Source organism: Microbacterium sp. B35-30 (assembly GCF_010634855.1).
In the GTDB taxonomy this organism is placed as follows: domain Bacteria; phylum Actinomycetota; class Actinomycetes; order Actinomycetales; family Microbacteriaceae; genus Microbacterium.
Genome location: NZ_MWLQ01000011.1, coordinates 113293 through 170963, shown reverse-complemented (window position 1 = coordinate 170963; position 57671 = coordinate 113293). Strand labels below are relative to the sequence as shown.

At 69.7% G+C, this 57671-nt stretch carries 51 protein-coding genes and 4 tRNA genes (2 of these 55 only partly in view); 36 read left to right on the top strand and 19 right to left on the bottom strand.

The window, feature by feature from the left end; translation table 11 throughout:
- Both B2K11_RS05140 and B2K11_RS05135 read left to right on the top strand, forming a co-directional pair.
- A protein-coding gene (locus B2K11_RS05140; protein ID WP_163617182.1) for an RNA polymerase sigma factor crosses the window boundary here: on the top strand, positions 1–1208 show its 3' portion. The gene continues 136 nt to the left of window position 1, outside the view; only the last 1208 of its 1344 coding nucleotides appear in the window; its start codon lies beyond the left edge, outside the window; the stop codon is at positions 1206–1208.
- The gene (locus tag B2K11_RS05135; RefSeq protein WP_163617181.1) at positions 1205–1900 is read left to right on the top strand and encodes a coenzyme F420-0:L-glutamate ligase; all 696 of its coding nucleotides are present in this window, start codon (positions 1205–1207) and stop codon (positions 1898–1900) included. Before B2K11_RS05140 ends, B2K11_RS05135 begins: the two co-directional genes overlap by 4 nt.
- A gap of 66 nt (positions 1901–1966) precedes the next feature.
- Here B2K11_RS05135 and B2K11_RS05130 read toward each other — a convergent pair whose 3' ends face one another.
- Positions 1967–2989 carry a sugar-transfer associated ATP-grasp domain-containing protein gene (locus B2K11_RS05130; protein ID WP_163617180.1) on the bottom strand — a complete coding sequence of 341 codons (1023 nt, stop codon included), beginning with the start codon at positions 2987–2989 and terminating at the stop codon, positions 1967–1969.
- A gap of 45 nt (positions 2990–3034) precedes the next feature.
- Between B2K11_RS05130 and B2K11_RS05125 the strand changes: the two genes are divergently transcribed.
- A complete protein-coding gene (locus tag B2K11_RS05125) occupies positions 3035–3757 on the top strand; it encodes an alanine racemase C-terminal domain-containing protein (RefSeq protein ID WP_163617179.1) in 723 nt (240 codons plus the stop codon).
- On the top strand, positions 3754–4797 hold the full coding sequence (locus tag B2K11_RS05120) for an alanine racemase (RefSeq protein WP_163617178.1): 1044 nt from the start codon (positions 3754–3756) through the stop codon (positions 4795–4797). The genes B2K11_RS05125 and B2K11_RS05120 overlap by 4 nt, the downstream gene beginning before the upstream one ends.
- A 68-nt stretch (positions 4798–4865) precedes the next feature.
- On the opposite strand, the gene B2K11_RS05115 is transcribed toward B2K11_RS05120, so the two are convergent.
- Positions 4866–5084: a hypothetical protein gene (locus B2K11_RS05115; protein ID WP_163617177.1), complete on the bottom strand. Its 219-nt coding sequence runs from the start codon at positions 5082–5084 to the stop codon at positions 4866–4868.
- A gap of 168 nt (positions 5085–5252) precedes the next feature.
- On the opposite strand from B2K11_RS05115, the gene B2K11_RS05110 reads away from it, so the two are divergent.
- Positions 5253–7334, top strand: a complete 2082-nt coding sequence (locus B2K11_RS05110) for a DNA topoisomerase IV subunit B (RefSeq protein ID WP_163617176.1) — start codon at positions 5253–5255, stop codon at positions 7332–7334.
- Positions 7335–7435: 101 nt separating this feature from the next.
- Here B2K11_RS05110 and B2K11_RS05105 read toward each other — a convergent pair whose 3' ends face one another.
- Entirely contained in the window at positions 7436–9895 is a 2460-nt protein-coding gene (locus B2K11_RS05105; RefSeq protein WP_163617175.1) for a DNA topoisomerase IV subunit A, read from the bottom strand.
- A 68-nt stretch (positions 9896–9963) separates the two neighbouring features.
- Between B2K11_RS05105 and B2K11_RS05100 the strand changes: the two genes are divergently transcribed.
- A complete protein-coding gene (locus B2K11_RS05100; RefSeq protein WP_163617174.1) occupies positions 9964–11079 on the top strand; it encodes a nucleotide pyrophosphatase/phosphodiesterase family protein in 1116 nt (371 codons plus the stop codon).
- A gap of 7 nt (positions 11080–11086) precedes the next feature.
- On the opposite strand, the gene sepH is transcribed toward B2K11_RS05100, so the two are convergent.
- A complete protein-coding gene (sepH, locus tag B2K11_RS05095) occupies positions 11087–12133 on the bottom strand; it encodes a septation protein SepH (RefSeq protein WP_163617173.1) in 1047 nt (348 codons plus the stop codon).
- A gap of 246 nt (positions 12134–12379) precedes the next feature.
- Between sepH and B2K11_RS05090 the strand changes: the two genes are divergently transcribed.
- Positions 12380–12673 (top strand): DUF4193 domain-containing protein, encoded by a 294-nt coding sequence (locus B2K11_RS05090; RefSeq protein WP_163617172.1) that lies wholly within the window; start codon positions 12380–12382, stop codon positions 12671–12673.
- Here the strand turns inward: B2K11_RS05090 and B2K11_RS05085 are convergent.
- Positions 12648–13163 (bottom strand): DUF3093 domain-containing protein, encoded by a 516-nt coding sequence (locus B2K11_RS05085; protein WP_163617171.1) that lies wholly within the window; start codon positions 13161–13163, stop codon positions 12648–12650. The two genes, B2K11_RS05090 and B2K11_RS05085, sit on opposite strands and share 26 nt — an antisense overlap.
- 12 nt (positions 13164–13175) lie before the next feature.
- On the opposite strand from B2K11_RS05085, the gene dut reads away from it, so the two are divergent.
- The 5 genes from dut (at position 13176) to dxs (ending at position 20094) form a co-directional block, all read left to right on the top strand.
- Complete coding sequence (gene dut, locus B2K11_RS05080; protein WP_204260011.1) at positions 13176–13628, top strand: dUTP diphosphatase; 453 nt, start codon at positions 13176–13178, stop codon at positions 13626–13628.
- The gene (locus B2K11_RS05075; RefSeq protein WP_163617170.1) at positions 13625–14224 is read left to right on the top strand and encodes a DUF3710 domain-containing protein; all 600 of its coding nucleotides are present in this window, start codon (positions 13625–13627) and stop codon (positions 14222–14224) included. Before dut ends, B2K11_RS05075 begins: the two co-directional genes overlap by 4 nt.
- Positions 14221–15063: a DUF3159 domain-containing protein gene (locus B2K11_RS05070; RefSeq protein ID WP_163617169.1), complete on the top strand. Its 843-nt coding sequence runs from the start codon at positions 14221–14223 to the stop codon at positions 15061–15063. Before B2K11_RS05075 ends, B2K11_RS05070 begins: the two co-directional genes overlap by 4 nt.
- A gap of 133 nt (positions 15064–15196) precedes the next feature.
- Complete coding sequence (gene acnA / locus B2K11_RS05065) at positions 15197–18025, top strand: aconitate hydratase AcnA (protein ID WP_163617168.1); 2829 nt, start codon at positions 15197–15199, stop codon at positions 18023–18025.
- 98 nt (positions 18026–18123) lie between these two features.
- On the top strand, positions 18124–20094 hold the full coding sequence (gene dxs / locus B2K11_RS05060; protein ID WP_163617167.1) for a 1-deoxy-D-xylulose-5-phosphate synthase: 1971 nt from the start codon (positions 18124–18126) through the stop codon (positions 20092–20094).
- Here dxs and B2K11_RS05055 read toward each other — a convergent pair.
- The 5 genes from B2K11_RS05055 to B2K11_RS05035 all read right to left on the bottom strand — a co-directional run bounded on the left by B2K11_RS05055 (position 20091) and on the right by B2K11_RS05035 (position 26267).
- Positions 20091–20801, bottom strand: a complete 711-nt coding sequence (locus B2K11_RS05055; protein WP_204260009.1) for a hypothetical protein — start codon at positions 20799–20801, stop codon at positions 20091–20093. The genes dxs and B2K11_RS05055 overlap by 4 nt on opposite strands.
- Positions 20802–21034: 233 nt before the next feature.
- A complete protein-coding gene (locus tag B2K11_RS05050; protein ID WP_163617166.1) occupies positions 21035–23194 on the bottom strand; it encodes a 3-hydroxyacyl-CoA dehydrogenase NAD-binding domain-containing protein in 2160 nt (719 codons plus the stop codon).
- Between the two features lie 12 nt (positions 23195–23206).
- Entirely contained in the window at positions 23207–24412 is a 1206-nt protein-coding gene (locus tag B2K11_RS05045; RefSeq protein WP_163617165.1) for a thiolase family protein, read from the bottom strand.
- 72 nt (positions 24413–24484) lie between these two features.
- Entirely contained in the window at positions 24485–25684 is a 1200-nt protein-coding gene (locus B2K11_RS05040; RefSeq protein WP_163617164.1) for an HRDC domain-containing protein, read from the bottom strand.
- Positions 25677–26267: a DUF3000 domain-containing protein gene (locus tag B2K11_RS05035; protein WP_163617163.1), complete on the bottom strand. Its 591-nt coding sequence runs from the start codon at positions 26265–26267 to the stop codon at positions 25677–25679. Before B2K11_RS05035 ends, B2K11_RS05040 begins: the two co-directional genes overlap by 8 nt.
- Positions 26268–26292: 25 nt before the next feature.
- Between B2K11_RS05035 and B2K11_RS05030 the strand changes: the two genes are divergently transcribed.
- Positions 26293–27495, top strand: coding sequence for an alpha/beta fold hydrolase (locus tag B2K11_RS05030; protein WP_163617162.1), 1203 nt, complete (start codon positions 26293–26295; stop codon positions 27493–27495).
- Between the two features lie 16 nt (positions 27496–27511).
- Here B2K11_RS05030 and B2K11_RS05025 read toward each other — a convergent pair whose 3' ends face one another.
- Positions 27512–27952 (bottom strand): SufE family protein, encoded by a 441-nt coding sequence (locus B2K11_RS05025; RefSeq protein WP_163617161.1) that lies wholly within the window; start codon positions 27950–27952, stop codon positions 27512–27514.
- Between the two features lie 35 nt (positions 27953–27987).
- Positions 27988–28893 carry a sulfurtransferase gene (locus tag B2K11_RS05020; RefSeq protein ID WP_163617160.1) on the bottom strand — a complete coding sequence of 302 codons (906 nt, stop codon included), beginning with the start codon at positions 28891–28893 and terminating at the stop codon, positions 27988–27990.
- Between the two features lie 163 nt (positions 28894–29056).
- Between B2K11_RS05020 and zapE the strand changes: the two genes are divergently transcribed.
- The 3 genes from zapE to B2K11_RS05005 all read left to right on the top strand — a co-directional run bounded on the left by zapE (position 29057) and on the right by B2K11_RS05005 (position 32184).
- Positions 29057–30085, top strand: coding sequence for a cell division protein ZapE (gene zapE, locus B2K11_RS05015; RefSeq protein ID WP_163617159.1), 1029 nt, complete (start codon positions 29057–29059; stop codon positions 30083–30085).
- A 181-nt stretch (positions 30086–30266) separates the two neighbouring features.
- Positions 30267–31535, top strand: coding sequence for an ammonium transporter (locus tag B2K11_RS05010; RefSeq protein WP_163617158.1), 1269 nt, complete (start codon positions 30267–30269; stop codon positions 31533–31535).
- Between the two features lie 112 nt (positions 31536–31647).
- A complete protein-coding gene (locus B2K11_RS05005; RefSeq protein WP_163617157.1) occupies positions 31648–32184 on the top strand; it encodes a type II toxin-antitoxin system PemK/MazF family toxin in 537 nt (178 codons plus the stop codon).
- A 41-nt stretch (positions 32185–32225) separates the two neighbouring features.
- Here the strand turns inward: B2K11_RS05005 and B2K11_RS05000 are convergent.
- Positions 32226–32301: transfer RNA gene (locus B2K11_RS05000), tRNA-Val, on the bottom strand.
- Between the two features lie 155 nt (positions 32302–32456).
- On the opposite strand from B2K11_RS05000, the gene B2K11_RS04995 reads away from it, so the two are divergent.
- From B2K11_RS04995 to B2K11_RS04985, 3 genes are all read left to right on the top strand, one after another.
- Positions 32457–32529, top strand: a tRNA-Gly gene (locus B2K11_RS04995).
- 53 nt (positions 32530–32582) lie between these two features.
- Positions 32583–32653 (top strand) — tRNA-Cys (locus tag B2K11_RS04990).
- A 26-nt stretch (positions 32654–32679) separates the two neighbouring features.
- Positions 32680–32754, top strand: a tRNA-Val gene (locus B2K11_RS04985).
- Positions 32755–32769: 15 nt separating this feature from the next.
- On the opposite strand, the gene B2K11_RS04980 is transcribed toward B2K11_RS04985, so the two are convergent.
- Positions 32770–33006: a KTSC domain-containing protein gene (locus B2K11_RS04980; RefSeq protein WP_163617156.1), complete on the bottom strand. Its 237-nt coding sequence runs from the start codon at positions 33004–33006 to the stop codon at positions 32770–32772.
- A 238-nt stretch (positions 33007–33244) separates the two neighbouring features.
- On the opposite strand from B2K11_RS04980, the gene thrS reads away from it, so the two are divergent.
- Positions 33245–35239 (top strand): threonine--tRNA ligase, encoded by a 1995-nt coding sequence (gene thrS / locus B2K11_RS04975; protein WP_239525738.1) that lies wholly within the window; start codon positions 33245–33247, stop codon positions 35237–35239.
- A 65-nt stretch (positions 35240–35304) separates the two neighbouring features.
- Positions 35305–35874, top strand: a complete 570-nt coding sequence (locus B2K11_RS04970; RefSeq protein WP_163617511.1) for an HIT domain-containing protein — start codon at positions 35305–35307, stop codon at positions 35872–35874.
- A 74-nt stretch (positions 35875–35948) separates the two neighbouring features.
- Here the strand turns inward: B2K11_RS04970 and pdxY are convergent, their stop codons facing one another.
- Positions 35949–36800: a pyridoxal kinase PdxY gene (gene pdxY, locus B2K11_RS04965; protein WP_163617155.1), complete on the bottom strand. Its 852-nt coding sequence runs from the start codon at positions 36798–36800 to the stop codon at positions 35949–35951.
- A 7-nt stretch (positions 36801–36807) separates the two neighbouring features.
- Positions 36808–38151 carry an aminotransferase class I/II-fold pyridoxal phosphate-dependent enzyme gene (locus tag B2K11_RS04960; protein ID WP_163617154.1) on the bottom strand — a complete coding sequence of 448 codons (1344 nt, stop codon included), beginning with the start codon at positions 38149–38151 and terminating at the stop codon, positions 36808–36810.
- A 74-nt stretch (positions 38152–38225) separates the two neighbouring features.
- Here B2K11_RS04960 and pdxS point away from each other — a divergent pair, with 74 nt between their 5' ends.
- From pdxS to B2K11_RS04905, 11 genes are all read left to right on the top strand, one after another.
- A complete protein-coding gene (gene pdxS / locus B2K11_RS04955; protein ID WP_163617153.1) occupies positions 38226–39170 on the top strand; it encodes a pyridoxal 5'-phosphate synthase lyase subunit PdxS in 945 nt (314 codons plus the stop codon).
- Positions 39164–39769 carry a pyridoxal 5'-phosphate synthase glutaminase subunit PdxT gene (pdxT, locus tag B2K11_RS04950; RefSeq protein WP_163617510.1) on the top strand — a complete coding sequence of 202 codons (606 nt, stop codon included), beginning with the start codon at positions 39164–39166 and terminating at the stop codon, positions 39767–39769. Before pdxS ends, pdxT begins: the two co-directional genes overlap by 7 nt.
- A gap of 37 nt (positions 39770–39806) precedes the next feature.
- On the top strand, positions 39807–40328 hold the full coding sequence (locus tag B2K11_RS04945) for a hypothetical protein (protein WP_163617152.1): 522 nt from the start codon (positions 39807–39809) through the stop codon (positions 40326–40328).
- 158 nt (positions 40329–40486) lie between these two features.
- Positions 40487–41248, top strand: coding sequence for a YebC/PmpR family DNA-binding transcriptional regulator (locus tag B2K11_RS04940; RefSeq protein WP_163617151.1), 762 nt, complete (start codon positions 40487–40489; stop codon positions 41246–41248).
- Between the two features lie 124 nt (positions 41249–41372).
- On the top strand, positions 41373–41951 hold the full coding sequence (ruvC, locus tag B2K11_RS04935) for a crossover junction endodeoxyribonuclease RuvC (RefSeq protein ID WP_204260008.1): 579 nt from the start codon (positions 41373–41375) through the stop codon (positions 41949–41951).
- Positions 41952–42028: 77 nt separating this feature from the next.
- Complete coding sequence (ruvA, locus tag B2K11_RS04930) at positions 42029–42655, top strand: Holliday junction branch migration protein RuvA (RefSeq protein ID WP_163617150.1); 627 nt, start codon at positions 42029–42031, stop codon at positions 42653–42655.
- Complete coding sequence (gene ruvB / locus B2K11_RS04925) at positions 42648–43673, top strand: Holliday junction branch migration DNA helicase RuvB (protein WP_163617149.1); 1026 nt, start codon at positions 42648–42650, stop codon at positions 43671–43673. The genes ruvA and ruvB overlap by 8 nt, the downstream gene beginning before the upstream one ends.
- An 84-nt stretch (positions 43674–43757) precedes the next feature.
- On the top strand, positions 43758–44216 hold the full coding sequence (locus B2K11_RS04920; RefSeq protein ID WP_163617148.1) for a preprotein translocase subunit YajC: 459 nt from the start codon (positions 43758–43760) through the stop codon (positions 44214–44216).
- Positions 44217–44260: 44 nt separating this feature from the next.
- Positions 44261–45985 (top strand): protein translocase subunit SecD, encoded by a 1725-nt coding sequence (gene secD / locus B2K11_RS04915; protein WP_163617147.1) that lies wholly within the window; start codon positions 44261–44263, stop codon positions 45983–45985.
- Entirely contained in the window at positions 45985–46977 is a 993-nt protein-coding gene (secF, locus tag B2K11_RS04910) for a protein translocase subunit SecF (RefSeq protein ID WP_163617146.1), read from the top strand. Before secD ends, secF begins: the two co-directional genes overlap by 1 nt.
- A 54-nt stretch (positions 46978–47031) precedes the next feature.
- Positions 47032–49281: a bifunctional (p)ppGpp synthetase/guanosine-3',5'-bis(diphosphate) 3'-pyrophosphohydrolase gene (locus B2K11_RS04905; RefSeq protein WP_163617145.1), complete on the top strand. Its 2250-nt coding sequence runs from the start codon at positions 47032–47034 to the stop codon at positions 49279–49281.
- Here B2K11_RS04905 and B2K11_RS04900 read toward each other — a convergent pair.
- The 3 genes from B2K11_RS04900 to B2K11_RS04890 all read right to left on the bottom strand — a co-directional run bounded on the left by B2K11_RS04900 (position 49260) and on the right by B2K11_RS04890 (position 52160).
- Positions 49260–49817 carry a hypothetical protein gene (locus B2K11_RS04900; RefSeq protein ID WP_163617144.1) on the bottom strand — a complete coding sequence of 186 codons (558 nt, stop codon included), beginning with the start codon at positions 49815–49817 and terminating at the stop codon, positions 49260–49262. The genes B2K11_RS04905 and B2K11_RS04900 overlap by 22 nt on opposite strands.
- Before the next feature lie 158 nt (positions 49818–49975).
- Positions 49976–51745 (bottom strand): DUF349 domain-containing protein, encoded by a 1770-nt coding sequence (locus B2K11_RS04895; RefSeq protein WP_345770754.1) that lies wholly within the window; start codon positions 51743–51745, stop codon positions 49976–49978.
- 109 nt (positions 51746–51854) lie between these two features.
- On the bottom strand, positions 51855–52160 hold the full coding sequence (locus B2K11_RS04890) for a dioxygenase (RefSeq protein ID WP_163617143.1): 306 nt from the start codon (positions 52158–52160) through the stop codon (positions 51855–51857).
- A 356-nt stretch (positions 52161–52516) separates the two neighbouring features.
- On the opposite strand from B2K11_RS04890, the gene B2K11_RS04885 reads away from it, so the two are divergent.
- From B2K11_RS04885 to alaS, 4 genes are all read left to right on the top strand, one after another.
- Positions 52517–53830: a replication-associated recombination protein A gene (locus tag B2K11_RS04885; RefSeq protein ID WP_163617507.1), complete on the top strand. Its 1314-nt coding sequence runs from the start codon at positions 52517–52519 to the stop codon at positions 53828–53830.
- A gap of 240 nt (positions 53831–54070) precedes the next feature.
- Positions 54071–54700 (top strand): 30S ribosomal protein S4, encoded by a 630-nt coding sequence (gene rpsD, locus B2K11_RS04880; RefSeq protein ID WP_163617142.1) that lies wholly within the window; start codon positions 54071–54073, stop codon positions 54698–54700.
- Between the two features lie 168 nt (positions 54701–54868).
- A complete protein-coding gene (locus B2K11_RS04875; protein ID WP_163617141.1) occupies positions 54869–55165 on the top strand; it encodes an ATPase in 297 nt (98 codons plus the stop codon).
- Between the two features lie 91 nt (positions 55166–55256).
- Positions 55257–57671, top strand: partial view of an alanine--tRNA ligase gene (alaS, locus tag B2K11_RS04870; RefSeq protein WP_163617140.1) — the 5' portion only. Its footprint extends 243 nt past the window's final position; only the first 2415 of its 2658 coding nucleotides appear in the window; its start codon is at positions 55257–55259; the stop codon falls past the right edge of the window.

Genomic DNA, 57671 nt, shown 5'->3' with positions numbered 1-57671 from the left:
CGAAGCGCGCGAAGAAGTCGGACGACGACTTCGAGGACGACGTCGAGGAGCTCGACGTCGAGCTCGAGGGCGCGGACGACATCGAGGTGGACACCGCGGACGACGCGACCGAGGCAGCTCCGGCCGCCAAGGACGCGAAGGCCCCCACCGATGAGCCCGGCGCCGCCGAGGACGAGGAGGAGGACGAGGAGAGCACCAAGCCGGCGTTCACCGAGCCGCTCCCGACGGGCGCGATCGTCATCTCGTCGAGCGACGACGAGGATGTCCCGGTCTACTCGACGCAGATCACCGGCGCGACCGCCGACCCGGTCAAGGACTACCTGAAGCAGATCGGCAAGGTGCCGCTGCTGAACGCGGCCGAAGAGGTCGAGCTCGCGATGCGCATCGAGGCGGGCCTGTTCGCCGAAGAGAAGCTGTCGCACATGTCGGCGGCCGAGAAGACGTCGCAGCTGGGTCTCGACCTGCAGTGGGTCGCCCGCGACGGCCAGCGCGCCAAGAGCCACCTCCTCGGCGCCAACCTGCGCCTCGTCGTCTCCCTCGCCAAGCGCTACACGGGTCGCGGCATGCAGTTCCTGGATCTCATCCAGGAGGGCAACCTCGGTCTCATCCGCGCGGTCGAGAAGTTCGACTACACCAAGGGCTTCAAGTTCTCGACCTACGCGACGTGGTGGATCCGCCAGGCCATCACCCGCGCCATGGCCGACCAGGCTCGCACCATCCGCATCCCGGTGCACATGGTCGAGGTCATCAACAAGCTCGCCCGCGTGCAGCGTCAGATGCTGCAGGACCTCGGTCGCGAACCCACGCCCGAGGAGCTCAGCCGCGAGCTCGACATGACCCCTGAGAAGGTCATCGAGGTGCAGAAGTACGGCCGCGAGCCGATCTCGCTGCACACGCCCCTCGGCGAGGACGGCGACAGCGAGTTCGGCGATCTCATCGAGGACACCGAGGCCGTGGTTCCGGCCGACGCCGTCGGCTTCACGATGCTGCAGCGTCAGCTCGAGTCGCTCCTCGACTCGCTCTCCGAGCGCGAGGCCGGCGTGATCCGCATGCGCTTCGGACTCGGCGACGGTCAGCCGAAGACGCTCGACCAGATCGGCGACACGTTCGGGGTCACCCGCGAGCGGATCCGCCAGATCGAGTCGAAGACCATGGCGAAGCTGCGGCATCCGTCCCGCTCGCAGTCCCTGCGGGACTACCTCGAGTGAGCGAGGCGAACGCCGGCAAGGCGCTCACCGTACAGGTCGAAGGCTCGTCGTTCGCTCGCATCCCGATCCGCACGCGGGTCGTGATGCCGGGCGACGACCTCGATGAGTTCATCCGCGAGTATGCGGCGGATGCCGTGCGCGAGGGCGACCTGCTGTTCGTGACGGAGAAGGTCGTCGCGATCACGCAGGGCCGCTCGTACCTCGTCGATGACATCAAGCCCCGCAGGCTCGCATTGTTCCTCTCGAAGTACGTCACGCGCACGCCGCACGGCATCGGTCTCGGCATGCCCGAGACCATGGAGATGGCGCTGCGCGAGTGCGGCACGATCCGCATCCTCTTCGCGGCCGCTGTGTCGGCGGTCACGAAGCTGTTCGGACGCAAGGGCGACTTCTACCGCATCGCCGGCGACAAGGCGCGCGCGATCGACGGTCCCACCTCGGGCACGATCCCGCCCTACAACAAGGCGGTCGTGCTCGGACCGGAGCGGCCGCGCGAGGTGGCCCAGCACATCAAGACCCTGGTGGGCGGTGTGCCGGAGGTCGCCGTCGTCGACATCAACGATCTGGGCGGAAACATCCTCGGCTCGACCCTCGACAAGGCAGGGGAGAAGCGCCTGGTGGCGATCCTCAAGGACAACCCGCTCGGTCAGGGCCACCAGTCCACGCCGCTCGGCATCGTGCGCGCGGTCTGATCGCAGAGAACCGCGAAAGGGTATGTTTCCGCATCGGAAACATACCCTTTCGCGGTTCCGAAGGCGTCAGAACCCGATGGCCTCGCGGTAGCGCGCCTTGTGGCCGGTGCGGATGCCGGTGATGCTGGGCTTGTTCTCGTACACGCCCGCGCCCCAGTTGCCCTCCACGAGCACGGGGCCCTCGGGGGTCACCACGATGTCCCAACCGACGTACTGGATCTGGGGCACGACGCGCGCGACCTGGTCGACGAACTCCTTGACCTGGTCGATCATCGGCAGCTGGAAGTCGGCGATGACGAAGCCGCTGTCGGGATGCGCGACGTGCACGTGCCCGTGCGAGTCGTACCCGGGGCCGACGGCATGGCCGTTCTCGTCGAGCATCGTGTAGAACCCGCCGAAGGTCATCTGGTCGCTCACCGCACCGCGCCCGAACTTCTGCGCCATCGCCAGGATGTGCGTCTTCTGGCCGTCGAAGAAGGCCGTCACCCTGGTGGTGTTGACCGTCCCCGGGCAGACCGCGGCGAGGTCGGCGTGCTGGCGGATGACCTCCTCGATCAGCAGCTCACCTCGCTCGAGGAGGCCGCGGTGGAACCCGTCCCAGTCCGCCACTTCGGCGGCGTGGTAGCGGTGCACGCCGGTGCCCGCCTGGCCCACGGGCTCCTTGGTGACGATCGTGCCGTGACTCTCGGCGAAGGCGCGCACCGCCTCGGCATTGCCCTCCTCGACGACCATCCAGTCCCGGCGGAGGAAGTCGCTGAACGTGCGGTCGAACTCGACCTTGTCCTGGAACAGGCCGCGGTAGTCCGGGTGGTCGTACTTCTGCGACAGCTCGTTCGACACCGGATGCGTCATGTAGGTCGCCCGCTCGGCGCGGTTCAGGATCGCGAAGTCGTAGTCGACGTAGTCCTGGAAGCCGACCTGCTTGAACCCGGCCGACCAGAGCATGTCGGCCAGCACCGCCGGCGTCCACTTGCCGTGCGCATGGGCGGTCTCTTTCGCACGTTCCAGCACGGATCCGAGATCGATGCGACGGACACGCCAGGCGAGGTAGCGAAGGCGGTTCGAGAGGGCGAGGCCCTGAGAAGGCATGCGTGCTCCGGGATCGGGTTCGGGGGACCCCGATAGTCTAGAGGCGTGAGTTCCTCGATCCCTGGGCACGACGTGCCCGTGCCGGGATCGGAGCCTCGCAGCAGCCCCGTCGCCCGCATCTCGCGCGGCGCGCTCACCGCGAACGCCCGTGCCGCCTGGGGCCGCGGCATCCGTTCCTTCGATCCTTCCGTTCTCGAAGCGGATGCCTGGGGGCACGGCAGCGGGCTCGTGCGCGAGGTCCTCGAGGCTCAGGGGATCGTCGCTGCCGAAGCGCCGGTCGCCAGGGTCGAGGCGGGGACCGCGATCGCGCGGCCGTCGACCGGGCTGTCGGCGTCGACGCTGTTCGGCCTTCCCGGTGCCGAGCCCCCGGCGCGCACGGCACTCCGGCTCTCCGGCACGGTGCTCTCGGTGAAGGACCTCCGCGCGGGCGAGGGCGTGTCGTACGGGTACGCCTACCGCGCCGATGCGGACACGCGCGTCGCGCTGGTGACCGGCGGCTACGCACAGGGCATCGTCCGCGGGCTGGGCGGCGCCGTCGACGTCGCGATCGCGGGCGAGCGGCATCCGATCGTCGGGCGTGTCGCGATGGACGTGTGCGTCGTCGACATCCGAGATGCCGCCGTCCGGCGAGGCGACGAGGTGTTGTTCCTCGGTGACCCCGCGCACGGAGAGCCGTCGCTCGCCGAGTGGGTGCGCGCGACCGGCCTGTTCGCGCCGGAGCTCATCACCGCCGTCGGGCTGCGGGCGATCCGCGAGGAGGCGCCGTGAGCGCGCGACTGCACGTCGACCTGAAGGCGCTGACCTCGAACATCGCCCGCGTGCGCGAGACCGTCACGCCGGCCGAGCTGATGCTCGTCGTCAAGGACGACGCCTACGGACACGGCCTGGAGCCCGTCGTGCACGCCGCCGCGGCGGCCGGGGTGACCTGGTTCGGGGCGTTCGATGTGCGGACGGGGGCCGCCGTTCGCGCCGCTGCCGGCAGCGACGCCCGCGTCTTCGCGTGGATCGCGGCGTCCCGTGACGACTTCGGCGCCGCCATCGCCGCACGCATCGACCTCGGCGTCGGCGACGCCGGGCTTCTCGAAGAGCTGGCGGATGCCGCGGCCGACGCCGGCGCGACACCACAGGTTCATCTCAAGATCGACACCGGCCTGCATCGCAACGGCGTCCGCCCGGAGGACTGGCCCGCCTTCGTCGCACGGGCCGCTGAGCTGCAGAGCGCCGGGCTCATCGACGTCGTCGGCGTGTGGAGCCACATCGCCGAGGCGTCCGACGCCGAGGACGACGATGCCCGCGCCGTCTTCGAGGCGGCTCTGGCTCAGGCCGAGGCCGCCGGCATCCACCCGTCCGTCCGTCATCTGGCCGCCAGTGCGGCGTCGTTCGCCCGGCCGGAGTTCCGCTACGACATGGTGCGGGTCGGGGCGTTCTGCTACGGCATCCGCTCAGCCGGCGGGCCGTCCGCGGAGGACCTGGGTCTGGAGCCGATCGCACGGCTGGAGGCGGACGTCGTCGCTGTCCAGGACGAGGCGGTGAGGATCGGTCTCGGCGCACTGGACGGACTTCCCACGTCGCTGCAGGGCCGAGCCGGGGTCGGAACGCCGGGAGGGCGGCGGCCGCTGCTCGCCGTGGGAGGCTCCGAGTCGCTGGTCGGCACATGGCCGGGTGCGGCGACCGGGGATGTCGTCAGGATCTACGGCACTGCAACAGACGGCGAAGGCTCTGCGACGGACCTCGCCGAGCTCATCGACACGATCGGCGAAGAGATCGCCGTGCGCGTGTCACCGCTGATTCCCCGGGTCTACACGTAGAACGCCCGCAAGACGCAGACGTCTCACGGGCGTTCTTCACAGGACTGCGCGGCAGCAGCCCTCAAGACTCATTCGGCCAGCCGGGCCGTCTCGTCGTGCCACGAGGTCGCGATGCTGCGGAGCTTCTCTTCGTACTTGCGGCCATGGTGGGCGCAGAAGAGCAGTTCGCTGCCGTTGACCTCCGCAGCGATGTACGCCTGGGCGCCGCACGAATCGCAGCGGTCCATCGCGGTCAGTCGGTACTCGAGGACGGCGCCGTTCTCTGTGGGTGTCGATAGCGTGGTCATTTCGGTGCCTCCTCGTATACGTAGAACTCTTGGCCGGTGATGAGATACAACCACGGGGATGTTTCGAGAATGCCGCGAACAGGCGACATTTCGCTGAGCGCGTAGCGCTCATCCTCCTGACGCGTGTCTGCACGAGCCTGCCGGGTGCCCGGATTACGATGGGAGACTGTGACCGCCGAGTATTCCGCCCATCATCTTCAGGTGCTTGAAGGGCTCGAGGCGGTCCGCAAGCGCCCGGGCATGTACATCGGCTCGACGGACTCCCGCGGGCTCATGCACTGCCTCTGGGAGATCATCGACAACTCCGTCGATGAGGCCCTGGCCGGTCACGGCACGCGGATCGACATCGTGCTCCACGCCGACGGCAGCGTGGAGGTGCGCGACCGCGCCCGTGGCATTCCCGTCGACATCGAGCCCCGCACCGGACTGTCAGGCGTCGAGGTGGTCTTCACGAAGCTGCACGCCGGCGGCAAGTTCGGCGGCGGCTCGTACGCGGCCTCCGGCGGCCTGCACGGCGTCGGGGCGTCCGTCGTCAATGCGCTGTCGGAGCGCCTCGACGTCGAGGTGGACCGCGGCGGCAAGACCTGGGCGATGTCATTCCATCGCGGCGAGCCCGGCGTGTTCTCCAACGGCAGCCCCAGCTCGACCTTCACGCCGTTCGAGCAGCGCAGCGAACTGCGGGTCGCCGGCCGCGCCGCGAAGGGCGTGACGGGAACCCGCATCCGCTACTGGGCCGACCCGCAGATCTTCACGAAGGATGCCGCCTTCAACCTGCAGGAGCTCGAGCAGCGCGCGCGCCAGACCGCGTTCCTCGTCCCCGGCCTCGAGATCGTCATCCGCAATGAGCGGCCGGGCACCGAAACCGGCGAACCCGTCGAGACGAGCTACCGGTTCGACGGCGGCATCTCCGAGTTCGCCGACTTCCTCGCCCCCGACGCGGGCATCACCGACACCTGGCGACTCACGGGCGAGGGCAGTTTCACCGAGACCGTTCCCGTGCTGCAGCCGTCGGGCGCCATGGTGCCCACCGAGGTGGAGCGGGAATGCCACGTCGATGTCGCCGTGCGGTGGGGGACCGGCTACGAGACGGTGTCGCGCTCGTTCGTCAACATCATCGCGACGCCGAAGGGCGGCACCCACCAGCAGGGGTTCGAGCAGGGGCTCATGAAGGTCCTCCGCGATCAGGTCGCGCAGAACGCCCGGCGGCTCAAGGTCGGCAACGACAAGATCGAGAAGGACGACATCCTCGCCGGTCTCACCGCGGTGCTCACCGTGCGCGTCCCCGAGCCGCAGTTCGAAGGGCAGACCAAGGAGGTGCTCGGCACCCCGGCGGTCCGTCAGATCGTGTCGAACGTCATCATCCGCGAGTTGACCGCACGCTTCACCTCGGCCAAGCGCGACGACAAGGCGCAGACCTCACTCCTGCTCGACAAGATCGTCTCCGAGATGAAGGCGCGCATCTCGGCGCGCACGCACAAAGAGACCCAGCGCCGCAAGAACGCCCTGGAGTCGTCGTCGCTGCCGGCGAAGCTCGCCGACTGCCGGTCGAACGACGTCGCCGAGTCGGAGTTGTTCATCGTCGAGGGCGACTCGGCCCTCGGCACCGCGAAACTCGCGCGCAACAGCGAGTTCCAGGCCCTTCTGCCGATCCGCGGCAAGATCCTCAACGTGCAGAAGGCGTCCATCAGCGACATGCTCTCGAACGCAGAGTGCGCCGCGATCATCCAGGTGATCGGCGCGGGCTCGGGTCGCTCCTTCGACCTCGAGACGGCGCGCTACGGCAAGATCATCCTGATGAGCGACGCCGACGTCGACGGCGCGCACATCCGCACGCTGCTGCTCACCCTCTTCTTCCGCTACATGCGCCCGCTCATCGACGAGGGCCGCGTGTACGCCGCCGTTCCCCCGCTGCACCGCGTGGTCGTGATGAATCCCGGATCCAAGCCGAACGACACGATCTACACCTACTCCGAGGGCGAGCTTCACGGCCTGCTCACCAAGCTGACCAAGGCCGGCAAGCGCTGGCAGGAGCCGGTCCAGCGCTACAAGGGCCTGGGCGAGATGGACGCCGACCAGCTCGCGACGACGACCATGGACCGTGCCGGCCGCACCCTCCGCCGCGTGCGGATGCAGGATGCCGAGGCTGCGGCATCCGTCTTCGAGCTGCTCATGGGCAACGACGTCGCGCCGCGCAAGGAGTTCATCATCGACTCCAGCGACCGGCTCGCGCGCGAGCGCATCGACGCCTGACGACCACCGGTCGTCGAGCGAGCGGAGCGAGACGAAACGCCGTCTGCTGCTCGACGCGTTTCGTGTCGCTCGTTCCTCGCTCGCTCAAGCCCCGGTGAACGTCAGCGGATGCCGGTGCCGACCGCGGCGATGACGCCGTCGAGCGCCGTGCCCGAGGCGTCGCGCTTCGCGCCCGAGTCGGGCAGCGCGCGGACCGCCCCATCGGCGCCGACCGCACGCGGGTCGGTGCCGACCCAGGCGATCGTCAGCGCATCTTCGCCGCGGAGGAACCGGTGGGCGCGGACGCCGCCGGTCGCACGGCCCTTGGCGGGGAACTCGCTGAAGAGCGAGACCTTGGCGCTGACGGCATCGGTGCCCGCGAGCGCTGTCGTCGAGCCGGCGATCGTCACCACGACGGCGTCGAACTCCGAGGGGCCGACGACGTCGAACGCGATGACGTGCGCACCGTCCGTCAGACGGATGCCCGCCATGCCGCCGGCGGAACGGCCCTGCGGCCGCACCGAGGACGCGTCGAAACGCAGCAGCTGGGCGTCGCTGGCGACGAACACCAGTTCCGCGCCGTCGGAGGCGGGCGCGGCGCCGACCACACGGTCGCCATCCTTGAGCGAGATGATCTCGATGTCGTGCTTGTTGGCGATCTCGCTCGCGGCGATGCGCTTCACGATCCCCTGCGCCGTGCCGACGGCGATCGGCGGGGCGTCGGCGAGCGGGACCAGGGCGACGACGTGCTCGCCGCCGCTCAGCCCGAGGTACTGATCGGCACGCGTCCCGGCGCCGAGCTGCACCGAGTTGCCGGGGACCGAGGGCAGGTCGACGGGGGAGAGGCGCACCAGGCGGCCGAGGTTCGTCACCGCGCCGATGTCGCCACGGGTGGTCGCGTCCACCGACGAGCGGATGGCGTCGTGCTTCGAGCGGCGTGCCGGCGCCACGACGCCGCCACCCGGCGCATCGGCCACCAGCTCGGCACGGACCATGCGTCCGGTGGCCGAGAGGAAGACGCGACACGGTGCGTCCGCGATCTGCAGGTCGACGGCGGCCGCCGCGGCGCGCGAGCGCGGCTGCACCGGACCGCCGTTGAGCAGCAGCGTGCGCCGCGGCGTGCCGAACGCCTCGGCTGCGGCATCCAGCTCCTGCGCCACCTGCGCGCGGAGGAGCACATCGCTGCCGAGGAGCTCCTCGAGCAGCGCGATCTCTTTCTTGAGATTGTCGCGCTCGGTCTCGAGCTCGATGCGGGAGAACTTCGTCAACCGCCGCAGTCGCAGCTCGAGGATGTACTCGGCCTGCGGTTCGGACAGGTCGAAGACGCTCATCAGGCGCGTGCGCGCCTGCTCGCCGTCATCCGAGGTGCGGATGACCTGGATGACCTCGTCGATGTCGAGGATCGCGATGAGGAGGCCCTCGACGAGGTGCAGGCGTTCCTTGCGGCGCGCGAGGCGGTAGCGGCTGCGCCGGGTGACGACGCTGATGCGATGGTCGAGGTAGACCCGCAGAAGCTCCCGGAGACCGAGGGTCTGCGGCTGCCCTTCGACGAGGGCGACGTTGTTGATGCTGAACGAGTCCTCGAGCGGCGTCAGCCGGTAGAGGTGGTCGAGCACCGCCTGCGGGTCGAAGCCGGTCTTGATGCCGATGACCAGGCGCAGTCCGTGGTGGCGGTCGGTGAGATCGGTGACGTCGGCGATGCCCTGCAGCTTCTTGGCGTTGACGGCGTCCTTGATCTTCTCGATCACCCGCTCCGGGCCGACGAGGTACGGCAGCTCGGTGACGATGAGACCGGTGCGGCGGGGACCCAGCGACTCGATCGACACCTTCGCGCGCGTGCGGAAGCTTCCGCGTCCGTTCGTGTACGCGTCCTTGATGCCGTCGAGGCCGACGATGATGCCGCCGCCGGGGAGGTCCGGCCCCGGCACGAACTCCATGAGCTCTTCGACGGTCGCCTCGGGATTGTCGAGCAGATGGGTCGCCGCGCCGACCACCTCGATGAGATTGTGCGGCGCCATGTTGGTGGCCATGCCGACCGCGATGCCGGTCGTGCCGTTGACGAGGAGGTTCGGGAACGCGGCCGGCAGCACCTCGGGCTGCTGGAACTGCCCGTCGTAGTTCGGGATGAAGTCGACGACGTCCTCGTCGAGATTCTCGGTGAGCGCGAGCGCGGGCGGGGCGAGGCGAGCCTCGGTGTAGCGCGGGGCGGCGGGGCCGTCGTCGAGCGAGCCGAAGTTGCCGTGACCGTCGACGAGGGGCACGCGCAGCGAGAACGGCTGGGCGAGACGCACCAGGGCGTCGTAGATGGGGGCGTCGCCGTGCGGGTGCAGCTTTCCCATCACCTCGCCGACGACGCGCGCACTCTTGACGTGCCCGCGGTCGGGGCGCAGGCCCATGTCGGCCATCTGGAAGAGGATGCGCCGCTGCACCGGCTTCAGCCCGTCGCGCGCGTCGGGAAGTGCGCGCGAATAGATCACCGAGTACGCGTACTCGAGGAACGACGTCTGCATCTCGGACGAGACGTCGACGTCCTCGATGCGTCCGTGGTCGGCGGGTGAGGAATCGGTGCGGGAAGCGGGCATGTGTCGATGAAGCCTCGGGTGACGGCGGGAGCGGTGGGGCGCGGCCGCGGTGTGCGAGACTGGCCCCGATGTCCCTCAGCCTACCCGCGGACCCGCCGCGCGCCCGGAGCCTCACCCGTGTCGTGCCCGAGATGTCGGCAGCGCTGAACGGCGGATCCGAGTGGTTCGCACCGGCGCGCAGCGCGATCGTGTGGGTGATCGACGGGCTGGGCGTGTCGAACCTCGCCGCCCGCGCGGGACACGCGCGCTTCCTCAGCGAGGCGCGGACGAAACGGGATGCCGCACGCACCGTCTTCCCCTCGACCACGGCAGCGGCGCTGACGAGCCTCCTCACGGGCGTGCTGCCCGGCGCGCACGGGATCGTCGGCTATCGGGCACGCATCCCCGGCACCGACGACGTCGTGAACATGCTGCGCGGCTGGGACACCGACGGCCTCCCGCTCTCGTTCCAGCGCGCCGCCCCGCTGTCGGCCACGCTCGGCCGACCGTTCTTCGCCGTCTCGCGCAACGAGTACGCGCGCACGGGATTCACCGCCGCGACGCTCGGCGACGCCGAGTTCCACGGCGCCGACGACCTCGACGAACGCGTGCGGGTCGCCGCCGACCTCGCGGCGCGGCATCCGGGTTCCCTCGTCTATCTCTACGCGGCCGATCTCGACGCGATCGGCCACAAGCGCGGCTGGGAGTCGGACGAGTGGGTCGCCGCTCTGGAGAGGGTCGACGCCGCGGCGCGCACCCTGGCGGCGTCGATCGACCGGGGCACCGGAGTGGTGGTGACCTCCGATCACGGCATGATCGACGTGCCGCGGCACCGTCAGATCCTCCTGAAGGAGGGCGACGACCTGCTCGAGGGCGTGCGCCTGATCGGCGGCGAGCCGCGCCTGCTGCAGCTCTACTCCGAGCCGGGAGAAGCGGATGCCGTGCTCACGCGCTGGCGAGAGGCTGAGGCATCCCGGTCATGGGTCTTCTCCCGCGCCGAGCTCGAGGCGTCGGGCCTCATCGGCGCGGTGGATCCCGAGGTCGCCGGGAGGATCGGGGATGTGATCGTGGCCGCTCGCGCCGGGATCGCGTACTACGACGATCGCCTCGCCGACAAGGCGCCGCAGAAGATGATCGGGCAACACGGGTCGCTGACCGATGAGGAGCGGATCGTGCCGCTCATCCGGCTCGGCGCGTTCGCCTGAGCGGGCGTCAGTCGTCGGAGCGGGCGCCGAAGACGATCTCGTCCCACGAGGGCATCGAGGTGCGTCCCTTGTTGCGACGACCGGCCTCCGCCACCGCCGCGGGAGTGGGGGCCTGGAAGTCGGATGCCGGCGGCTCCTCGTCGGCTGGCGCCCCGTCGTAGCCCGGCTCGAGGGCGTCGAACAGGGCGACGGGCGCCGACGAGCGCTGCGGCGCGGCAACCTCGTCCACCCCGGGCAGCGGCTCGCGCTGACCGCGGCGGCGGCGCAACGCCTCTAGCAGGTCGGCTGTCTCCGCCGAGGTGACGATGGTGGGCTCGCTCGCCCGCTTTATCGCCGCCTCCTGGACGGCGGGGGCGGCGGGGGCCGGGATCTCGGGCGACTCGATGTCGGCGTCGGGAAGACCGCGGGGGCCGAAGGCGCCGCTGTCGAAGCGGGAGTCGTCCTTCGCCGGCACGGTCTCCAGAGCGCGCAGGCGCGGGATCAGTCCCTCGGGCAATGATCCCTGCCGAGACAGCTGGATCGCGTCGGAGTTCAGTGGTGACAACGTGCTCCGGCGAGGATCGAAGCCCCAGCGTGCGTCGTGGCCGATGTCGTTCGCGGTGAACTCGAGCTTGACGGTCCACCCGGTCGGCGCTTTCCAGCTGGTCCACCGCTCGCCGACGGCGCCTGCCTCGGCCAGCTTGCCGCGCACTGCGGAGCCGAACGTCGTCTGACCGTCGCCCTCGAAATCGCCGCCGAGGAGAACGGGCACGGCCAGCGCCTGACCGACGACGTGCTCGCGCTCGGCCAGCACGGGTCCTTCGAAGCGGACGACGTCCTCGACACGGGCGCCGAGAAGCTCGGCGACCTCTCGCGCCGACAGCCCTGAGCGGATGTGGGCCTGGATCTCACGCGGGCTGGCGCGCGGCGCCTGCACATCGGTATCGCGGTCGCGCCGCGCCTTGCGCAGCTCGACACGCAGGACGTCGTCCACGTCGAGCGAGAATCTCTCGCCGGACTCGGTCGCCAGGATGAGCTTGTCGTCCTCGGTTCCGATGACCTTGAGCTGTTCCATTGCGAACGCCCCTTCAAATTTTCCCTTGGGCTCACGGGCTCCTGGCAGTCGTTCCTGCCTGATCCGCCCCATCGTGTCACAGGGGAGTGCGGTGACCGGGAATATCCCGCGCGTGCCGCGAGTTTCACGCGACGCACGGGGTCGACACCGCCGGACGCATTTGCGAAAAGAGGAACCGTCGTGCAAACTATCGCCGCCCGCAAGGGCGAGCGCACCCGCGATACCCGGAAGTTGAGACGTTCACGCATGGCCACCGATTACGACGCCCCCCGCAAGACAGAGGACGACAGCGAGTCGATCGAAGCGCTCAAGGAGCGCGTCCCCGACAAGCTCTCGGGCTCGGTCGACGCGGAGGATGCCGACAACCCGTCGGGGTTCGAGCTGCCCGGTGCCGATCTGTCGGACCTCGAGCTCGACGTCGTCGTTCTCCCGCCCCAGGAGGACGAGTTCACCTGTTCGAACTGCTTCCTCGTGAAGCACCGTTCCCAGCTCGATCACGAGACCGCCGACGGCCCTATGTGCCTGGAGTGCTCCGCGTGATCTGAGCCCGCCGCACAGCGGCGGAAAGCCGATCCGGCGTCCGCGATGAGATCACCCACGCGGTCGTCGGGTCGTCGACGTCGGTCACGGGGATCACGACGATCCCGTCGATCCCACCCCGGATCAGATGCCACGACCGCGGGTCGAGACCCGCACCGCGCGCATGGCGCGCATCATCGTCGACGTGCACCTCGGGCGTCCCGAGGAAGTCCACGCCGATGTGCGCCCGCCCGGCGCGCAGTTCGCCGTCCCGGACCTCGACCACCGGCGCGGCCGCGATCATGAGTGCGATCAGCACCACACCGATTCCGGCACCTACCACGAGCGCGATCGTCGTGTCGATGGGAGTGAGGACGAGCGCCGCCATCGGTGCCGCCAGCGCAGCTGCGACCAGGATCCAGAGCGAGGGGCCCAATCGCTCGCGGTACCGCTCCCGGGAGCGGTCGCTGCGGCCGCTGGGAGCATCGGCGTGACGCATGGAGTTCTGCATTACCCTCGTTGGGTGACTGAAACGGTGGACGTCCCCATTATCGCCCCCGACGTCCCGGTGTACGCGCACCCCGGAGATGCCGGAGCCGACCTGGTCGCCGCCGAGGCGGTGCACCTCGGACCCGGTGAGCGCGCGCTCGTCGGCACGGGCGTCCGCATCGCGCTGCCCGACGGCTACGTGGCCTTCGTCGTGCCCCGCAGCGGCCTCGCGGCCAAGCACGGCATCACCATCGTCAACGCCCCCGGGACGATCGACGCCGGCTATCGCGGCGAGATCAAGGTCATCCTGCTCAACACCGATCGCGAGCACGCCCACGACATCGAAGTGGGCGACCGCGTCGCGCAGCTCATCGTGATGCCGGTGCCTCGCGCCGTTTTCATTCCCGTGGAGACCCTGCCCGACAGTGTGCGCGGCGAGGGCGGCTTCGGCTCCACGGGCTATCAGAAGGATGGAATCCTCGCATGACCGACCCCTCAGCCGCCGACGGACCCCGCAAGGTCGCGCCGGAGGACCGCGCCACGACCGGACCGTTCGACGAGTCCGAAGCAAACCCGGTGCGTCCGTACATCGACCTCGGCGGCATCAAGATCCTGCCGCGCGAGGGGCTGAACCTGCGCCTCGAGGTCGAGGAGCAGACCAAGCGCATCGTCGCCGTCGGCCTGGACTACGCCGACTCGACGCTGCAGGTGCAGCCTTTCGCCGCACCGCGATCGGCGGGGCTCTGGGAGGAGACCCGTGAGCAGATCCGCCAGCAGATCCGCCAGCAGGGTGGCCGTGTCGAGGAGCGGGAAGGCCCGCTGGGCCCTGAACTTCTCGCCGAGGTGCCCGTCGTCGCCGGACCGGACGGCACCGCGGGCAAACGTCTCGCCCGCTTCGTCGGCGTGGACGGACCGCGCTGGTTCCTGCGCGGCGTCATCGGCGGGGCGGCCACGGCCGACGTCGAGGCGGCCGCCGCCGTCGAGGACCTGTTCCGCTCGATCGTCGTCGTGCGGGGCGGCTCGCCGATGCCGCCGCGCGACCTCATCCCGCTGCGCATGCCGGCCACGCCGGGATCGGCGTGAGCGACAGCGCGCGCGCGGACGACTCCTCGTCCGAGCCGGCGACGAGCCCTCCCGCTGAGGCAGCGGCCCCGAACGAAAGGGCCGTCGGTCCGTCCGACGCAGAGGCGGATGCTGCCCCCGAAGCTGCGACGGAAGCTCCGGCCTCGGCATCCGAGGTCCTCGGCGCCGCACTCGGCGACGCGGCCCGCCGGGCGGGACTGGATCCGGCAGAGGGCAAGAGCACGGGTCACGTCGTCTGGTCCGCGATGGGGGGCTGGCGCGGCATCCTGGAATCCGTTCTTCCGGGCCTCGTGTTCCTCGTCACCTGGACCGCGACGTACGACCCCGAGAGCCGCTCCGGCAACCTGCTGCTGAGCCTCGGCCTGTCGGTCGGCCTCGCCGCCGTGTTCACCGCGGTCAGGCTCATCCAGCGGCAGTCCGCGAGTGCCGCCATCGGCGGGCTCATCGCGGCGGCCGCCGCCGCCGGACTGTCGCTGTGGACCGGCAGGGGAGAGGACAGCTTCATCCCGGGCTTCCTCACCAACACGATCTACGGCACGGCGTTCATCGTTTCGGCCCTTATCGGCTGGCCGCTCATCGGCCTCGCTGTCGGGTTCCTGATGGGGGAGGGCACCGCGTGGCGCGCGGATCGCCGCAAGCGACGCGTGTTCTTCTGGCTGTCGCTCGCCTGGGGCGCGCTGTTCGCGCTGCGCCTCATCGTGCAGGTGCCGCTCTACTTCGCCGGAGATGTCACCGCGCTCGGCACACTCAAGCTGGTGATGGGGCTGCCGCTGTTCGCGCCGCTGGTCGCCGTCACGTGGCTCGCCGTGCGCGCGCTCTATCCCCGTGCGCCGAAGTGATACATTTATCTTGACATCAAGATAATTTTCCCCCGATCCGTTAGGTCGGCCTCACTAGCCGCGGGCTTCTCTGCGGGGGAAGATGGGGATGCCGGACTCCGGTACGATCCCGCCGCCGACGAAGGAGACAGACGTGTCCACGGTTGACAGCTTCGGTGCGAAGAGCACCCTGACGGTCGGCAGCACCGACTACGAGATCTTCCGCATCGACACGGTCGCGGGCTACGAGAAGCTCCCGTTCAGCCTCAAGGTGCTGCTCGAGAATCTGCTGCGCACCGAGGACGGCGCGAACGTCACCAAGGAGCAGATCCAGGCTCTCGGGTCGTGGGATGCCGCAGCCGAGCCGAACACCGAGATCCAGTTCACGCCCGCTCGCGTCGTGATGCAGGACTTCACCGGCGTTCCGTGCATCGTCGACCTCGCCACCATGCGTGAGGCGGTCACCGCGCTGGGCGGCGACCCGACGAAGATCAACCCGCTGTCGCCGGCCGAGATGGTCATCGACCACTCGGTGATCGCCGACCTGTTCGGCACCGAGAACGCCCTCGAGCGCAACGTCGAGATCGAGTACGAGCGCAACGGCGAGCGGTACCAGTTCCTGCGTTGGGGCCAGACCGCGTTCGACGACTTCAAGGTCGTCCCTCCGGGCACGGGCATCGTCCACCAGGTGAACATCGAGCACCTCGCGAAGGTGATCTACGACCGTTCGGTGGGCGGCGTCCTGCGCGCCTACCCCGACACCTGCGTCGGCACCGACTCGCACACGACCATGGTCAACGGGCTCGGCGTCCTCGGCTGGGGCGTCGGCGGCATCGAGGCGGAGGCGGCCATGCTCGGTCAGCCGGTGTCGATGCTCATCCCCAAGGTCGTCGGCTTCAAGCTCTCGGGCGCGATCCCGACCGGCGTCACGGCCACCGATGTCGTGCTGACCATCACCGACATGCTGCGCAAGCACGGCGTTGTCGGCAAGTTCGTCGAGTTCTACGGCGAGGGCGTTGCGTCCGTTCCGCTCGCGAACCGCGCCACCATCGGCAACATGAGCCCGGAGTTCGGCTCGACCGCCGCGATGTTCCCGATCGACAGCGTGACCGTCGATTATCTGCGCCTGACGGGCCGTGACGAGCAGCAGCTCGCGCTGGTCGAGGCATATGCGAAGGAGCAGTCGCTCTGGCACGACCCCTCGCGCGAGCCGGTCTTCAGCGAGTACATGGAGCTCGACCTGTCCACGGTCGTTCCGTCGATCGCCGGCCCCAAGCGCCCGCAGGACCGCATCGTGCTGTCGCAGGCGAAGCAGCAGTTCGAGAGCGACCTCACCAACTACGCCGAGGTCGACCACGATCTGGTCGATCTCGAGGGCTCGGAGTCGTTCCCGGCCTCCGACCCGCCCGGAAACTCGCCCGAGGACGAGTACAGCCGCCACGAGCACCACCACCACAGCCACGCGCCGGCGACGGCGTCGAAGCCGACCCCGGTGACGCTCGAGGGCGGCGAGAAGTTCGTCCTCGACCACGGCGCCGTGACGATCGCCGCGATCACGTCCTGCACGAACACGTCGAACCCGTCGGTCATGCTGGCGGCGGGTCTGCTCGCGCGCAACGCCGTGAGGAAGGGCCTCAAGGCCAAGCCGTGGGTCAAGACCACCCTCGCGCCCGGCTCGAAGGTCGTCACCGACTACTACGAGAAGGCCGGCCTCACCAAGGACCTCGAAGAGCTCGGCTTCTTCACGGTGGGCTACGGCTGCACCACGTGCATCGGCAACTCGGGCCCGCTCATCGAGGAGGTGTCGGCGGCGATCAACGAGAACGACCTCGCCGTGACGGCCGTCCTCTCGGGCAACCGCAACTTCGAGGGCCGCATCAACCCCGACGTGAAGATGAACTACCTTGCGAGCCCGCCGCTCGTGATCGCATACTCCCTCGCGGGTTCGATGAACTTCGACTTCGAGGTCGACGCGCTCGGCACCGACCAGGATGGCAACGACGTGTTCCTGCGCGACATCTGGCCCGACTCGGCCGAGGTGCAGGCGACGATCGACTCGTCGATCAACAAGGACATGTTCACCCATCAGTACGCGAGCGTCTTCGAGGGCGACGAGCGGTGGCGGACCCTCCCGACCCCGACGGGTGACGTGTTCGAGTGGGATGACGCATCCACCTACGTGCGCAAGCCCCCGTACTTCGACGGCATGACGATGGAGCTGACGCCGGTCACCGACATCTCGGGCGCGCGCGTGATGGCCACGCTGCTGGACTCGGTCACCACCGACCACATCAGCCCGGCGGGAAACATCAAGGCCGACAGCCCGGCGGGCAAGTACCTCGCCGAGCACGGCGTCGACCGCAAGGACTTCAACTCGTACGGCTCGCGCCGCGGCAACCACGAGGTGATGATCCGGGGGACGTTCGCGAACATCCGCCTGAAGAACCAGCTGGTGCGCGCTGTCAACGACGGCGCCGAGGTCGAGGGCGGTCTCACCCGCGACTTCACGCAGGAGGGCGGCCCGCAGTCGTTCATCTACGACGCCAGCCAGAACTACCAGGCCGCGGGCACCCCGCTCGTCATCTTCGGCGGCAAGGAGTACGGCTCCGGCTCGTCCCGCGACTGGGCGGCCAAGGGCACGAGCCTCCTGGGCGTCAAGGCGGTCATCACCGAGAGCTTCGAGCGCATCCACCGCTCGAACCTCATCGGCATGGGCGTCGTCCCGCTGCAGTTCCCGGCCGGCGAGAGCTGGGCGTCGCTCGGACTCGACGGCACCGAGATCGTCTCGATCTCCGGGCTCGAGCAGCTCAACGAGGGCGTCACGCCGAAGACGGTGCGCGTCACCGCCGAGCCGAGCGAGTTCTCCGCTCCCGGCAAGGCCACTGTCGAGTTCGACGCGGTCGTCCGCATCGACACGCCCGGTGAGGCGGACTACTACCGAAACGGCGGCATCCTGCAGTACGTGCTGCGCTCGCTGGTCTGACAGCTGATTCACGGGGGACCGGATGCTGCGGCATCCGGTCCCCCCTTCATGCCCCGGGTAGACTTGCAGAGCCCTTCCCGGGCCGGAAAGGAGCGGGGATGTCGCTGCTGTCGTCCATCACCGGACCCCGCGACCTCGACGCGCTGACCATGGATCAGCTCGAGCAGCTCGCGGACGAGATCCGCGGCTTCCTCGTCGAGAACGTCGCACGCACGGGTGGCCACCTGGGCCCCAACCTCGGGGTCGTCGAGCTGACGGTCGCCCTGCACCGCGTGTTCGATTCGCCGAACGACCCGATGATCTTCGACACCGGCCACCAGTCGTACGTGCACAAGCTGCTCACCGGGCGCCAGGACTTCACGAACCTGCGTGCGCGCGACGGCCTGGCCGGCTACCCGCAGCGCTCGGAGAGTCCGCATGACGTCGTCGAGTCGTCGCACGCGTCGAGCTCGCTGAGCTGGGCGGACGGGGTCTCCCGCGCGCTGACGCGCACCGGCCGCAAGGACCGGCACGTCGTCGCCGTCGTCGGCGACGGCGCGCTCACCGGCGGAATGACGTGGGAGGCGCTCAATAACATCTCCGACGACAACGACCGCAACCTCGTGATCGTCGTCAACGACAACGGTCGCTCGTACGCCCCGACGATCGGCGGCATGGCCCGCTACCTCAACCGTGTCCGCACGGCGGAGTCGTACCGCACACTGCACCGCGGCTCCGACGACTTGTTCCGCAAGCTCGGTCCCGCCGCACGCGCCGTCTATCGCGGCGTTCGCGGGGGCACGCACGGCTTCCTGTCGCGGTTCACCAACAACGCGGCCCTCTACTCGAACCTCGACATCAAGTACCTCGGCCCCGTCGACGGTCACGACCTGCCGACGCTGATCGAGACCCTCGAGCTCGCCAAGTCGTACGGCGCTCCCGTCATCGTCCACGCCATCACCGAGAAGGGCCGCGGCTACGCCCCGGCTCTGGAGGACGAGGCCGACCAGTTCCATGCGGTCGGCAAGATCGACCCGATCACGGGCGAGTCGCTCGGTGCAACGGGCGGTGTCGCCTGGACCGACGTCTTCGCCGACGAACTCGTCGCGGTGGGCGATGCGCGCGACGACGTCATCGCGATGACTGCGGCGATGCTGCGCCCGACCGGCCTGCTCGCGTTCGCACAGCGATTCCCCGACCGCGTCTACGACGTCGGGATCGCCGAGCAGCACGCCGTCGCCTCGGCGGCCGGTCTCGCCTTCGGCGGCCTGCACCCGGTCGTCGCCATCTACGCGACGTTCATGAACCGCGCGTTCGACCAGGTGCTGATGGATGTCGCCCTCCACCGCGCCGGCGTCACCTTCGTGCTGGACCGCGCCGGGGTGACCGGCCCCGACGGACCGAGCCATCACGGCATCTGGGACCTGGCCATGCTGCAGATCGTGCCGAACATCCGCATCGCCGTGCCCCGCGACGGCGCGCGCCTGCGTGAGGAGCTGCAGGAGGCGGTCGCCATCGACGACGGCCCCACGGTGATCCGCTTCCCGAAGGGTGGCGTCAGCCCCGAGCTGCCGGCGGTCGAGCGCCTCGATGATGGCGTCGACGTGCTGGTGCGCTCTGACGCGCACGACGTGCTGCTCGTCGGCATCGGCCCTATGGCGCACATCGCCGTCGACGTCGCCGAGCGCCTCCGCGCACAGGGCATCGGCGCCACCGTCGTCGACCCCCGGTGGGTCGTGCCGGTGCGGCCGTCGATCGTCGAGCTCGCGGCATCCCACCGCCTGGTCATCACGATCGAGGACGGCATCCGGGTCGGCGGCATCGGCACGCGCGTGCGACAGGTGCTGCGCGAGGCAGGGGTCGACACCGCGGTCGACGAGCTCGGGGTGCCCGATGCGTTCATCGATCACGCGAGCCGTGAGCAGATCCTCGAGGACGCCGGCCTGACGCCGGCGAAAATCGCGCACGATGTCGTCGCCCAGGTGCTGGGCACCAGGATTCCGGTGGCGCGCGGTGCCCAGAACAGCGAATCGACACAGACCACGGAGATCCCGGTGATGACCTCGCTGTCGCGCGACCGGCGCGGCTAGACGGACGAGAAGCGGGTCGCGAGGACGGATGCCGCGGCATCCCATTCGGGTGAGGTCGCGTCCGTCCGGCGCGGCGTGATCGCCTGCGACAGCAGGTAGCCGTCGGTGAGCGCATCGCCCGTGACGATGACCCGCAGCAGCTCGATGCCGCAGTCCGTCCGCACGAGTTCTGCGCACGCCGCGACCACGCGCGGCGACAGGAGGTCGTTCGGCGGCAGCACCGCGCCGTCCAGTTCGTGCACGAGATCGCGCAGCGCAGCGCCGACGATGTTGCCCGCCCGCTCCTTCACGTTGACGACGTCCAGCTCCAGAACGCGCAGGTCGTGGCCGGTGACGATCGGCCGCCAGTCGAACGACGCGTGCACGAGGTGCTGATGCCCGCTCGCGGCGGTGAGGCTGCGAGCAGGGAGGTCGGTCGAGCGCGCCCGAACGTCGACCAGCCGGTACCAGTAGAGGATCGGGAACGCCCCGTGGGTCCCCGGACGCAGCACCACGACCTCGCCGCGTCCGTCGTCGGCGCCCCTGACCCTGCGGATGATCGGCTTGCCGTTGCGGGTGCGGATCGCGGTGGAACCCTCGTCGACCGTCACCAGGAACAGCTTCATGAGGGCGGGCACGACCACGAGCAGCGTCAGCGCGGCCCCGCTGGTCTTGACCAGCACCCCGAGCGCGCTGCCGCTGAACATCCCAGAGATCACATCCAGCATCCGGACACCTCCCGTTCGAACCATCCGACAGGGACAGAATGCCGTGCCCAGCGCAGCGCGATGCGCCGTGGTGGCCTCCCAGCGGCGAGTGTTCACGGTTCGGACGCACCACGTTCCGCGAAGTGAGCACCGACGTTCCGCCGGCGCGCGGCGATCGGCCCTCGCCCGCGCTGGGAACCGGCAAGGGCGCACCCTCCCAGGAGGATGCGCCCTTGCGAGGAGGTCGCGCGGTGTCAGCCGCCGATGCCCTTGATCACTGGGTGGTGGAAGGTGGCGCCGAAGGCACGCTCGGATGCGCCCTCGCGGTCGAGGTAGGGCGACGCCCCACCGTCGATGAACGGCCAGCCGGCGCCGAGGATGAGGCACAGGTCGATGTCCTCCACCTCCGGGACCACGCCCTCGTCGAGCATGAGCTTGATCTCCTGCGCGAGGCCGTCCTGCACGCGCGCGAGGATCGTCCCGGCCGAGGCGGGTGTCGAGCCCACCGCGGGCTTGAGCGCCTTCTCGGCCGCCTTGGTCCAGCCCGTGACGCGCCCGCCCTTGTCCTTCTCGACGACCTCCGGCAGCTCGGCGAGGGCGTGGAGGTTCTCGTTCGCGTAGAACCGGTCCGGGAAGGCATCCACCATGGTGTCCTGCACGTGGGCCGCGACCTTCCACCCGACGAGGTCGATGAGCTGGAACGGCCCCATCGGCAGCCCGAGGGGCGCGAACGCCTTCTCGACCTCCGCGATAGGGGTGCCCTCGTAGACGGCGCGCGCAGCCTCACCCATGACCTTGGCGAGCAGGCGATTGACGACGAAGCCCGGCGCGTCGGCGGTGAGCACCGCGTTCTTGCCGAGGTTCTTCGCGACCACGAACGCCGTCGCAAGGGCGGCATCCGACGTCTGCGGCGTCTTCACGATCTCGATCAGCGGCATGACCGCCACCGGGTTGAAGAAGTGGAAGCCGACGAGACGCTCCGGGTGGGCGAGCTTCGCGCCGATCTCCTCGACCGACAGCGACGAGGTGTTGGTCGCGAGGATCGCGTCCTCGGCGATGATCTGCTCGATCTCGCCGAAGACCTGCTGCTTGACGCCGACCTCTTCGAACACCGCCTCGATGACGAAGTCGCAGTCCGCGTACAGGCTCTTGTCGGTCGTGCCGGTGACCAGGGCCCGCAGCCTGTTGGCCGCGTCGCCGTCGAGGCGTCCCTTGGCCTCCAGCTTGCCGATCTCGTCGTGGATGTACGCCACGCCCTTGTCGACACGGGCCTGGTCGAGGTCGGTGATGAGCACCGGCACCTGCAGCTTGCGCACGAACAGCAGCGCGAACTGGCTCGCCATGAGGCCGGCGCCGATGATGCCGACCTTGGCGACCTTCTTCGCGAGCGCCTTGTCGGGGGCGCCGACGGGGCGCTTCGCACGCTTCTGCACCAGATCGAATGCATACATGGATGCCGCGAACTGGTCGCCGGTGACGAGCTCGGCCAGCGCCTCGTCCTCACGGGCGAAGCCTTCGGCCTTCGTGCCGCTCTTCGCCTTGTCGAGGAGCTCCAGCGCCGCGTACGGCGACTTCGGCACCGTGCCGATCTTGGACTCGAGCATGCCGCGCGCCATCTTGACGGCGATCGGCCACTTGGTCAGCCGCTCGATCTTGCCCGGCTCGTGCTTGCGCTCCACCTTGGTCTTGCCGGTCAGCACGCCGTCGGCCCACGCCAGCGAGTCCTCGAGGTAGTTCGCCGCGGGGAAGATCGCGTCGACGATGCCGTAGTCGAACGCCTGCTGCGGCTTGAGCATGCGGTTCTGCTTGAGCGGGTTCGAGATGACCACCTCGAGCGCGTTCTCGATGCCGATGAGGTTCGGCAGCAGGTACGCCCCGCCCCAGCCGGGAATGATGCCCAGGAACACCTCGGGCAGCGCGATCGCGGCGGCGGAGGCATCCACCGTCCGGTACGTGGAGTTCAGCGCGATCTCGAGGCCACCGCCGAGCGCGAGCCCGTTCACGAAGGCGAACGTCGGCACGCCGAGCTCGGACAGCTTGCCGAACACCTTGTGGCCGAGCTGCGCGACCAGGCGCGCATCGTCCTTCGAGCCCACCTTCGAGATGTCGGACAGGTCGGCGCCGGCGGCGAGGATGTACTGCTTGCCGGTGATGCCGACCGCCTGGATCTCGCCGTCGGACGCGCGCGCCTTGAGGGCGTCGAGCGTCTCGCCGAGCTGGATCATCGTGGCCGGGCCCAGCGTGTTGGGCCGGGTGTGGTCGCGCCCGTTGTCGAGTGTGACGAGGGCGAGCACCTTGCCGGAGGCGAGACGGATGTCGCGCACCCGCGAGTGCGTGATCACCTCGCCTTCGGTGACGGCGAGGATGGGGGAGAAGTCGATCTCCGCGTACTGTTCAGAAACGGTGTTCGTCATTCGTGCTGACCCTTACTTCTTCCGCTTGCCGTCGTAGTGCGGGTTCTCCCAGATGACCGAGCCGCCCTGACCGAGGCCCACGCACATCGCCGTGAGGCCGTAGCGGACGTCCGGACGCTCGGCGAAGTGCGCCGCGAGCTGGATCATGAGGCGGGTGCCGGAAGCGGCGAGCGGGTGGCCGAAGGCGATCGCACCGCCCCAGGGGTTCACGCGCGGGTCGTCGTCGGCGATGCCGAAGTGGTCGAGCAGCGAGATGACCTGGATCGCGAAGGCCTCGTTCAGCTCGAACAGGCCGATGTCGTCGATCGTCAGGCCGGCCTTCTTGAGTGCCTTCTCGGTCGACGGGATCGGGCCGATGCCCATGATCTCGGGCTGCACGCCCGCGAACGCGAACGACACCAGCTTCATCTTGGGTGCGAGACCGAACTCCTTCACCGCGCGCCCACCGGCCAGCAGCGACATCGTCGCCCCGTCGGTGAGCGGCGACGACGTTCCCGCCGTCACGCGCCCGTGCGGGCGGAAGGGCGTCTTGAGCGCCGCGAGGTCCTCCATCGTCGTCTGGGGACGGCGACCTTCGTCCTCGGTGGCGAGGCCCCACGAGCCCTCAGCGTCCTTGATCGCGACGGGGACCAGGTCGGGCTGGATCTTGCCGGCGTCGTACGCGGCCTGCACCTTGTGCTGGCTGAGCATGCCGAACCGGTCCGAGCGCTCCTTGGTCAGGTGCGGGAACCGGTCGAAGATGCGCTCGGCGGTGACGCCCATGTTGAGCGCGCCGGGGTCGACCATCTTCTCCGCGACGAACCGCGGGTTCGGGTCGGCGTTGCCGCCGATCGGGTGGTGGCCCATGTGCTCGACCCCACCGGCGAGGGCGAAGTCGTACATGCCCATGCCGATCGAGCCCGCCATGGTCGTGACGCTCGTCATGGCACCCGCGCACATTCGGTCGATCGCGAAGCCCGGGACGGTCTGGGGGAGTCCCGCCAGGATCGCGACGCTGCGGCCGAGGGTGAGCCCCTGGTCGCCGGTCTGCGACGTCGCGGCGATTGCGACGTCGTCGATGCGGTCCTTCGGAACGCCCGGGTTGCGCTCCATGAGCCCGATCGTCGCCTTGACGGCGAGGTCGTCCGCTCGGGTGTTCCAGTACATGCCCTTCTCGCCGGCGCGCCCGAAGGGGGTGCGCATTCCATCGACGAAGAAGACGTCCGAGATCTCGGCCACTCTGCCTCCAAAAATAGGGATGCCGCCAGCCTAGGAGGGGCCGCGGAGCGGCCGGAATCGGGTGGCGGAAACCTACGAAGCGGGTTCCGACGCCTCCGACACAGCTTGCACGGAACCGACAAAGGCATCGGCGATAACCTGTGCAGTCTGCGCAATCTGCCAAGGCCGTGCTCCGAGAGCGGCCAGCACCTCGCCGACGGATGCCGCGGTCAGCGGTTGCGGGGGAGACCAGGCGACTCGGCGCAGCAGCTCGGGCGTCAGCAGGTTCTCCGTCGGCATGTGGAGCTCCTCGGCACGGTGCTCGACGACCGGGCGCGCTGCTTTCAGGCGTACGTCAGCCTCCGGGTTGCGATCGACCCACGCGCGGGGCGGGGGCAGCGTGTCGCCGCCGGTCGACCGTTCGAGCGGAAGCTCGGTGACGGCGCGGCCGGCCTCGATCGCCGCCCACCACCGATCGAGCTGCGACCGGCTCGCCCGTCCGGTGAACTCCTTCAGCGTCCCCAGGGCGCTCTTCGACGCGGGATTCGCGATCACGGCGGCGACGAGCGCCCGGTCGGGGACCAGCCGGCCGGGTGCGACATCCTCTTCCCGTGCGAACTCCTCACGCGCGATCCACAGCTCACGCGCCACCGCCAGCGCCTTGCGGCCACGCACGGTGTGGAGGCCCGACAGACGGCGCCAGGGCTCCTCACGCGGCGGTTTGGGCTCGCGTTCGAGCACCGCGCGGAACTCCTCATCGGCGAAACCTGTCTTGCCCTGCTCGACGAGCTCCTGAACGAGCTTGTCCCGCACGTCGACGAGATGCTCGACGTCGAGCGCTGCGTACTCCAGCCACGACTGAGGCAACGGCCGCGTCGACCAGTCCGACGCCGAGTGCGCCTTGGCGAGGGTGATCCCGAGCGTGTCCTCGACCACGGCGCCGAGGCCGACACGCTCGTGTCCCAGGAGGCGCGCCGCGAGCTCGGTGTCGAAGATACTCGCGGGCTCGAGGCCGATCTCGCGCAGCGAGGGCAGGTCCTGGCTGGCGGCGTGGAGCACCCACTCCTCGCCGCCGATCGCCTCCTGGAGAGCGCGGAAGTCGCCGATCGGCGGCGGGTCGAAGAGGAACACTCCCGCGCCGCGGCGGTACACCTGCACGAGATACGCCCGCTGCGAGTACCGGAAGCCGGACGCCCGCTCGACGTCGACGGCGACCGGGCCTTCGCCGTCACCCAGCAGGCGTGCAGCCTCCTCGGCGCGCGCGAGCTGATCGATCACCTCGTAATCAGCCACGCGGCGACCTGTGCGAACCGAGCATCGCGATCCCTTCCGAGCCGGGCGGGAGACCGGCCAGCATGCAAACCAACTCCGCCCATGCTTCCACGTGCGGGGCGATCGCGCCTTCCGGCGACCACGAGGCGCGCAGTTCGATCTGCGCCCCTTCGCCCTCCGCCTCCAGCGCGCCGAACCCCTTCGAGAGGGTCTTCGTGGCGGTGCCGGATGCCGAGTGGAAGCCGGCATGTCGCGACTCCAGGGCGTCGGTGAGCCAGGTCCAGGCCACGTCTGCGAGCAGGGGGTCCATGCCGATCTCGGCCTCGAGGGGCGCCTGCGCGAAGCAGACGATGCGCCACGGGCCGTTCCACGGGGCCGGTTCGTCGGGATCGTGCAGCAGCACGAGGCGACCGGTGCCGTACGGGGAGTCGGTGTCGTCCGGGGAGGAGCGCACATCCCCTGCGATGGCGAGCGCATCCGGCGCGAGGCCCTGCGGCGCGGCGATCTCACGCACGCTGAGGTCTGCGCGGAAGCGGATGTCGCGCACCGCCTGCGCGGCCTGCTCGAAGGCGCTCGATGCCGCGGGGGGACGCTGCTCAGCCACGCGGACAGACTAGAGTGGTGCCTCGATGGTCGCCTCCAGGCGCGCCGCAGTGCGCCCCGCATCCCCTGCTCTCGTCGCCGGCGTGAAGGCCGCGCTCACCGTGTTGAGCGTCGCCCTGGCCGGTGCGCTCGGCGCGCTTGCCGCAGGCTCCGTGCTGATGGCTCGCAAGGTGGTCACGCCCGCACGCCGTCTGGCCGACACGCGCATCCTCGCGCTCGACCCCGCTGCGCAGACGATCACGCTGTCGCGCACGCTCGACACCGAGCTTCCCGGCCGGTACGGACTGTTCACGACGGGCTCTTCGGACTACATCAAGCTCGGCTCGGTGCTCTCGGAGGATGCCACCAGCGTCAAGCGCAAGCTCCTCACCCACGTCCCGGCGGACGCGCGGCTCGAGCCCGAAGCGGCGTTCAGCGGCTGGTACTACGACCACCCCGAGCAGCTGCACCTCCCGTTCACCCCCGAGCTGATCGGCTCCACGATCGGCCCCTGCCCGGCGTGGCTGTTCCCCGCGGGCGACGGCGACACCTGGGTCATCCAGGTGCACGGGCGCGGCACGACCCGCGCCGAGTGCCTTCGGGCGGTTCCTGTCTTCCATGAACGGGGCATCACCAGCCTGGTCGTCTCGTACCGCAACGACGCCGAGGCACCCCGCAGTCGCAGCGGCACCTATGCGCTCGGCGCCACCGAGTGGCGCGACGTCGACGCCGCGGTGGGCTTCGCCCGCCGTCGCGGTGCCCGCCGCATCATCCTGATGGGGTGGTCGATGGGCGGCGCCATCGCCCTGCAGGTCTCGCTCAACTCCCCGCACGGCGATGCGATCGCCGGGCTGATCCTCGAGTCGCCTGTCGTCGACTGGCGGACCGTGCTGAACTACCAGGCACGCGCGGAGCGCGTGCCCGGCGCCGTCAGCAGGCTCGCGATGGAGGCGCTGCAGACCGAGTGGGCGTCCCCGCTCACGCGGGCCGGCTCCGCGATCCGCCTCGACCAGCTCGATGTCGTCGCGCGGGCGCCGGAGCTGCGGCATCCGATCCTCATCCTGCACAGCGACGATGACGGCTTCGTGCCGTCCGACGCCTCGCACGGGCTGGTCGCGGCACGCCCCGATCTCGTCGAGATGCAGGTCTTCGAAGTGGCGCGGCACACCAAGCTCTGGAACTACGACCAGGAGCGGTGGAGCAGCAGCATCGGCGCCTGGCTCAGCGCGCAGGGACTCGTCGCCGACTGAGCCGCACCGCCGCGAGTCAGGCGGGTGACGCCGCGCGCACCTGCCGCTGCGCCCGCAGCAGCATGCCCGTCATGCCCGAGAGCCGCAGCGGAGACACCACGCGCGTGAGCCCCAGCGTCTGCGGGTAGTCGCCGGGCACCGCCAGCACCTCCGCCGCCGACAGACCGGTGAGGCCCTGCGCCAGGATGCTGGCGAAGCCGCGGGTCGTCGGTGCCTCGGGCGGGGCGGTCGCGTGCATCGAGACGGTGCCGTGCCCATCGACGTCGACGATGATGAAGACGGGGGACTGGCACTCCACGACGCGCTCGTACCGCTCGGGATGGTCCTCGTACTCCGGCGGGACCGCCGGCAGCTCGTACGAGTACTCCAGCAGCAGCTGCAGCCGGTCGGGCTCGGGCAGCTCAAGGAACTCGTCGCGGATCTCGGCGAGTCGGTCGGGCAGGACGGCTTCGGTCATCACACCCATCCTCCCACGCGGCGGGTGCGCACGGCTCAGCGGGCGGGGGCCGCCCCCGGCTCCGCACCCGTCACGATCGGCACGCGCACCGCGCTGCCCCACTCGGTCCAGGATCCGTCGTAGTTGCGCACGTCGTCGAAGCCGAGGAGGTGCCGGAGGACGAACCAGGTGTGACTCGAACGCTCGCCGATGCGGCAGTATGCGACGATCGCGTCGCCGTCCTGAAGACCCGCTTCGGCCCGGTAGATCGCGTCCAGCTCGGCCCGCGACTTGAAACCGCCGTCCACCGCGACGGCACGCGCCCAGGGCACGCTCTGCGCCGACGGGATGTGGCCGCCTCGCAGGGCGCCCTCTTCGGGGTACGCCGGTGCCGTGGTGCGGGAGCCGTCGTACTCCTCCGGAGAGCGGACATCGATGAGCGGCCCGCTGCCCAGGTGCGCGAGCACGTCGTCCTTGTAGGCGCGCAGCGCCGTGTCGTCCCGCTCCACGACCGGGTAGTCCGTCGGCTCGGGCGTCGACCGGTCGGTCGTCACCGGCCGGCCCTCCGCGATCCACTTGTCGCGGCCGCCGTCGAGGAGGCGGACGTCCTCGTGGCCGAAGAGCGAGAACACCCACAGCGCGTAGGCCGCCCACCAGTTGTTCTTGTCGCCGTAGATCACGACGGTGTCGTTGCGCGAGATGCCCTTGCGGCTGAGCAGAGCCGCGAACCCCTCGCCGTCGACGTAGTCGCGCACCACGGGATCGTTGAGCTCGGTGTGCCAGTCGATCTTGACCGCGCCCGGGATGTGGCCGGTCTCGTAGAGCAGCACGTCCTCGTCGGATTCGACCACCGCGAGGCCCGGCTCGCCGAGGTGCGCCTGCAGCCACTCGCCAGTGACGAGCCTGTCCGGATGGGCGTACTCGGCGAACTTCTCGGACGATGTGTCGGTCTCGACGGGCATGGGATCTCCTGGAGTCGGGTGCGGTTCGGTCGGGCGGCTGTCATCCGGCGTCGAGCGAGGCAGGCGCACGCGGGCGACGGTTAGGGTTGAACCGTCGCCTCCGACCATAGATTCCCGGACGGGCGTGCACAGCCCCTCTGTAAGACTCCGACACAGGATCCGCATGACCGCCTCCGTCACACGCACCGGCGTCGTCCATCTCGCGGAGCGCGCCCCCCAGCTCGCAGGCGCAGAGATGGTCGCCGCACTGGTCCCGCCCCCGCAGTTCGCCGATGCGACCTTCGACACCTATCGGGCGGACCCCTCGTACCCGTCGCAGCAGCAGGCGAAGGATCTGCTGCAGGCGTTCTCGGGTGCCTCCGCTCCGGTCAAGGGCGGGCTGTTCCGCCGCGCCAAGCGGCCCGAGCTCAAGCCGGGCATCTATCTCGACGGCGGATTCGGCGTCGGCAAGACGCATCTGCTCGCCGCCGTCTATCACGCGATGCCTGCGCGCCGGAAGTACTTCGGATCGTTCATCGAGTACACGGCGCTGGTGGGCGCCCTCGGCTACCAGAACACGGTCGAGCTGTTCCGCGGATCCGACCTGCTGTGCATCGACGAGTTCGAGCTCGACGATCCCGGCGACACGATGGTGATGACGCGGCTGCTCGGCGAGCTCGTGTCGTCGGGCACGCGGCTGGCCGCGACATCCAACACGCCCCCCAACGCCCTGGGCGAGGGGCGGTTCGCCGCGCAGGACTTCCTCCGCGAGATCCACGCGATGGCCGCGAGCTTCGAGACCATCCGCATCGACGGCACCGACTACCGTCACCGCGCGGTCGACGGCCACGCCGCCGTGCTCGATCCACCGCAATACGAGGCGGCGATCGCGGATGCCGCTGCCGCGGGCCTCGCCTCGGACGACACGTTCGACGGGCTCGTCGCCCATCTCGCCCGCGTGCACCCGTCTCGGTACATCCGCCTCATCGAGGGTCTCTCGCTCGTGGGACTGCGGGATGTGACCCCCTTCACCGACCAGTCCGCCGCCCTGCGCTTCGTCGCCTTCATCGATCGCGTGTACGACGCGCAGCTGCCGATCCGGGCGACGGGAACATCCCTCGATCTGGTGTTTCCCGAGGAGATGCTCGCCGGCGGCTACCGCAAGAAATACCTACGCGCGATCTCACGGCTCGTCGCGTCGACACTCGCGTGAACAGGATGCAGCGGCCTGATTCCCGGCCGGCATCGGGCTGAGCGAAACACGATGTTTACCTGCGCGCCCATCGTGTAACGCGGGAGAAACACGGGTCGACCGGCTGCGGAAACGGACCGTCGTCACACTGAGGGAACCCGACGCTACACCTGCGTCACACGCAGAGAGGTTCTCCACCGAGATGGATCAAGGCAACACCGCATTCATGCTCATCGCGGCCGCGCTCGTCTTGTTGATGACGCCCGGTCTCGCATTCTTCTACGGCGGCCTGGTCAAGGCCAAGAGCGTCATCAGCATGATGATGCTGAGCTTCGGCGCACTGGGGCTCATCGGCGTGCTCTGGGTCGTCTACGGCTACGCCATCGCCTTCCCGAGCGCCGAAGGACTCGTCGCACCGTGGGCGATCGACTGGTCGGCGATCGGCCTGACGAGCCTGCTCGAGGTTCCTGAGGGCGCGTCCTACCCGCCGCTGGCCTTCGTCGCCTTCCAGGCCACGTTCGCCATCCTGACCGTCGCCCTCGTGTCGGGCGCGATCGCCGACCGCGCCAAGTTCGGCTCGTGGATGATCTTCGCCGCCATCTGGGCGACGATCGTCTACTTCCCGGTCGCCAGCTGGGTCTTCAACTTCGGCCTCGCCGAGGACGGCAGCTTCGCCTACGGCGGCTGGATCACCTACGGCATGCAGGAGTGGTTCGGCGTCGGCGCGATCGACTTCGCCGGTGGCACCGCCGTCCACATCAACGCCGGTGCGGCGGCCCTCGCGCTCGCGCTGGTGCTCGGCAAGCGTCTCGGCTTCCAGAAGGGCGTGCACGTCCCCCACAACCCGCCGTTCGTGCTCCTCGGCGCCGGCCTGCTGTGGTTCGGCTGGTTCGGCTTCAACGCCGGCTCGGAGCTCGCCGCCGACGGCACCGCCGCCCTCGCGTTCGTGAACACGATCGCCGCTCCCGCCGCCGCGCTGCTCGCCTGGCTCGTGGTGGAGAAGATCAAGGACGGCAAGCCCACGTCGGTCGGCGCGGCCTCGGGAGCGGTCGCGGGTCTCGTCGCGATCACCCCGGCGTGTGCCTCGCTGACCCCGATCTGGGCCATCGTGCTCGGCCTCGTCGCGGGCTCCCTGTGCGCTCTGGCGATCGAGCTCAAGTACAAGTGGGGCTTCGACGACTCGCTCGACGTGGTGGGCATCCACCTCGTCGGCGGCCTGATCGGCACGCTGTACCTCGGCTTCTTCGCCAACAACACCGGCCTGATCTACAGCGGTCAGTTCACGCAGCTGCTCGTCCAGGCGATCGCCGCCGTGTCGGTGCTGGTCTACTCGTTCGTGCTGGCCTACGCCATCGGCTTCGTGATCGAGAAGACGGTCGGCTTCCGCGTCAAGAACGAGGACGAGGTCGCCGGTATCGACACCGTCGTCCACGGCGAGGAGGGCTACGTGCTCGAAGGCGCACGCGTCTGACACGCACGGCACTGCCCGAAGGGGCGTCGCGGTTCCCCCCACCGCGGCGCCCCTTCGCCGTGCCCCGGCTTCCTTCGGAGCGCCCCGCAGCGGCCGCCCGCGCACTCCTAGGATGGCGACTGTGACACAGCGAAGCGGGCTGCTCGGCATCCTGAACAGCATCCTGCGGCCCCGCCGGCGACCGGCTCCGTCTGCACCGTCCGCGCCGCCAGCGCCGCCCGAGAGTCGCAGCGGTCCCGCGGCCACCGTCGAGGTGCCGCCACCCGCGGCGGGCGCGCTGCGCATCACGTACGCGCCGCACCGGGACGGCGATCCCGACGCGGGCGAGATCGTCTGGACGTGGGTGCCGTACACCGAGAACGACGGCCGCGGCAAGGATCGGCCGGTACTGGTCATCGCGCGGCAGAGCGAGGACCGCGTGTACGCCGTCCGGCTGACGAGCAAGGCTCACGACGGCGATCGGGACTTCCTCGCCATCGGCACGGGGGACTGGGACGCGCAGGGCCGGCCGTCGTGGATCGACATCGACCAGCTCTACAGCGTGCATCGCGACGGCATGCGGCGGGAGGCATCCGCTCTCGAGCTCGACCGCTTCGTACGCGTCGCCGACGCCTTGCACCGCCGTTTCGGCTGGAGCGTCGGCGGCTGACGGCATGAAACCGGCCCGGTCACTAGGTGACCGGGCCGTGGTGGTGGGCGATACCAGACTCGAACTGATGACCTCTTCCGTGTGAAGGAAGCGCGCTACCAACTGCGCCAATCGCCCGTTCCCCGAGGGGGACGACTACCGATCCTACCGGATGCCGAACGCCGCTTCGGACCACATCCGGATGACACGCGCGGGGTGCGTCTGGTTTTGCAGGACGCCCAGGATCGGTTAGAGTCTTTCAAGTGCCCGGGTGAACAACCCGGGAACGAAATGCGGATGTAGCGCAGTTGGTAGCGCACAACCTTGCCAAGGTTGGGGTCGCGAGTTCGAGTCTCGTCATCCGCTCGAGTGCAGGGATCTCCTCCAGGGATCACGGCACGTGGGGTCAAACCACACGCGGTGGCGTGGCCGAGCGGCTAGGCACCGGCCTGCAAAGCCGTTTACACGGGTTCGAATCCCGTCGCCACCTCGCCGACAACTGAACAGCCTCTTTAGGCGCGATTGGCGCAGCGGTAGCGCGCTTCCCTGACACGGAAGAGGTCACTGGTTCGATCCCAGTATCGCGCACCACCTGAAACCCCCGGTTCACCCGGGGGTTTCCTCATTCCCCCAGCGCACGTGCTCCGAGGGGTATACGTCGCGGATCCGCTCGCGGAAGAAGTTGCCGGCGCTGTCGGCGGCATGCAGCCCGCGGTGCACCGACGGCGGCACCGCGAAGTAGCGATAGACCTCGCCCGAGGTGAACTCGAGCTCGAGCACCGCGGTCCCGGCGTCGTAGCCGGCCGACGCGATCGCCGTGGAATCGAGAGGGTGTCGCCGCACCCGCTCAGGCTAAGCCGGGGGCCGCGGGCGCACTCGAAGACCACGCCGAGTTCCGCGGGCACGGCGACATCCGGCGCCGACCGTCCGCTGGGTACACTCGAGGGGTGGAACTCGTCTGGTCGACCGCGACAGCGGCAGTGAAGACCGACACGCGAACGCTCGGCGCCTGAGCGGGCGGGGCGCGTCGTGCGCCCGAAGCTGAGTAGCCTTGATCCGAGCCATTCCCAGGAGAGTTTCCGTGACTGACGCTGTGTCCCATCCGACCGACGGCTTCGCCCTGTTCCCCGACCGCTCCGTGGTCGCGCTGCGCGTGAACGGCGAGCTGAAAGACCTCGCGACGGTGGTGACCGACACGGATGCCGTCGAGCCGGTCGCCATCGACAGCCCCGACGGTCTCGCCATCCTTCGCCATTCCGCCGCGCACGTGCTCGCTCAGGCCGTGCAGCGCATCAACCCGCAGGCGAACCTCGGCATCGGCCCGCCGATCACCGATGGCTTCTACTACGACTTCGGCGTGGAGCATCCGTTCACTCCGGAGGATGTGAAGGCCATCGACAAGGAGATGCAGCGCATCGTCCGCGAGGGCCAGCGCTTCGTCCGCCGCGTCGTCACCGATGAGGAGGCGCGCGCCGAACTGGCCTCCGAGCCGTTCAAGCTCGAGCTCATCGGCCTGAAGGGCGGCGGGGCCGAGAAGACCGAGGGCGCCTCGGTCGAGGTCGGCGCCGGCGAGCTGACGATCTACGACAATGTCGACCGCGACGGTCAGACGGTGTGGAAGGACCTCTGCCGGGGCCCGCACCTGCCGAACACCCGCATGATCGGCAACGGCTGGGCGCTGCAGCGCATCGCCGGAGCCTATTGGCGCGGCAGCGAGAAGAACCCGCAGCTGCAGCGCATCTATGGGACCGCCTGGCCTTCCAAGGACGAGCTGCGCGCGTACCAGACCCGTCTCGAGGAGGCCGCGAAGCGGGATCACCGCAAGCTCGGCAAAGACCTCGACCTGTTCTCGTTCCCCGACGAGATCGGCTCGGGTCTGTCGGTGTGGCACCCCCGCGGCGGCGTCGTGCGCGGCGAGATGGAGCAGCACGCGCGTCGGCGCCACATCGCCGGCGGCTACACCTACGTGTACACGCCGCACATCTCGAAGGAGGACCTGTTCCTCACCTCGAACCACCTCGTCACCTACAAGGAGGGGATGTTCCCGCCCATCGTGATGGACGAGGAGCGCGACGAGCACGGCGAGATCACCAAGCATGGCCAGGACTACTACCTGAAGCCCATGAACTGCCCGATGCACATCCTCATCTACAAGGAGCGGGCGCGCAGCTACCGCGATCTGCCGATGCGGCTCGCAGAGAACGGCACCGTGTACCGCAACGAGCTGTCGGGTGCGCTGCACGGTCTGACCCGCGTTCGCGGCTTCACCCAGGACGACTCGCACCTCTTCGTCACGCCGGAGCAGCTCGAGAGCGAGACCACCCGCGTCCTCGAATTCGTGATCTCGATGCTGCGCGACTTCGGCTTGGACGATTTCGAGCTCGAGCTGTCGATGCGCGACGACGAGAAGGACAAGTGGATCGGCTCGGAGGAGTTCTGGGACTACTCGACGAACGCGCTGCGCAACGTCGCGATGGCGAGCGGTCTGAAGCTCACCGAGGTGCCGGGAGAGGCCGCGTTCTACGGGCCGAAGATCGATCTCAAGACCCGTGACGCGATCGGCCGGGTGTGGCAGCTGTCGACGGTGCAGGTCGACCCGAACCTGCCCGAGCGCTTCGAGCTGGAGTACACCGATCGCGACGGCCAGAAGAAGCGGCCGATCATGATCCACCGCGCGCTGTTCGGCTCGATCGAGCGGTTCTTCGCCATCCTGCTCGAGCACTACGCCGGCGCGTTCCCGGTATGGCTGTCGCCCGTGCAGGTGGTCGGCATCCCGGTCGCGGAGGACTTCGCCGACTACCTGGGCGACGTGATCGACCAGCTCAAGGCCGAGGGCGTGCGTGCCGAGCTCGATCACAGCGACGACCGCATGCAGAAGAAGATCCGCACGCACACGACGCAGAAGGTGCCGCTGCAGCTGATCGCCGGGGCCCAGGACCAGTCCGCGGGCACCGTGTCGTTCCGTTTCCGCGACGGCACCCAGGAGAACGGCGTGCCGATCGCGGACGCCGTGCGCCGAGTCCAGGAGGCGATCGCCGCCCACACGCTGGTGAACACCGCGGAGGACTTCGCGTGAGCGACGACCCGCATGCGGGGAGTCGCGATCGCGATGTCGCGGTTCCTGAGCCTGTCGAAGGGCGCGTGAGCGACGGGTCGACGGGCGCGGTCTCCGGCGAGGACGCCGCGCTCGTCGACGCCGCGACCTTGGCGGGGGTGCCCGACGAGTTCCAGCGGCTCTGGACCCCGCACCGAATGGCCTACATCCAGGCCGGGCCGGAGGTGCTGCGCAAGGAGTGCCCGTTCTGCGAGGCGCCGCGGAAGTCCGACGAGGACGGACTGATCGTCTTCCGCGGCCGCACCGCCTACGCGCTGCTGAACCTGTTCCCGTACAACTCCGGACACCTGCTGGTATGCCCGTACCGCCACATCGCGACGTATGACCAGGCGACCGACGAAGAGGTGGCCGAGATCGGCACCCTCACCCAGCAGGGCATGCGGGTGCTGCGTCAGATCTCGCGGTGCGACGGTTTCAACATCGGCATGAATCAGGGTCACGTGGCCGGTGCGGGCGTCGATGAGCACCTCCACCAGCACATCGTGCCGCGGTGGGCGGCCGACGCGAACTTCTTCCCGATCATCGCCAAGACGAAGGCCCTGCCCCAGCTCCTCGGTGATGTGCGCCGCGCCGTGTCCGAGGCCTGGCACGGCTGACCGCGGGAGCGGACGCCGCGGGCCGCGGCATCCTCCCCGCGCGTCCCTTCGCGCGGAGAGGTATACCGGGACCGTCAGCGGACCTGCGTGACCTCGAACTGCAGGCGCGGGTGGGCGTAGGCCTCCTGCGACTCGATCAGCTGGAGTTCGCGCTCGCCCGAAGCGTGCGTGCGCTCGAGCAGGTCGTACACGCTCGACGTCGTGCGGGCGAGGGCGTCTGCGGCGTCGCCGGTGCGACGGTAGTGCGCGGTGAAGAGGGCGGCGGTGACGTCGCCTGAGCCGTTGGCCTTCATCGGGATATGCGGTGTCTGAACGATCCAGGCGCCGTCCTCCGTGACGGCGAGCATCTCGATCGTTCCCTCGGGGCGGTCCGGACGCTCGACGCTCGTCACGAGCACGGTGCTCGGTCCCATCGCCCGGGCGAGGTCGGCCGAGGCGAGGGTGGATTCGAGATCGGCGGGCTCGGTCCCGGTCAGGAACCCCAGCTCGAACTGGTTCGGGGTGATGAGGTCCGCGGCGGGCACGACGCGATCGCGCAGCAGCACGGGGATCGCCGGCGCCACGAAGCAGCCGGACTTCGCGTTGCCCATCACCGGGTCGCAGGCGTAGACGGCGGCCGGATTGGCCTCCTTGACGCGCGCGACGGTGTCGAGGATGACGTCGGCGATGCCCTCGCCGCCCTGATAGCCCGAGAGCACGACGTCGATCTGCGGGAAGGCGCCGCGCTCCTCGATCCCGAGGATGACGTCGCGCACCTCGTCGGGGCCGATCATCGGTCCGCGCCAGGCGCCGTACCCGGTGTGGTTCGAGAAGTTCACCGTGTACACCGGCAAGACCTCGACGCCGATGCGCTGGAGCGGGAAGACGGCGGCGGAATTACCGACGTGACCGTAGGCGACCGCGGACTGGATCGAGAGGATCTTCACCGCTCGATCATGCCACTTCCCGTGCGGCGGGCCGTCCTCCGGCGGCGCGCACCGCGGCGGCTGCGTCGGCGGCCAGCCGCCCGGCGTCGGCGTCGTCGAGATCGTGCACCGTGAGGCGCAGACGGTGCGACGGCGCGTCGCCTGCGAGCACGAACTCGTCGCCCGGACGCGCCAGCCAGCCGCGTCGCATCAGCTGCTCGGCGACGTCGCGGGCGGGCACGGGGAGGGGGATCCACAGGTTCAGTCCGTCGCCGGCAGCCGCGGGCACGCCTGCCGCGGTGAGCCTCTCCACGAACGCGGCATTGCGCGCCGCGTAGTGCACACCCGCGCGGCCGATCGCGGCCATGGTGCCGGCATCCGTCACCAGTGCGAGGGTGAGCCGCTGCAGCAGGTGGCTCACCCACGTCGTCCCGGGGGTGAGACGCATCGCGAGCCGTTCCGCCGTCTCGGGATCGGATGCCGTCACGGCCAGGCACATGTCCGGTCCGAGGAACTTCGACACGGACCTCACCAGCGCCCAGCGTCGATGGCCGGGAGCGATCACGGAATGGAAAGGCTGCTGCGACAGCAGCGAGAAGTGGTCGTCCTCGATCACCAGCACGTACGGGTGGTCCCGGAGCACCTGGCGCAGCTCTTCCGCCCGCCGGGCCGACAGGCTGGCGCCGGTCGGATTCTGCGCCCGCGGCGTGAGGACGACGGCACGGACGCCCTGATCCAATGCCGCGCGCAGCCCGTCGGGCGTCATGCCCTCGTCGTCCACGGGCACCGGGACGGGACGATAGCCGCCGATGCGGACGGTGTGGATGCTGGTGAGGAAGCAGGGGTCTTCGAGGGCGACCGCGTCGTCGCGGGTGAGCGCCTGGGCGAGCAGCCGGTCGACGGCATCGGCCGCGCCACTGGTGATGGTGAGACGCATGTCGACGGTCGGGGGCAGGCCGTCGCGCATCCATTCCTGCGCCCAGCGCTCGAGCTCGGGGTCGATGACGGGCTCGCCGTAGAGGACGGGCCGGCCCGCCATGCCCGCCAGCGCCCACGACGGATCGGGGATGAGTGCCGGGTCGGGGTTGCCGGTGCCGACGTCGCGCAGCACGTTGCCGGCGGCGAAGCCCTCCTGCGCGACGGGGGAGAGGTCGGCGACGCGCGTGCCTCCCCGACCGCGCGTGACGATCACGCCTGCCTGCGCGAGCTGCCGGTAGGCGGCGACGACGGTGTTGCGGTTCACTCCCAGCTCGTCCGCGAGCGACCGCACGGAGGGCAGCGGGTCGCCGGGGAGCAGGTTGCCCCGCTCGATGCGAGCGCGCACGCTTTCGGCGATCTCGGCCGCGGATCGCCCGCTGATGTCGAGGGTCATATGCCGCCCCTGCTGCTCGTTCCGAGGCCCGCCGAGCGGCGGGTTCGCCTCATGCTATCTTTTGGCCTAGGCCAATGCCCGAATTGTCCTCACCCGTTGCGCTCCGGCGCCTCCGATCGAAGGGAAAGCTCGTGACCACCGACACGGGAACCGACCGCGTCAAGCGCGGCCTCGCCGAGATGCTCAAGGGCGGCGTCATCATGGACGTCGTCACCGTGGACCAGGCCAAGATCGCCGAGGACGCCGGCGCCGTCGCCGTCATGGCCCTCGAGCGCGTGCCGGCCGATATCCGCGCACAGGGCGGCGTCTCGCGCATGAGCGACCCCGACATGATCGACGGGATCATCGAGGCGGTGTCGATCCCGGTCATGGCCAAGGTCCGCATCGGCCACTTCGTCGAGGCGCAGGTGCTGCAGGAGCTCGGCGTCGACTACATCGACGAGTCCGAGGTGCTCTCACCCGCCGACTACGTCAACCACATCGACAAGTGGAACTTCACCGTGCCGTTCGTCTGCGGAGCGACCAATCTGGGTGAGGCGCTGCGGCGCATCAACGAGGGCGCCGCGATGATCCGCTCGAAGGGCGAGGCGGGCACCGGCGACGTGTCGGAGGCCACCAAGCACATCCGCAAGATCACCAGCGAGATCAACCTGCTGCGCTCGATGTCGAAGGACGAGCTGTACGTCGCCGCCAAGGAGCTGCAGGCGCCGTACGACCTCGTCGCCGAGATCGCCGAGACCGGCAAGCTCCCCGTCGTGCTGTTCGTCGCCGGCGGCGTCGCCACGCCGGCCGATGCCGCGATGATGATGCAGATGGGCGCCGACGGCGTGTTCGTCGGCTCGGGCATCTTCAAGTCGGGCAACCCCGCCCAGCGTGCGGCGGCCATCGTCAAGGCGACCACCTTCTACGACGACGCCAAGGTGATCGCCGAGGTCTCCCGCGGACTCGGTGAGGCGATGGTCGGCATCAACGTCTCCGACCTTCCCGCTCCGCACCGTCTCGCCGAGCGCGGCTGGTGACGACGCCCGCTCCGCGGGTCGGCGTCCTCGCGCTGCAGGGGGATGTCCGCGAGCACGTGCGCGTGCTCACCGACCTCGGCGCCGATGTGACGACGGTGCGCCGCCCTGCGGAGCTGGCCGCCGTCGACGGACTCGTGCTTCCCGGCGGGGAGTCGAGCGTCATCGACAAGCTCGCGCGGGCGTTCGGCATGCGCGGGCCCGTCCGAGAAGCGATCTCCGCGGGCATGCCGGTCTACGGCACGTGCGCAGGCCTCATCCTGCTCGCCGAACGCATCACCGACGGCATCCAGGGCCAGCTGACCTTCGGTGGGCTGGACGTCACCGTCCGGCGCAACGCCTTCGGCAGCCAGGTCGACTCGTTCGAGGTCGACCTCGATGTGGCCGCGCTCGGGGAGCCGCCGGTCCACGCCGTGTTCATCCGCGCACCGCTCGTGGAGGAGGCGGGCGACGGCGTCGAACGCCTCGCGACGCTCGACGACGGACGGGTCGTGGCGGTGCGCCAGGGGGCGCTGCTCGGCACCTCGTTCCACCCTGAGGTGACCGGAGAGCAGCGCTTCCACGCACTGTTCCTCGACATGGTGCGCGAGCGGGCTCGTTGAGCATGCGCGGGCGATACGGCGGGGTAGATTCTGACTCATGACGATCAACGACTGGTGGCGCGAGCACCCGGCGGAGCGCTACTGGATGATCGCCCCCTCGCGCGGCGTCGTCGGCGATGCCCTGTCGGCGCCGAAGGCCGCCGAGGAGCGGCGGTTCGAGTGGTCGCACGAGCTCGTCGGCTTCACCGAGCCGGGTGACACCCTCTTCGTCTGGGACCGCACCCTCGCGGTGCCGGGTATCGCCGCATGGGGACGGGTGCTCGGCCCGCTCGGCGAGGAGACGCGGGCGCGTCGCGGCGACGACCTGCCGCATTGGCGGATGCCGATCAGCGACACGCTGCGCCTCGCCTCACCGATCACCCTGCCGAGTCTTCGACGCGTCGGCGGCGAGATCGTGAGTGTGCGCGATCGGGTGGAGCAGCTGACGGACGGGCCGGTCTATTTCCCGTTCATCGGCTCCGCCGAGACTCTGGCGCCGGCGCCCGCCTACCTCACGAAGGTGCCGCGAGACCTCGTCGCGCTGCTGTCGTCGCGGTTCGGCTTCGAGTTCGCCCTCTAGCGCTGCTTGCACGCCGGAGCGGATGCCGGTTCCTCCCTCCGCGACAGCAGGGATCGCGAATCCGCCGCGCTGCGGGAATAGAATTGTCCGTCGGCGGTGGCCGTGCCGAATGACGCGGGCCGATGCGACCCGCCGACGAGCGTGAATACAGGAGGACCATGTCCGGGCATTCCAAGTGGGCGACGACCAAGCACAAGAAGGCGGTCATCGACTCCCGCCGCGCGAAGTCGTGGGCCAAGCTCATCAAGAACATCGAGGTGGCTGCCAAGCTCGGCGGCCCCGACCTGCAGGGCAACCCGACCCTGTTCGACGCGGTGCTGAAGGCGAAGAAGACCTCTGTCCCCAAGGACAACATCGACCGCGCCATCAAGCGCGGCGCGGGCATCGGCGGCGAGTCCGTCGAGTACGCGTCGATCATGTACGAGGGCTACGGCCCCAACGGCGTCGCGCTGATGATCGAGTGTCTGACCGACAACAAGAACCGCGCCGCGGCGGAGGTGCGCACAGCGCTCACGCGCAACGGCGGGACGCTGGCCGACCCCGGCAGCGTGGCGTACAACTTCACCCGCAAGGGCGTCATCGTCGTGGGCGGCGAGACCACGACCGAGGACGACGTCATGCTGGCCGTGCTCGAGGCCGGCGCGGAAGACGTCGAGCCGCACGCCCAGGGCTTCGAGGTCATCACCGAGGCGACGGACCTCGTGTCCGTCCGCTCGGCGCTGCAGGACGCCGGCATCGACTACGAGTCGGCCGACGTCGAGTTCGTCCCGAACCTCAAGGTCGAGGTCGACGCGGACACCGCGCGCAAGGTCTTCCGCCTCATCGACGCCCTCGAGGACAGCGACGACGTCCAGAACGTCTACAGCAACTTCGACCTCACCGCCGAGGTGCAGGCCGAGCTGGAGAACGACGAGGGCTGAACCGGGGTCGCCCGGCCGCTCCAGGCGCTGCGTCCGCGTGGTGCCGAGCCTCGGGGCGCGTGGGCCGAGCCTCGCCCAGGCGCGCCTGGGCGAGGCGTCCGTCCTCCTCGCCTAACGTGGGGGAGTGACATCCGGAACCTCGCGCGGCCGCCTGCGCGTGCTCGGCATCGACCCGGGCCTGACGCGCTGCGGCGTGGGTGTCGTCGACGTCGCTCCGGATCGCTCGGCGGTCCTCGTGCACGTGGGAGTAGTCCGGTCGGATCCCGGCGCCCCGATCGAGGAGCGGCTGGCGCTGATCGCGACCGGGCTCCGCGCTGTCCTCGACGCCCACTCTCCTGACGTCGTCGCCGTGGAGCGCGTGTTCGCGCAGCACAACCGCGCGACGGTGATGGGCACCGCGCAGGCGAGCGGCATCGCCCTGCTCGTGGCGGGGGAGCGCGGCATCGCCGCGGCCACGCACACGCCGTCCGAAGTGAAGGCGGCGATCACGGGGTACGGAAACGCCGACAAGCGGCAGGTGCAGACCATGGTCGCCCGCGTGCTCCGGCTGGACGAGCTCCCCAAGCCCGCCGATGCCGCAGACGCGCTGGCCCTGGCGCTCTGCCACGCCTGGCGCGGGTCGCCGGCGACGGCGGCGGCATCCGGTCCTCTCACTCCGGCCCAGCGGGCATGGGCCGACGCGGAGCGTCTCTCGCGCCGCTGAGCCGAGGCGGCGCCGATCCGCCGTGCCGGGCGCGTGTCGCTCGAACAAACGTCCGAACCGCATCGTAGGCTCGAGCCATGATCTCCTCAGTCCGCGGCACCGCCGTGCACGTCGATGCGGATGCGGTCGTGGTCGAGGTCGGGGGAGTCGGCCTCCACGTGGCGGTGACGCCCCAAGTGGCGCGCAGCACGCACCTCGGCGACGCGGTCACGCTCCACACGTCGCTCATCGTCCGCGAGGACGCACTGTCGCTGTTCGGCTTCGAGTCGCGCGAAGAGCTGGCCGTGTTCGGCCAGCTGCTGGGAGTGACCGGCGTCGGCCCGAAGTCCGCGCTCGGTGTGCTCGCGACGCTGACCGTGCCGCAGATCGCCGATGCCGTGGCGGCCGACGACGACGCCCCGTTCCGCCGCGTCTCGGGTATCGGCCCGAAGACCGCCAAGCTCATCGTGCTGCAGCTGGCCGGCAAGATCGCGGTGACACGGCCCGCTGCGACCGGCGGGACGGATGCCGCGACCGCCGCCGCGATACCCGCACAGGTCGTGCAGGCGCTGGTCGGGCTCGGCTGGTCCGAGCGCGTCGCGATCGATGCCGTCGAGACCGTGGCGGCCGATGCGGCCGATGCGGATCGCTCGTCGGTGCCGGCACTGCTGCGCCGCACCCTCGCCGCCCTCGGCCCCGCGCGGAAGGAGCCGGTGAGTGGTTGACGTGCGCGAAGCCGAAGAGCCCGTCGACGAGACGGAGCTCGCGATCGAGGGTGCGCTGCGACCTTCCTCGCTGGCCGAGTTCGTCGGCCAGCAGAAGGTGCGCGGCCAGATGCAGCTGCTGCTCGACGCCGCGCGCATCCAGCAGCGACCCGCCGACCACATCCTGCTGTCCGGTCCTCCCGGGCTGGGCAAGACCACGCTCGCGATGATCGTGGCGTACGAGAGCGGGCGCCCTCTCCGCCTGTCGAGCGGTCCGGCGATCCAGCACGCGGGCGACCTCGCCGCGCTGCTGTCCAGTCTCACGCCCGGCGAGGTGCTCTTCATCGACGAGGTGCACCGCATGGCGCGCGCCGCCGAGGAGATGCTGTACCTCGCGATGGAGGACTTCCGCATCGACATCATGGTCGGCAAGGGGGCCGGTGCGACGAGCATCCCGCTCGACTTGGCGCCGTTCACCCTCGTCGGCGCGACGACGCGGTCGGGGCTCCTTCCCAATCCGCTGCGCGACCGGTTCGGCTTCACCGCCCACCTCGAGTACTACGAGCCGGAGGAGCTCGAGCGGGTCATCGAGCGCTCCGCCGCCATGCTCGGCGTCACCCTGCCACCCGCCGCCCGCGCCGAGATCGCGCGGCGCTCGCGCGGCACGCCCCGCATCGCGAACCGCCTGCTGCGCCGCGTGCGCGACTACCTCGTGGTTCACGGCCGCACGGGGGCCGACATCGCCGCCGTCGACGCCGCGCTCGACCTCTACGACGTCGACCGGATCGGCCTCGACCGTCTCGACCGCGCCGTGCTCGACGCGCTCGTGCGCCGCTTCCGCGGCGGCCCGGTGGGACTCGGAACGCTCTCGGTCGCGGTCGGCGAAGAGCCCGACACGATCGAGTCCGTCGTCGAGCCGTACCTCGTGCGCATCGGATTCATGGGACGCACACCGCGGGGGCGCATCGCCATGCCCGAGGCCTACGCCCACCTGGGGGTGCCGGCGGCAGACTCGGTGCTGGGATTCGATGACCTATAATCGCTGGAGGCTCACGCCCACCCCCGCCTGCAAGGCAACGCCGCCCACGGCGACTGCCTCCCCCGAAAGGTGCTTCCAGCTCCCATGGACTTCGCTACGTTCCTGAGCAACTACGGCCTCATCATCCTGTTGGTCGTGCTCCTCGTCTTCATGTTCTGGAGCTCGCGCCGCCGCATGCAGAAGCAGAAGGCCGAGCAGGAGGAGAAGGCCCGCCAGACGGTGCCCGGCTCCGAGGTGCTGCTGCAGGGCGGTCTGTACGGCACGATCGTCTCGTACGACGCCGACAACCTCGACCAGCCCGCGATCGTCGAGCTCGCCCCCGGCGTGCAGATCAAGGTCCACAGCCAGGCCATCCTCCGCGTCGTGACCCCCGAGGTCGGCTCGGTCACCGAGGACGAGTATCTCGCCGCCGAGGAGAGCCACGCCGAGTACGCCGAAGGCGTCGCGAACGGCGACATCAGCTCGATCAGCGACGACCAGAGCGCCACGGGCAAGGACAAGACCGAGCCCGACGCCGAACCCGGCACGAAGTCGCAGGGCTGAAGCCCCGTCCGTTCGCCCGTTCGGGCTCTCAAGAAAGCAAAGACGTGGCGACATCCACTCCCGTCCGGCATGCATGGCGCGCGCTGACCGGACTCCTCGCGATCACCGCGCTCCTGTTCGGCATCAACGCCCTCGGCGTGTACGTGTTCGGACAGAGCTCCTGGACGCCCGCACTGGCGCTCGACCTGCAGGGCGGCACGCAGATCGTCCTCGAGGCGCAGACCGAGGACGGCGCCGACCCCTCTGCTGAGCAGATGGAGCAGGCGGTCACGATCATCCGCCAGCGTGTCGACGCCTCCGGCGTCGGCGAGGCCGAGGTGACGACTCAAGCCGGTAACCAGATCGTCGTGCAGATCCCGGGTCAGGCCGACGAAGAGACTCGCAACCGCATCGAGGCGTCCGCGCAGCTCCAGTTGCGCGCCGTGCTGCATGCGGGCGAGCCGGCCAACACGTTCGTCGGCGAAGACGGCACCGCCACGCCATATCCCACGCCGGACCCGTCCCTCCAGGCCACGCCGACGACGGCGCCGACCAACGGCAGCGACACCGCGTGGATCACGCCGGCGCTGCAGGCGGAGTTCCTCGCCTACGACTGCGCCGACCCGGCCAACGACCCCGCGAACGCACCGGCCGACGAGCCGCTGATCACGTGCGAGGCCGACGGCAGTGTCAAGTACATCCTCGGCCCGGTCGAGCTCGACGGCTCGTCGATCGACGATGCGACGTTCGGCCTGCAGCAGACCAACAACCAGTGGGCGGTCAACCTCTCGTTCGACGGTGAGGGCACGACGACGTTCGGCGAGATCAGCCAGCGGCTGTACGGCGCGCAGGCACCGCTGAACCAATTCGCGTTCGTGCTCGACGGCTACGTCCTCTCGGCACCGTCGATGAACGGCGTGATCCTCGACGGCAAGCCGAGCATCACGGGCAGCTTCACGCAGGAGACCGCGAAGGTCCTCGCCGACCAGCTGAAGTACGGCGCGCTGCCGCTGAGTTTCACCGTCGAGAGCTCGAACTCGATCTCGGCGACGCTCGGTTCGCAGCAGCTGCAGATCGGGCTCATCGCCGGCCTCATCGGCCTGGTGCTCGTCGCGATCTACTCGCTCATCGTCTACCGCGCGCTGGGCTTCATCATCATCGCGTCGCTGGCGGTGATGGCAGTGCTGACCTACGTCACTCTCTGCATCCTCGCCTGGCGCATGGGCTTCCGCCTCTCGCTCGCCGGTGTCGCCGGCCTGATCGTGACGATCGGCTTCACGGCGGACTCGTTCATCGTCTACTTCGAACGCATCCGAGACGAGCTGCGTGACGGCAAGTCGATCACGTCGGCCGTCGAAGACGGCTGGGGTCGCGCGAAGCGCACGATCTACATCTCGAAGTCGATCAACATCCTCGCCGCCGTGGTGCTGTACATCCTGGCCGATTCGACGGTCAAGGGCTTCGCCTTCACGCTCGGCCTGACGACGGCGATCGACGTCCTCATCTTCATCCTGTTCACGCACCCGGTGCTGCAGCTGCTGGCGCGCACGCGATTCTTCGGGTCGGGGCATCCGCTGTCCGGGCTCGACCCGACGGCTCTCGGAGCTGTCTACCGCGGCCGGGCGCAGTTCCGCGAGCCGGTGCTCGCTGCCGGCGCCGCCGGACGCCGCAACGTCAAGGCGCGCGGCGAAGCCGCCCGCCGCCAGACCATCGCGGAACGCAAGCAGTCCGAACTGGCCGCCGCCGACAGCGCGAAACCCGGCAAGACCGTCAAGGAGGGAGACGACTGATGCGCTCCATGAGCCAGCTCGGCAACGACCTCTACACGGGCAAGACCTCGTTCCCCTTCGTCGGGCGGCGACGCCTGTGGTTCCTCATCGCCGCCCTCCTCGTGATCGGCTCGGCGCTGGTGCCGCTGTTCCGCCCGATCCAGTTCTCGATCGAGTTCACCGGCGGATCCCAGTTCACCGTGAGCGGCGTGGCGTCGCCGGTCGACCAGTCGCTCGCGACCGACGCCGTGCTCTCTGTCGTGCCGGAAGCGACGACGAAGGTCGTCACGATCGGCGACGACGCGGTGCGGGTGCAGACCGATCAGGTGACGGATGCCGCGAGCCGCGAAATCTCCGCGGCCCTCGCCGAGGCGTACGACGTGCCCGAGAGCGAAGTCAGCTACGCCTTCATCGGTCCCAGCTGGGGCGCCGATGTCACGCGAACGTCGCTGTGGGGCCTCGCGATCTTCCTGGCCCTGACGTTCATCATCCTGGCGCTGTACTTCCGCACCTGGAAGATGTCGGTCTCGGCCATCATCGGCCTGGTGGATGTGCTCGTCATCACGATCGGCGTGTACGCGCTGTTCGGCTTCGAGATCTCGCCCGCCGCCGTCATCGGCTTCCTGACGATCCTCTCGTACGCGCTGTACGACACGACGGTCGTGTTCGACAAGATCAGAGAGAACACGAGCGAAGACGGCGAGGTCTCGGGGCGCACGTTCGGCGAGTCCGTGAACCTCGCAGTGAACCAGACCCTCGTGCGGTCCATCAACACGACGATCGTCGCGATCCTGCCGACCGGTGCGATCCTGTTCATCGGGCTCATCTGGGCCGGTGCGCAGACGCTCACCGACCTGTCGCTGTCGATCTTCGTGGGAACGATCGTGGCCGCGTACTCGACGATCTTCGTCGCGGCGCCCCTGTACTCGCTGCTGCGTGAGAACGAGCAGCCGATCAAGACGCGCGACACGCGCGTCGTGGCGGCGCGCGAGCTGGCAGGTACCCCGGCCTGAGGCCTCGCCGCTCGGGCGTAGGATTGGGAGGTCCAGCGGAGGGGAGGGGATCGCATGACCGAGACCGTTCCCCCCGCCCAGTCCTCGTCCCTGCGACGCCTGGTGCCGCGGATCTTCTCGCGCTCCGCGCGCCGGGATGACGTAGAGCAGCTGCTGCGGACGGTGCGCACGCACCATCCGAAGGGCGATCTGTCGATCGTCGAGCGCGCCTACTCAGCGGCCGAGAAGGCGCACTCCGGGCAGGCGCGCCAGAGCGGCGAGCCGTACATCACGCATCCGCTGGCCGTGGCGCAGATCCTCGCGGATCTCGGCCTCGGGCCTCGGGCCATCGCCGCGGCGCTGCTGCACGACACGGTCGAGGACACCGAGTACTCCCTCGAGACGCTCACCAGTGAGTTCGGCGACGAAGTCGCCATGCTCGTGGACGGCGTGACCAAGCTCGACAAGGTCAAGTACGGCGAGAGCGCCCAGGCCGAGACCGTCCGCAAGATGATCGTGGCGATGTCGCGCGACATCCGTGTGCTCCTCATCAAGCTTGCTGATCGCCTCCACAACGCCCGCACCTGGGGCTTCGTCCCGCCCGAGAAGGCACGCAAGAAGGCGACCGAGACACTCGAGATCTACGCGCCGCTCGCGCACCGGCTCGGCATCCAGGCGATCAAGTCCGAGCTCGAGGACCTCTCGTTCGCGGTGCTGCACCCGAAGCTCTACGCCGAGATCGACAGCCTCGTGAAGCAGCGCACTCCGCAGCGCGAGCAGTACGTGCAGAACGTCATCGACGCCGTCGACAGCGACCTTCGCGAACTGCGCATCCGCGGTCGCGTGATGGGCCGGCCGAAGCAGCTGTACTCCGTCTACCAGAAGATGGTCGTCCGCGGTCGCGAGTTCGACGACATCTACGATCTCATCGGCATCCGCGTGCTCGTCGGCAGCGTCCGCGACTGCTACGCGGTGCTGGGCGCCATCCACGCACGCTGGACGCCCCTTCCAGGGCGCTTCAAGGACTACATCGCCACGCCGAAGTTCAACCTCTACCAGTCGCTGCACACCACGGTCATCGGCCCGGGCGGCCGCACCGTCGAGATCCAGATCCGCACGCACGAGATGCACCAGCAGGCGGAGTACGGCGTCGCGGCGCATTGGAAGTACAAAGAGCAGATGAACGGCGCCAAGCCGGACTCCAAGTCTCTCGACACCGACATGGCGTGGCTCGCCCACATCTCCGACTGGCAGGCCGAGACGGCCGACCCCGGGGAGTTCCTCGATTCCCTGCGCTTCGAGATCGGTGCGAAGGAGGTCTACGTCTTCACGCCGAAGGGGCGCGTGATCGGGCTGCCCGCCGGCGCGACGCCGGTCGACTTCGCGTACGCGGTCCACACCGAGGTCGGCCACCGCACGATGGGCGCCAAGGTCAACGGGCGGCTGGTCCCGCTCGAGTCCGAGCTGAAGAGCGGCGACGTGGTCGAGGTGTTCACCTCGAAGAACCCGGATGCCGGCCCCAGCCAGGACTGGCTCGGCTTCGTGCGGAGCACCCGCGCGCGCAACAAGATCCGGGGCTGGTTCACGAAGGAGCGTCGCGAGGAGGCGATCGAGCAGGGCAAGGAGTCGATCGCGCGCGCGATGCGCCGGCAGAACCTGCCCTTGCAGCGGCTGATGAGCCAGGACTCGTTCACTGAGGTCGCCCACCTGCTGCGCTACGAGGACGTCTCGGCGCTGTACGCCGCGGTCGGCGAAGGCCATGTCTCGACCCAGTCCGTGATCGAGAAGGTCACCGCGCTCGTCGCCGCCAACGACACCACGACCGGTCCGATAGATCTGCCGGTGGTCGGGCGCACCCGCGCACCGCGCGGCGGCGACTCGGGGATCCTCGTGCGCGGCGCCCCCGACATCCTCGTCAAACTCGCGAAGTGCTGCACGCCCGTGCCGGGCGACGAAGTCGTCGGCTTCGTGACCCGCGGGAGCGGCGTCTCGGTGCACCGGACCGACTGCACGAACGTCAAGTCGCTGATGGACGACCCGGAGCGCATGATCGAGGTCGAGTGGGCGCCGACGACGAAGAGCGTGTTCCTCGTCCAGATCCAGGTCGAGGCGCTGGACCGTTCGGGCCTGTTGAGCGACGTCACGCGCGTACTCAGCGAGCACCACGTCAACATCCTGTCGGCGACGGTCTCGACTTCGAACGATCGCCTCGCGCTCAGCCGCTTCGTGTTCGAGATGGGCGACATCGTCCACCTCGATCGTGTGCTCAACGCCGTGCGTCGCATCGACGCCGTCTACGACGTCTACCGCGTGACGTCCTCCTGAAGCCCGGCGACGATCTCTCGCAGGCACGCCAGCGCCGCCCGCTTGTGGGGGAGCACCCCCGTCTCGAGCCGGGCGATCGCGCGGGAAGCGGCATCCTGATCCGCGCCCGCGAGCAGGTGCGCCGCCCGCGTGTGCTCGGCATCTCCGACCCGGGCGAGGTCGGCGAGGGTTCGTTCCGGGTTGGTGACGAGCACGCCACCGATCAGCTGCAGGTCCTCGGCCGCGACGGCGAGGTCGCGATAGACCAGCTGCCGATGCGGGACGACGTGGAGGCGGCGCGGCACCGCGCGCTGCACGGTATGGCGCACGGGCGGCGCCGGCAGCCCGCCGTGGATCCAGGCGGCTGTCAGATGCGTGGCGGCGAGCGTGTCGCCGAGCGTGCGCGCCAGCGAGCCGGCACGCAGCGCCCGCGTCTCCACCGCATCCGCGGGCATGTAGGCGTCGCCCAGCGACACGAGGTGCCCGTCGAGGCAGGCGGCCGTCAGCTCCGCACTCGAGAGCCGGTCATCCGCGAAGTAGAGGAAGGGCGATCCCACGTCCGAAGTCTGCCGCACCGTGAACGGAGCACGGATGCCGCAGCACGGCGCCTGTGGACAACCCGGGCGTAGCGCGCACGCCGCGCCCGGGTCTATGACCCCCCTGATGGTGACGGGTGGGGTTTACGGCCTGAGGCTGACGGCTCAGTGGCGACGAATCAGCCGCCCAGCGCCTTGAGCCACGTCCGGCGCGCCTCGAGCGCGTCAGTCGCGGTGGCGATGGCCCGCTTGTCGCCGGACTTCTTCGCCTCCTCGAGTTCGTCCTCGAGCTTGCGGATCGCGTCCGTCAGCTGTCGCGTCATGTCGTTCGCGCGCGCCTTCTGCTCGGGATCGTTGCGCTTCCAGTCCGCCTCTTCCCGCGAGCGCAGCGCGTTCTCGATGCGACGAAGCTCGTCGTCGAGCGAGCGCTCGGTGTCGCGCGGGAAGATCCGGCCCACCTCGTCCCAGCGGCGCTGCACCCCCGTCAGGGTGGCACGAGCCTTCGCGATGTCGCGCTCGTCGGCGACGACCTTCGCTTCTTCGAGCAGCGCGCGCTTGAGCTCGATCTTCTCGCGGGAGGCTTCGAGATCGGCCGTCTCGCGCTCGATCCGCGCGCCGTACAGGGCGTCACCGGCAGCCTTGAACCGCGCCCAGAGCGCGTCATCGACCTTCTTGCCGGCGCGACCGGCCGTCTTCCATTCGTCGAGCAGGTCGCGGTAGGCGGGGATGCCGTCCTCGCCCTTCGTCGCGAGGGCCTCGGCCCGCTCGACCAGGCGCGTCTTGCGGTCGCGAACGCCCTTGTGCGCCTCGTCCAGCTCGGCGTAGAACGCGCGGCGGTGCTTGTCCACCGTCGCGCGAGCGTCGCGGAATCTCTTCCACAGCTGCTGGGCGGTCGACTTCGGCAGCCGCGGGCCGTTCTGCTGCTGCGACTGCCACTGGTCGAAGAGCGAGTTGAGCTCGGACGTGGCCTGCTTCCACTGCACGGTGCGCGGGTCGCGGGCCGCCAGCGCCTCCGCCTTCTCGACGAGTTCCGTCCGCGCCTTCACGGCGTCGTCGACGGCCTCGCGCGCAGCCACGGCCTCGGTCTCGGACTCGGCGGCAAGCGTCTTGGTGAGTGCGGCGACACGGGCGGCGAGGCTCGCGAGATCGCCGACGGCCGCAGCATCCCGTAGCTTGCCGTTGATCGTGCGCGCGGTCGAACGCAGATCCGCGACGGATGCCCCGCCGCGGCGGTGACGCACCTCGAGGAGGGTCACCTCGCTGGCCAGGTCGTTGTACTTGCGCTGGAAGTAGGCGAGCGCCTCTTCGGCAGACCCGTCGGGGTACTGCCCGACGACGCGCCAGCCATCGGCCTCTCGGACCGAGACGGTGCCGTCCTCATCGACGCGGCCCCATGGCTCGTCGGAAGCCGGTGCGGCGGGCGCCATCGCAACGACGTTCTTGGGCGCCGCCGGCTTGGCGGCCGCAACAGGCAGGTCAGCCTCAGCAGGCTCAGCCGCGTCCTCGTCGGTCTCAGCCGCGGGCTCCGCGTCAGCCGCGGTCTCGGCCTCAGCCGCGGGCTCCGCGTCAACCGCGGGCTCGGCGTCAACCGCGGGCTCGGCCTCAACCGCGGGCTCGAGGTCGGCCTCAGCGACCGGCTCGGGCTCGGCCTCAGTCGCGGGCTCCTCGGCGTCCACCGCGGGCTCGTCGGCGTCCGCTGCCGGTTCGGCATCGGTGTCAGCCGCGGGCTCCGCCTCAGCGGCCGGCTCGGGCTCGCCCCCTGCCGCGGGCTCGGCGTCGGAGGATTCCTCGGCAGAGCCGGAATCCTCGGCCCCTTCCGGAGCGGTGTCGGCGGCTGCCTCGGAAACGGCGTCTTCCGACGTCTCCACTTCGTTCGCGGTGACAGCGGCGTCGCTGTCGGGTGCCTCGGGGGCGTCGGTTTCGGGCTGGGAATCTGCTGCGGCAGTCACGGGATGCACCTCATCGCGGCTCGCGCCGTCTGTAGGGAGTAGGACGGCTCACAGCCTAGTACGGCGGATGCCTCGTCTCCGATGGTGCCGCGGCTCGGAGCCCGAGATCTCAGAGCGTCGGGGTGGGTGTCGCGCTCGGCTCGGGCGTCGTCGGCGAAGGAGTCGGCGCGGGCGTGGGCGCTGTGGGCGTCGGCGTGGAAGAGGGCGCGGGCTCTGGGGCACCGGGACCGGCCACGAAGTACACCGTCTGGGCACCTATCAGACCGAGAACCAGAACACCGCCGACGATGCCGGCGATCAGGTTGTCACGCGTGCGGCGGCGTGCCTGCCCCTCATGGAACTGACGCCGCGCCTCGTACAGTCGGGTGCGGTCGCGCGCAGCCCGCGCATCACGGTTCTTGCCACCGTTCGCCACGTGACCTCCTCGTTCGGTTTTCCGTCAGGCTCGTTCGGTCTTGCGTCAGGCTCGTCCACCCTGGCTCACGCTCGCTGCCTCGTGCGCCGCCGTGCGGCGTGAGAACACCAGGAGTCTCTGTGCCCACGCCTGGCCCCGGCGTGCACGCGGGTCAGCGCCCCGGGCGGGTTGATCCTACGGGGGCCGCACGGCGGCGACCAAACCGCAGCCGATCCCGTGTCGTGGACGCGGGATAGCCTGGTGAGATGACCGCTCCTGCCCCCTCTTCACGCGCCGGCGGCGCGTCGCGTGGGGCCTCGGGGAGCGGTGGTGCACCGACAGCCCTCTTCCAGGGGTTGACGCCGCTCGCGGTTCGGATGCGTCCGACGTCGCTCGACGAGGTCGCGGGGCAGTCGCACCTGCTCCGGGCGGGCTCGCCTCTCGTGACGCTCGCGAATCCGGATGCCGCGGCCCGCGCCGCGACCTCGGTCATCTTGTGGGGCCCGCCCGGCACAGGCAAGACCACGCTCGCGCAGGCCATCGCCCGTTCGTCGGGCCGGCGCTTCGTCGAGCTGTCGGCGGTCACGGCCGGGGTGAAGGACGTACGCGAGGTCATGCAGGAGGCGCTCACCCAGCGCGACCTGTACGGACAGTCCACGATCCTGTTCCTCGACGAGATCCACCGGTTCACGAAAGCCCAGCAGGACGCGCTGCTGCCGGGCGTCGAGAACGGCTGGGTGGTGCTCATCGCGGCGACCACCGAGAACCCGTCGTTCTCGATCATCTCGCCGCTGCTGTCGCGCTCGCTGCTGCTCACCCTGAAGCCGCTGACCGACGATGACCTCCGCATGCTCCTCGATCGTGCGGTCTCGGATCCCCGCGGGCTGGCCGGAGCGGTCGCGCTCGGCGACGAGGCCCGCGACGCGCTGGTGCGCCTCGCCTCGGGCGACGCCCGGCGGGCGCTGACGGCCCTCGAAGCGGCGGCGTCGCTGGCGGTGCCGGAGGAAGGCGAGAGCGACGAAGACGCGGACGAGGATGCCGCCGACGGCGTCCCGGTGATCTCACCCGACCACGTCGCGCAGGCTGTCGACCGCGCGCTGCTGCGCTACGACCGCCAGGGCGACGAGCACTACGACGTGATCAGCGCCTTCATCAAGTCGATCCGCGGCTCGGACGTCGATGCCGCGATCCACTATCTGGCGCGGATGATCGAGGCGGGGGAGGACCCCCGGTTCATCGCGCGCCGCCTCATCATCTCGGCCGCAGAGGACATCGGGCTCGCCGACCCCCATGCGCTGCCGATGGCGGTGGCCGCCGCCGAGGCGGTGCAGTTCATCGGCATGCCCGAGGGCCGCATCCCCCTGGCGGAGGCGACGGCGTATCTCGCCACGACGGCCAAGTCCAACGCCGCCTACCTCGCGATCAACGCCGCGATCGCCGACGTGCGCGCGGGCGGGTTCGGCCGCGTGCCCGTGCACCTCCGCGACGCGCACTACCCGGGAGCGAAACGCTTGGGCCACGGCAAGGGCTACGTCTACCCGCACGACGCCGAGATCGGCATCGCCGCGCAGCAGTACCTGCCCGACGAACTGCAGGGGCGCCGCTACTACGAGCCGAAAGCACTCGGGGCAGAGCGCGATGTGCAGGCCCGTCTGGAGAAGATCCGCCGCATCCTCGACGGCGAACGCTGACCGCCGGTCACCGCGCGGCGCATCGCGTCGGCCGCACCGCGGGGCGCCCGTGGCGCCCCCAGAAAGGCGGCGCGGCGGATCTGGTAGGGTTGAGGGGCTCGAAACGCAGTTTTCGGGCATCCCCTCTCTTCTTGAACGACCTTCCGGCATGCCCCGGCGTGCAGTCCGGAAAGGGCGAAGACAGGGCGATACGTCCGCGAGCCGTGAAAGCCACGGCAGCGTCATCGAAAGGAACACTTCGTGGCAACGAAGTCCCAGGACCGCCGCAAGGTCCGCCTCTCCCGCGCCCTCGGCGTCGCGCTGACCCCCAAGGCAGCCAAGTACCTCGAGAAGCGCCCCTACGCGCCGGGTGAGCACGGCCGCACCAAGCGCAAGCAGGACAGCGACTACGCCGTCCGCCTCCGCGAGAAGCAGCGTCTGCGCGAGCAGTACGGCATCCGCGAGAAGCAGATGCGCAACACGTTCAACGAGGCCCGCCGCACCCAGGGCCTGACGGGTGAGAACCTCGTCGAGCTCCTCGAGATGCGTCTGGACGCGCTCGTGCTGCGTGCCGGCTTCGCCCGCACCACCGCGCAGGCGCGCCAGCTCGTCGTGCACCGCCACATCCTCGTGGACGGCCAGCTCGTCGACCGCCCGTCGTTCCGCGTGAAGCCGGGCCAGCTCATCCACGTCAAGGCCAAGAGCGAGGGCATCGAGCCCTTCCAGGTCGCAGCGCTCGGCGGTCACGCCGAGGTCCTGCCGCCCGTTCCCGGCTACATCGAGGTCGAGCTCGACAAGCTGCAGGCCCGTCTCGTGCGTCGCCCGAAGCGCGCCGAGGTCCCCGTGGTCTGCGAAGTCCAGCTCGTCGTCGAGTACTACGCGGCGCGCTAAGCGTTTCGTCTCGCTTCGCTCGCTCAACGGCCGAAGCAGAAGGGCGCCGGGTTCACCCCGGCGCCCTTCGTCGTCCCACCCCGAGCGCGGCCGGCAGGGCATGGCCATGACGTTTCCGCTTACGATGGGAGGATGCCGCGCCCCAGCGGCCCGCGAGGAAGTGGTGACATGAAGAACCTCCTGTGGTTCCTGTTCGGCATCGCCGGCGGGTTCGTGCTCGCGCACCTGATGGACAAGGATCCGCGAGGCCACGAGATGCTGGCCGACGTCGACGCCCGCATCACGGAGTTCACCGACCGCATGGGCGACGCCTATCGCGAGCAGGAAGCGCGCTTCGCCGGTCTGGTCGACGACGTGCGGGATGCCGCCGCCGACGCCGTCGGCTCAGCCCGGGCTGCGGCATCCGATGTCGCCGCGAAGGTCGCCGACGCGGCCGATGACGCGGCCGACAAGCTCACCGACTGACCCGCCGCCCCCTTTCCGCGCCTGCGCCCCGGCACCGGTCGCCGGATACCCCAGAACACGCACGCATTCGCACGCACACGCAAGGACCCGTATGAAGACCGCCGAGATCGCACAGCGCTTCCTCGATTACTTCGAGAAGAACGGCCACACCATCGTCCCCTCGGCATCGCTGGTGACCGACGACCCGGCGCTGCTGTTCACGGTGGCCGGCATGGTGCCGTTCATCCCGTACCTCTCGGGCGACGTCCCTGCGCCGTATGCGCGTGCTGCCGACAACCAGAAGTGCATCCGCACCAACGACATCGAAGAGGTCGGCAAGACGCCGCGTCACGGCACCTTCTTCCAGATGCTGGGCAACTGGTCGTTCGGCGACTACTTCAAGGAAGGCGCCATCCGGTACGCCTGGGATCTGCTGACGAGTCCTGAAGCCGACGGCGGACTCGGCTTCGATCAGAACGACCTGTGGGTCACCGTCTACGAAGAGGACGACGAGGCGCACGATCTCTGGCTGAAGCTCACCGACTTGCCCGAGGAGCGCATCCAGCGCCTCGGCAAGGACACGAACTACTGGAGCACCGGCCTTCCGGGGCCCGCCGGTCCGTGCTCGGAGATCTTCTTCGACCGTGGTCCGGAGTACGGGATCGACGGTGGCCCCGCCACCGACGACGACCGTTACGTCGAGATCTGGAACCTCGTGTTCATGCAGTACGAGATCACCAACGTGCGCTCGAAGTACGACTTCGACATCGTCGGCGAACTCCCGAACAAGAACATCGACACCGGCATGGGCCTGGAGCGCATCGCGTTCATCAAGCAGGGCGTCGACAACATGTACGAGACCGACCAGGTGCGTCCGGTGCTCGACAAGGCGGTCGGGCTGTCGGGCCGCACGTACGGCGCGAACCACGAAGACGACGTGCGGTTCCGCGTGGTCGCCGACCACATCCGCTCGTCGCTGATGCTCATGTCGGACGGCGTCACGCCCGCGAACGACGGCCGGGGCTACATCCTGCGCCGCCTCATGCGCCGTGCGATCCGCTCCATGCGCCTGCTCGGCGTCGACGGGCCGACGTTCAGCGTCCTGTTCGAGGCGTCCCGCGACGCCATGAAGGACGCCTACCCGGTCGTCGAGGCCGACTGGGCGCGCATCTCGCAGTACGCCCTCGCCGAAGAGGCGACCTTCCTCCGCACGCTCGCGGCGGGGGAGTCCCTGCTGGACGAGTCGCTCGCCGAGACCAAGGCCACCGGCGGCAGCACGCTGACCGGCTCGGAGGCGTTCCTGCTGCACGACACCTACGGCTTCCCGATCGACCTGACGCTCGAGATCGCCGAGGAGGCGGGGCTCAGCGTCGACCGTGCGGCGTTCGACGGACTGATGCAGGAGCAGCGCGCACGTGCCAAGGCGGACGCACGGGCGCGCAAGCGCCAGCTCGCCGACACGAGCGTGTACCGCGACCTGCGTGCCCACGGCGAGACCGTCTTCACGGGCTACACCGACCTCGAGGCGGAGTCGCAGGTGCTCGGCGTCCTCGTCGACGGCGTGTCGGTCGACCGCGCGAGCGTCGGCCAGATCGCCGAGGTGATCCTGGCCGAGACCGCGCTCTACGCCGAGTCGGGCGGCCAGGTCGCCGACAAGGGCGTCATCGTCGGCCCGGGCTACGAGCTCGAGGTGCTCGACGTTCAGAAGCCGGTTCCCGGGCTCATCAGCCACACCGTCGAGGTCTCCATCGGCGAGGTCGGCGTGGGTCAGCCCGCGACGACGGTGGTGGATGCCGCGAACCGCCGCGCCGCCCGTCAGGCCCACTCCGCGACCCACCTGGTGCACGCGGCGCTCCGCGACACGCTGGGCAAGACCGCGACGCAGGCCGGTTCGCTGAACCGGGCCGGCTACATGCGCTTCGACTTCTCGTGGGGTCAGGCCCTGTCGGACGACACCAAGTCCGAGATCGAGGAGATCGCGAACAACGCGGTGCGCGACAACCTCGAGGTGACCACGCGCGTCCTCGCCCTCGATGAGGCCAAGTCGCTCGGCGCGATGGCGCTGTTCGGCGAGAAGTACGGCGACACCGTGCGCATGGTCGACATCGGCGGCCCCTGGTCGCGCGAGCTCTGCGCCGGCACGCACGTGTCGACGAGCGCCGAGATCGGCATCATCAGCCTCGTCGGCGAGTCGTCGGTGGGCGCGTCCAACCGGCGGGTCGAGGCGCTCGTCGGCCTCGACGCGTTCCGCTCGCTGGCCGCTGAGCGCGCCCTCGTGTCGCAGCTCACCTCGTCGCTGAAGGCGCCGCGCGAGCAGCTGCCCGCCCGCATCGCCGAGCTTCAGGCGAGCCTCAAGGCGGCCGAGAAGAAGATCGCGGCGTTCGAGTCCAAGGCTCTCGGCGATCGCCTTCCCGCCCTCGCCGCCGGCGCGACGCGCGTGGGCGACACGCTCGTGGTCGCGGAGTCGCTCGGCACCGCGGCATCCGCCGACGACGTCCGCTCGCTGGCGCTGCAGGTGCGCGAGCGC

Bases quoted from the DNA above. Each gene is read 5' to 3' on its own strand.
- secF (WP_163617146.1), top strand. From the start codon at position 45,985: ATGCGCTCCATGAGCCAGCTCGGCAACGACCTCTACACGGGCAAGACC.
- sepH (WP_163617173.1), bottom strand. From the start codon at position 12,133: ATGGAACAGCTCAAGGTCATCGGAACCGAGGACGACAAGCTCATCCTG.
- B2K11_RS05055 (WP_204260009.1), bottom strand. From the start codon at position 20,801: ATGCTGGATGTGATCTCTGGGATGTTCAGCGGCAGCGCGCTCGGGGTG.
- B2K11_RS05020 (WP_163617160.1), bottom strand. From the start codon at position 28,893: ATGCCCGTCGAGACCGACACATCGTCCGAGAAGTTCGCCGAGTACGCC.
- pdxS (WP_163617153.1), top strand. From the start codon at position 38,226: ATGCCCGAATTGTCCTCACCCGTTGCGCTCCGGCGCCTCCGATCGAAG.
- B2K11_RS04875 (WP_163617141.1), top strand. From the start codon at position 54,869: ATGAAGAACCTCCTGTGGTTCCTGTTCGGCATCGCCGGCGGGTTCGTG.
- B2K11_RS05030 (WP_163617162.1), top strand. From the start codon at position 26,293: ATGGTCGCCTCCAGGCGCGCCGCAGTGCGCCCCGCATCCCCTGCTCTC.
- B2K11_RS04920 (WP_163617148.1), top strand. From the start codon at position 43,758: ATGGACTTCGCTACGTTCCTGAGCAACTACGGCCTCATCATCCTGTTG.
- B2K11_RS04940 (WP_163617151.1), top strand. From the start codon at position 40,487: ATGTCCGGGCATTCCAAGTGGGCGACGACCAAGCACAAGAAGGCGGTC.
- B2K11_RS05085 (WP_163617171.1), bottom strand. From the start codon at position 13,163: ATGCAGAACTCCATGCGTCACGCCGATGCTCCCAGCGGCCGCAGCGAC.
- B2K11_RS05090 (WP_163617172.1), top strand. From the start codon at position 12,380: ATGGCCACCGATTACGACGCCCCCCGCAAGACAGAGGACGACAGCGAG.
- B2K11_RS05130 (WP_163617180.1), bottom strand. From the start codon at position 2,989: ATGCCTTCTCAGGGCCTCGCCCTCTCGAACCGCCTTCGCTACCTCGCC.
- zapE (WP_163617159.1), top strand. From the start codon at position 29,057: ATGACCGCCTCCGTCACACGCACCGGCGTCGTCCATCTCGCGGAGCGC.
- B2K11_RS05115 (WP_163617177.1), bottom strand. From the start codon at position 5,084: ATGACCACGCTATCGACACCCACAGAGAACGGCGCCGTCCTCGAGTAC.
- dxs (WP_163617167.1), top strand. From the start codon at position 18,124: ATGTCGCTGCTGTCGTCCATCACCGGACCCCGCGACCTCGACGCGCTG.
- ruvA (WP_163617150.1), top strand. From the start codon at position 42,029: ATGATCTCCTCAGTCCGCGGCACCGCCGTGCACGTCGATGCGGATGCG.
- B2K11_RS05010 (WP_163617158.1), top strand. From the start codon at position 30,267: ATGGATCAAGGCAACACCGCATTCATGCTCATCGCGGCCGCGCTCGTC.
- B2K11_RS05050 (WP_163617166.1), bottom strand. From the start codon at position 23,194: ATGACGAACACCGTTTCTGAACAGTACGCGGAGATCGACTTCTCCCCC.
- B2K11_RS04905 (WP_163617145.1), top strand. From the start codon at position 47,032: ATGACCGAGACCGTTCCCCCCGCCCAGTCCTCGTCCCTGCGACGCCTG.
- B2K11_RS04960 (WP_163617154.1), bottom strand. From the start codon at position 38,151: ATGACCCTCGACATCAGCGGGCGATCCGCGGCCGAGATCGCCGAAAGC.
- B2K11_RS05100 (WP_163617174.1), top strand. From the start codon at position 9,964: ATGTCCCTCAGCCTACCCGCGGACCCGCCGCGCGCCCGGAGCCTCACC.
- B2K11_RS05105 (WP_163617175.1), bottom strand. From the start codon at position 9,895: ATGCCCGCTTCCCGCACCGATTCCTCACCCGCCGACCACGGACGCATC.
- B2K11_RS05005 (WP_163617157.1), top strand. From the start codon at position 31,648: ATGGCGACTGTGACACAGCGAAGCGGGCTGCTCGGCATCCTGAACAGC.
- B2K11_RS04945 (WP_163617152.1), top strand. From the start codon at position 39,807: ATGACGATCAACGACTGGTGGCGCGAGCACCCGGCGGAGCGCTACTGG.
- B2K11_RS05075 (WP_163617170.1), top strand. From the start codon at position 13,625: ATGACCGACCCCTCAGCCGCCGACGGACCCCGCAAGGTCGCGCCGGAG.
- B2K11_RS04885 (WP_163617507.1), top strand. From the start codon at position 52,517: ATGCGTCCGACGTCGCTCGACGAGGTCGCGGGGCAGTCGCACCTGCTC.
- B2K11_RS05025 (WP_163617161.1), bottom strand. From the start codon at position 27,952: ATGACCGAAGCCGTCCTGCCCGACCGACTCGCCGAGATCCGCGACGAG.